The following is a 57,671-nucleotide window of genomic DNA, read 5'->3' on the forward strand; positions in this document are numbered from 1 at the left end:
TCGGCCGTATGGCGCGTCGCGCGCGGAAAGTTGCCGCGGTGACGCTCGAGATCGGCAAAAACGCGGTAGCGGCCCTCGGCATGAAGCCCGTCCAGCTCGTTTTTGAAAAATGCTTCGAAATCCATCATATGCTCCAGTATCACGCGGCCGTTCTTGCCGACCGGACGTCCGCGCGTCAATGCTTACCTTTTGCTTTACCATCAACTGCGGCAAAAGGCCCAGTTTTTTGAATGATTCCAGATAAAAATTCTGCGTAGCCGCGATCAATCAAATTCATGCCGCAACCACCCGTCGAAATTCGCGAACCGTCTGAAGGGCGACGACGGTCATTATCGCAAAAAAATCGGCGCACCAGTGGACAACCCATTCTTCCGACATAGTTTTCCGTCTAGCCTGACTAAAAATAAAAGGGACGGCCTTTGCCCCATGGGCAACAACCTCGGAGAGAAAGATGAAGAAAGCTGTCATACTCGCATTGATCGGCTTGTCGATTGCAAGCTGCACGCCGACCCAGCAGGGTGCCGGTATCGGAGCTGCATCGGGCGCCGTCATTGGTGGTGCGGTCACCGGCAATGTCCGTGGCGCGGCGGTCGGCGCCGCTATCGGCGGCGTGTCGGGCGCCCTGATCGGTAGCGTCGCCGAACAGCCCGGCCAGTGCTACTATCGCGACCGCTACGGCCGCCGCTACATCGACGCCTGCCCCCGCTGAGAGCGCTTATAAGAAGGCAAAAACAGGAAATCCCGGACACACATCCGGGATTTTTTGTGCTAAATTAGCGCGTTGGCAATTTAAAATGGTACACCCCGCGCGTTTTTGCCGCTAAGCTGTTCACGGCTGGGCAACGAAGCTTCATGTAGGCGTAACCAAAAGCAGCGGATGCGGATTAGAGGGACAGGCCCGAAAACAGGTACTGCGTATCGGCGAACAGGCACCATGATGGTGGTCGCGGCGGCAGCTGCGTTCTCACCGGTCCTGATCGGCGACGCTTATGCCTTCAAGCTTTTCGGCATTACTATCTTCGGCAAGGACGAGGACGAAGCTCAACAGGTGCCCGATCCGGTGCGCTATCAGGTCGAACTTAAGGCCGACACCGCCGATCCCGATCTCAAGGAAACGCTGGAGAACAGCTCCCGCCTCGTCAGCGACCAGAAACAGCCCGTCTCCGGCGATCTCGGCATCGTCGTCAAGGCGCGCGACGACCGCGAGCGGCTGATTGCCGCCTTGTATGAAAAGGCCCGCTACGGCGGTGTGGTGACGATCACCATCGACGGCCAGAACATCGACGACCTGCCACCCAATCCGACCTTCGACCGCTCCGGGCCGATCCCCGTCACCGTCGAGATAACCCCCGGCCCCGTCTTCAGGGTCAGGGAAGTGCAGTTCGGCGGCGACGCCGCAGACCGCAATCCTGCCGATTACGACCTCGCCCCCGGCGCCGAGGCCGGTTCGCTCGCCATCATCAAGGCCGGCGACAGAATAGTCGAGCAGTTGAAAAGCGAAGGCCGCCCCTTCGCCAAATTGACCGAACGCAAGGTCGTCGCCGATCACAGAAGCGATACGGTCGACATCGTGCTTTCCGCCGAAGGCGGGCCTGTCGCCCCGATCGGCGATGTCGGCGTTACCGGCGAAAAAACCGTCCGGCCCGGTTTCATCCAGCGCTTTTCCCGGCTGAACAAAGGCGAAGCCTACTCGCCGGAAGCGCTGAAGAAGGCAGGCGAGCGCCTTCGCGCCCTCGGCGTCTTTTCGAGCGTCACCATTCACGAAGGCGATGCGCTGGCGCCGGATGGCACCTTGCCGATGACGATCGAGGTTTCCGAAGGCAAGCGGCGCTATTTCGGCATCGGCGCGCAATATTCCACCACCGACGGCTTTGGCGTTCAGGGCTATTGGGGCCACCGCAACCTGTTCGGCGAAGCCGAGACGCTGAGGATCGAGGGCTCCGTCTCCCGGCTCGGCGAAACCACCGATGTCGGCAGCCTCGACTATTCCGCCGGCATCCTCTTCACCAAGCCGGGCGCCTTCTTTCCTGCCGCCACTCTAAAGGCCGGCATCGTCGCCAAGACCCAGAATCCGGACGCTTACAACGCGACGCTCGTCACCGCCTCGCTCGGCCTGTCCTACGAATTGACCGATAAGGATACTGTGTCGGCGAGCGGCGAAGTCAGCTGGGAGCGCGACGACGACGCCTTCGGCACGAACGACTATCTGACCTTCACCTTGCCGATCCAATATGATCGTGATGCACGCGACGATAAGTTCAACCCGACGGAGGGCTATCGTGCGACGGTTTCGGCAAAACCGGGCTACGAGATCTTCAATGCTACGCCCTATGCGGCTTTCGAAGGCTCTATCTCCGGCTATCTGCCGTTCGGCGCCGAAGACCGCCTGGTTCTGGCGGGCAAGCTTGCCGGCGGCGTACTGATCGGCGGCGGCGGGATCGAGGATATTCCCGCCACGCAACGCTTCTTTGCCGGCGGCGGCGGTTCGGTGCGCGGATACAGCTATCAGGAAATCTCGCCTTACAACGACAATGGCGACGCCACCGGCGGCCGCTCCTATGTCACAGCGTCGCTGGAGGCCCGCATCAAAATCACCGATACGATCGGCGTCGTTCCCTTTGTCGATGTCGGCACCGTATCGGACCGCACCTTCCCTGGTTTTTCCGATATCCGCGCCGGCGCCGGCGCCGGGATACGATATGCCACACCTTTCGGCCCGCTGCGGCTTGATTTTGCCGTGCCGCTGAACAAGTACGAAGATGGCACAGATTATGGAATTTACGCCGGCATCGGCCAGTCCTTCTAGGATTGCCGGTTCCGCTGTCATATCTGATCTGTGAGCCGTCATGAAAACGGGGTAATGTCCGCGCCGATGCAAACGCTGGCAAAAATCATCAACTGGATCATACGGCTCACCGGCTATGTCGTGGGCGCCAGCTTGATTCTCGCTGTCGCAGCGCTTGCGATCTTCGGCTTCACCTCCTTTGGCGCCCGTATCGTCACCGAAAAAATTGCCTCCACGCTTTCCAATCGCGACATGACAATCGAGGTGCGCGAACCGGAAGGTCTGTTGACCGGCGGGCTTCGCGCCGCGGAGATCTCCATCTCCGACACGAGGGGCGTCTTTGCTGAAATCCACGGCTTGGCCATTGACTGGAATCCGCTGGCGCTGCTGACCGGAACCTTCCACGCCAAACGCTTCGAGATCGAAGCAATCGACGTACTGCGCAAGCCGGTGCGCACCCTGCCCTCCCGGCCCGCTGCTGAAAATTCCGGCGGCTTGTCTCTGCCGATCAAGATCGACGTCGACCAGGTTGCGCTGCCCAATATCAAGCTTGCCGAACCCTTTGCCGGGCGCGCCTTTGCGCTCGCCGCCGAAGGCAGCCTCTCGGCAGACGGCGACGGCGGGGAAGCCACCGTCAACGTCAGCCGCCACGCGGTCCCGGATGCGCGACTTACCGCCGATATCGCTTATGCGCCGGCCGAAAACAGGCTGCGTCTGAAGGCCCAGCTTGCCGAGCCGAAGGGCGGGCTGCTGGCAGGCTTCCTCGGCCTGCCGGATAGTCCTGCCGTTAACATCGACCTCGACGGCCAAGGACCGATATCCGACTGGAGAGGCAAATTGCAGGCCGCGCTCGACGGACAGCAGCGGGCCGCAATCGAAGGCCGGCATGCGATCGCCGCCGACGGACTGCACCATCTCGACCTCAAGGGCGGCGGTGACCTGAGCTCGCTCCTGCCGGCAGCATTCCGGCCGCTGTTCGCCGGCCAAACCAATATCGACCTTGCCTCAACCTTCGACGACCGGGGCAAGATCGATATTCAGACCGGCAATATCGCCACCGGCAGCGTCGTCATCGCCGCATCAGGCACGCTTGATCCGGCCGGCAACAACAGCCTCAACGCCAACCTGCTCGGCACGTCCGGGCCTGTCGATTTCCGCTGGCCGCTCGCCGAAGGCGAAGCGCGCTTCCTGATATCCGGCCTCAACCTGACGCTGACCGGCGACGCGCAGGCGGCGCGACTGAGCGTCAGCGGCTCGCTCGACAGCGCAACCCTGCCGCAGGCCGATATCGGCAACGTCAAACTGACGGCAAAGAGCGACGCCTTCAATCTTGCCGCCCGCGCCGGCAGCGTCCAGCTGCGCCTCGTCGCCGGCGACGCGACCTTTGCCGAGCCGAACCTCAACCGTGCGGTCAAAGGCCCGGTCACGCTCGCCGCGCCGCTGCAGATCACGGCCGGCAGCATTGGTTTCAATGGCACCACCGTCGAAAGCGCCAATATCAACGGCAGCCTCAACGGCTCCTATCGGCTGACGGACCGCGCTCTGACCGGCAATATCAAGCTGGTCGTCGAACCGGCGGCTCTCCCGGCCGCGGCGACAAGCAGGTTCGACGGGCCAATCTCGCTCGAAAGCCAGGTGGCGGGCACGATCCCGTCGAAATTCGCGCTGTCCAACCTCGTCGTCAAATCCGGAACGCTCGAGGCCGCCGGCAACGTCGCGCTCGACGGCTCGAGCTTGAACGCCGATCTCTCGGGCCGGCTGCCCGATGTCGGTAAGCTGATGGCGGGCGCGAGCGGCGGAGCCGCTTACGCGTTGCGGGTCGGGGGCGAACTGCCGGCCCTCTCCGTGACAGCCAATATCAAGGCTGCCAGCCTGCAGATGGCCGATCGCATGCTCGCCAACCTCAATATCGACCTCACGGGCGTCGCCGATCCGAAGGCGCCGCAGGGTAAGATTGCCGCAACCGGCACGATCGACGGCCAGCCGATCGGCGTCAACGGCGATATCCTCTCCGAGGACGGCAGGATGAGCATTCCGGCGCTGACCGCCGACATCGGCGGCAACCGGCTGACCGGCAATCTGGAATTTTCGCCCTCCCTGACGCCTTCGGGCGCCTTGACCTTCGATTTTCCCAATATCGGCCTGCTCGCCGCCCTCGGCGGACAGAAAGCCGAAGGCGATCTCAAGGGATCGCTCGGCGTCACCAGCGACGGCGGCAGGATTGCGCTGAAACTGCAGGCGACCGGCGATTCGCTCCGCCGCGATACACTCGCCGTCCTCAAACCCGAGATCGACGTCACGGTGAGCGATCTCAGCGCCTTTGCGGCCAACGGCACGGTCCGGGCAGAGGAGGTGAATGCCGGCGCGAACAGGCTGGCCGGGCTTTCGCTCGCTTTCACCAAGCAGCAGAATCAGACCGCCTTCGATCTCACTGCTGCCTATGATGGCAATCCGGTGCTGGCGGCCGGCAATATCCAGACGACAGACGGCACAGTCGACGTAAACCTCGATCGTTTCTCGGCAAGCCCGCGCAATATCCCGATCGAGCTTGCCGCAGCGACGCAGGTCAAAATCGCCGGCGGCGCCGCCAGTCTGGACGGACTGACGCTGAAAACAGGCACCGGCTCGGTGAGCGTTACCGGTTCGGCCGGCGAGACGCTGAAGCTCGACGCCGTCATTAAGGAGCTGCCGGCAGCGCTCGCCAACGGTTTCGTGCCCAAGCTTTCGGCTGGCGGCACGATCTCCGGAACGATCGCCGTGACGGGAACGCCGGCCGCGCCCATCGCCGACTTCAAACTTGACTGGAAGGATGCGACGACGGGCCAGATCAAGGGGGCCGGGCTGGCGCCGCTTGCCATCACCGCCGGCGGCAAATTTGCCGACAAGAAGCTCGATTTCGACACGACGATCGGCAGCGCCGACGGCCTCTCGCTCAAGGCGGCCGGCGATGTCGGCCTCGCCGACCCGACGGCGCCGTTGCTCGATATCTACGCCGATATCCTCAACCTGCCCGCCCGTGTCGCCAATGGTTTTGTTCCCGATCTCGCCGCCGAAGGCGCGATCACGGGAAAGGTGAGCGCCGCTGGCTCCCTCAAGGCTCCGACCGCCAATTTCGATCTCGCCTGGAAGAGTGCCGCGACGAGCCACACCAGGCGCGCCGGCCTTACGGGGCTTGATGTGACCGCGTCCGGCAAATTCGCCAACAACACGCTCGATTTCGATGCCGCGGTCAGCGGCGCCGACAGCCTGTCACTCAAGGCAAACGGCAATGTCGGCATGACAGGGACGACGATCGGCGGCGTCAAGATCGACGCAACACTGGCCAATATCCCCGCCGCTGTTGCAAACGGTTTCGTCCCCGATCTCGCAGCGGCAGGCCTTGTCTCCGGGACGGTCTCGGCGAGCGGGTCCCCTGCCGCCCCGACCGCCAATTTCGATCTCCATTGGCAAAATGCCGTCACAAGCCACACGAAACGCGCCGGCCTTGCCGGTCTCGGCGTGACGGCATCCGGTAAATTCGCCGACAATAGGCTCGATTTCGACGCCGCGGTCGATGGCGTCGACGGGTTCTCTCTCAAGGCAAACGGCGATGTCGCCATCACCGGCAAGACGGTCGGTGCCGCCAAGGTCGATGCGACGCTGGCAAATATCCCGGCAAGCATTGCAAACGGCTTCGTTGCCGATCTTGCTGCCGAAGGCTCGGTCTCGGGAAAAATCTCGGCGGCAGGCTCACTTTCCGCGCCGACCGCCAATTTTGATCTCAACTGGAAAGACGCTGCAACGAACCACACCAGGCGTGCCGGGCTTACCGTTCTTGGCATTACCGCATCGGGAAAATTTGCCGAGAACAAGCTGGATTTCAACGCAGCAGCCCTCGGCGATCAAGGCCTCTCACTGAAGGCCGTTGGCAATGTCGCCCTCGCCGGCACGGCGATCGACAGCGCAAAGCTCGATGCCGAGATCGCCAAGGTCCCCGCCGCTCTCGCCAACGCCTTCGTTCCCGGCCTGGCGGCCGGCGGCACGATATCCGGCACCATCTCTGCGGCCGGCACACCCGCCGCACCGAAGGCCGATTTCAAGCTCGACTGGACGGATGCCGCAACCAGCCACACCAGAACCGCCCAACTTTCCGGCCTTACGCTTGCCGCTTCGGGCCACCTCGCTGACAATAAGCTTGATTTCAACGCCAATCTCAGCGGCAAGGACGGCCTCTCGCTGAAAGCTGCGGGCAATGTCGCGATATCGGGCGCCTCGGTCCGCAACCTTGACGTCAAGGCCGATCTCGCCAATCTGCCCGCGGGCCTTGCCAACGGCTTCGTTCCCGGCCTTGCGGCGGAGGGCACGGTGTCGGGAACGGCATCTGCCTCAGGCGCGCTTCCCAAGCCCGCTGTCGACTTCAAGCTCGACTGGAAAAACGCCGCCACCGCCCAGACCAGGAGCAGCGGTCTTTCCGATCTCAGCGCCGCGGCATCCGGCAAATTCGCCAATGACAGGGTCGATTTCGATGCCAATCTCGCCGGCAAGGACGGCGTGCTTGCCAAGGCGACCGGCGGCGTCACGATTGCCGGAACGGCCATCCGCGACCTTTCGGTCAATGCCGATATTCCCGCCTTGCCGGCAAATATCGCCAATGCCTTTGTTCCCGGTCTCGGGGCCGAAGGCACGCTTTCGGCCAGCGCCGTCACATCGGGAACGCCGGCCAATCCGGTCGTCGATTTCAAGCTTGGCTGGAAGGATGCGGCGACCAGCCACACCAAGGCGGCCGGCCTTTCCCGTCTTGCGCTGGCGGCAACAGGAAAATATGCCGAAGACAGGCTCGATTTTGATGCGGATCTCCGCGGCGGCGGCGGCATTGCGCTGAAAGCCGCCGGTCATCTTTCCATTGCAGGCACCTCGATCCGATCGATCGACGTCACGGCGAACGCCGCCAATGTTCCGGCTGCCCTCGCCAACGGCTTTGTTCCGGGTATCGGCGCCGACGGTACGATCTCGGCGACCGCCAAGGCGGCCGGCACGCTGTCCGCGCCCGCAGTCGATTTCAAGGTCGATTGGAAGAACGCTGCGACGAGCCAGACCAAAGGCGCCGGTCTTTCGCCGCTCAGCATCGGGGCATCGGGCAAGCTGGCCGACAACAGGCTGACCGTCGACACCAGTCTTGCCGGTGACGCCGGCATGTCGCTGAAGGGCGGCGGCAGTGTCGTGATATCAGGCAATCGGGCTCTCGACCTGCGCTTCAACGGCAACGTTCCGTTCGCGGTGCTCGGCACCCCGCTTGCGCAGCAGGGCCTGGTCGCCGACGGGGTCGCAACCGTCAATCTTACGATCGGCGGAACGGCCGCAGCACCTGTCATCAACGGCACGGTCTCGACCAATGGCGCCAAGCTCGTCGACGTCAGACGCAACCTTGCCGTCAACAATCTCGCAGCCACCGTGACCTTCAATGGCACCCAGGCCGTGATATCGCGTCTCAGCGGCAATCTTGGCGGCGGCGGCACGATTTCGGCGAGCGGCACCATCGGTATCCAGCCGGCCGGCGGCTTTCCCGCCGACATTTCGATCAAGCTCGACAAGGCAGTCTATGTCGACGGAACCCTCGTCGTCTCGACCGTCAACGGGACAGTGGGCCTGCGCGGGCCGATCATGACCGCGACGCTGAGCGGCAGGCTGCGGCTGGACAAGACCTCGATCACCGTCCCGCAAAAATTGCCGACCTCGCTCAGCGAAATCGACATACGGCATAAGAACGCGCCGCGGGCGGTGCGTGCGCAGCTCAGGGATGGCGGCGAGCGGAAAACCGGCGAGAAATCCTCCGTGATCACCCTCGATCTCGAAATCGACGCGCCCTCGCAAATCTTCGTGCGTGGCCGCGGCATCGATGCCGAGCTCGGAGGCCGCGTGACGATCCGCGGAACGGCGGCAGTGCCCGTGGTCACCGGTGGGTTCACCATGCGCCGCGGCCGATTGACCATTCTCAACCGCCGTCTGAATTTCTCCGACAAGAGCAGGATCACCTTTGCCGGCGATCTAACGCCGGCGCTCGATATGGAAGCCACCTCCACCTCCGGCACGACGACCCTGACGGTTGATGTGGCCGGCCTTGCCACCGATCCTTCGATCACCTTTTCCTCCTCGCCGCAGCTGCCGCAAGACGAGGTGCTGGCGCAGCTGATCTTCGGCCAGTCGATGTCGAAGCTATCGCCGGTGCAGATCGCCCAGCTCGCCGATGCCGTCAGCCAGCTGGCCGGCAACCGCTCCACCTCGCTTTTCGAAGGCCTGCGCAACCAGCTCGGCGTCGACGATTTCGACATCAGCACCGACGAGAAGGGCCAGACGAGCGTCAGCGTCGGCCGCTACCTCAATGACCGCACCTATTTCGAACTGCAGCAGGGCGGTGCGGCCGGTGCCAAGGCGATCATCAATCTCGATGTCGGCCGCGGCGTCAAACTGCGCGGCGCCGCCGGCGGCAACGGCGCGGGCGAAGCGGGCATCGTTTATGAGCGGGAATATTGAGGCGGCTTACCTTTGTTTTGCGCGATCCCGGACGGAAAACCGCTTCGCACTTTTCCTGGGATTGCTCTAAAAACCCGTCTTGCTCGTCTTCAATAGAATGTTGGTCTCCGTCGAGTTGATACCGTTGATCAGCCGGATGCGGCGCAGCGTCTCGTCGAAGGAGGCAAGGTCGCGATCCTCAAGTTCGGCGACGAAATCCCATTTGCCGTTGGTGCTGTGAAGGGCGCGGACCTGCGGCAGACCCCGTAGCTGATCGGCTACCCTGTCGGCCAGTTTGCCGAGGACCTCGATCATGACGATGGCGCGCACGCCGGCGGATCGCGTCTCGTGACCGGTACGGATGGTGAAGCCGACAATGGTGCCGCTGGCAACGAGCCGGTCGATGCGGGCGGCGACCGTTGCTCGCGATGCACCGGTCAGAGCCGCAAGCGAGGAAACGGAAATCCGGGCATTGTGGCGAAGGGCACTCAAGAGTTCGGTATCGAGATCGTCCACGCTGATCACTCTGTCAAAATAGCTTTATCAATCTGCGCAATCATAATCCATTTCTGACACTTTTCCATCTTTTTGCCGGCAGCCCTTTATCTCACTATCGGCCGAAACAGGCCTCAACACGGAGCCCTCGCATGAATGTCCAATCGCGATCTGTCACCCTCATCGGCGCACCGCTGGAGGAAGGCTCCGGCCGCAGAGGTGCTGCCATGGGCCCCGCGGCGCTGCGCATCGCCGGCGTCGACCAGACGCTGATCGATCTCGGCCACGATGTCGTCGATAATGGCGATCTCAGGATCGTGCCGGCGATGGACCTGCCGAATCACCCCAAGGCCCATAATCTGCGGATCGTCGGCGCCTTCACCCGCGCACTCGAAGGCAGCGTCTATGAGGTCGCCGCCTCCGGCCGCTTTCCGCTCATTCTCGGCGGCGACCACAGCCTTTCCATGGGCAGCGTCTCTGGCATGGCCCGCTATGCCGCCGGCAAGGGTCGCCCGCTCTTCGTGCTCTGGCTTGATGCCCATGCCGATTTCAATTCTCCGGCCACTTCCCCCTCCGGCAATATTCACGGCATGCCCGTCGCCTTCTTCTGCGGCGAGGCGGAGTTCGCCGAGATTCTGCCGAAGGGCCGTCCCTTCGTCGATCCGAAGCATGTCTTCCAGGTCGGGATCCGCTCGGTCGATGCGCGCGAGCGCGAGGAAATCCACGAACACGGTGTCAACGTCTTCGATATGCGCGCCATCGACGAACAGGGCATCGGCGCCATCATGCGCCATATCCTCGATGTCGTCGCCAACGCCGACGGCCTGCTGCATGTCAGTCTCGATCTCGATTTCCTCGATCCCGATATTGCCCCCGGCGTCGGCACGACTGTGCCGGGTGGCGCCACCTTCCGCGAGGCCCATCTTGTCATGGAAATGCTGTCTGACAGCGGTCTCGTCTCGTCGCTCGATCTCGTCGAACTGAATCCGTTTCTCGACGATCGTGGCAAGAGCGCTCGCATATTGGTGGAACTGACGGCCAGTCTCTTCGGCCGCCGCATCTTCGATCGTCCAACCCGTGCCGCATAGAGGCACGTGCCGCATAAACCAGGCTTTGAGGGAGAAGCGCCATGACCACTTCGGAAAAATTGATCGCCACGGAACAGCGGCTCGGCGCCAATAATTACAAGCCGCTCGACGTGGTGTTGACTCGCGGCGAAGGCGTTTATGTCTGGGATACCGACGGCAACCGTTATCTTGATTGTCTCTCTGCCTATTCCGCCGTCAACCAGGGCCATTGCCATCCCAAGATCCGCGCCGCCATGGTCGAGCAGGCGGGCCGTCTGACGCTTACCTCCCGCGCCTTCCGCAACGACCAGCTCGCCTATCTCTACGAAGAGCTCGCCGCTCTGACCGGCTCGCACAAGATCCTGCCGATGAACTCCGGTGCCGAAGCCGTGGAGACCGCCATCAAAGCGGTGCGCAAATGGGGATACGAGGTCAAGGGCGTGCCGGAAGGACAGGCGGAGATCATCGTCTGCGCCGACAATTTCCATGGCCGGACGCTGAGCATCATCAGTTTCTCCACAGACCCCGACGCCCGCAACGGCTTCGGCCCGTACACGCCGGGCTTTCGCATCATTCCCTTCGGCGATGCCGGGGCTTTCGCCGCCGCCATCAACGACAATACGGTGGCGGCGCTGATCGAGCCGATCCAGGGGGAAGCCGGCGTCATCATTCCGCCGGCCGGTTATTTCACCCGCATCCGCGAACTCTGCACGGCCAACAACATCACCCTCATCCTTGACGAGATCCAGACCGGCCTCGGCCGCACCGGCAAGCTGCTGGCCGAAGAGCACGAGGGCATCGAGGCCGATGTGACGCTGATCGGCAAGGCGCTGTCCGGCGGCTTCTATCCGGTATCCGCGGTGCTTTCGAATTCCGAGGTGCTGGGGGTGCTGAAGCCCGGCCAGCACGGCTCGACTTTCGGCGGCAACCCGCTCGCCTGCGCGGTGGCGCGCACTGCGCTGAAGGTGTTGACGGAAGAAGGCATGATCGAAAACGCCGCAGCGATGGGCGACTATTTCCTCGAAGGCCTGAGGTCGATGCGCTCGAACATCGTCCGCGATGTGCGCGGCCGCGGCCTGATGATGGCCGTCGAGCTGGAGCCCGAAGCCGGCGGGGCACGCCAATATTGCCATGCGCTGAAGGAGCGCGGCCTTCTCGCCAAGGACACGCACGACCATACGATCCGCCTCGCCCCGCCGTTGATCATTTCAAGGGAACAGGTCGACTGGGCGGTCTCGCAGATCGAAAAGACGATCGGCTGACGTAAATCGAGACTGAAACCTGGGTAATCCGGTTTCCGATTTAGATTTGGGCAACACTCTTTCGCTAATGTCGTCGTAACCGTAACGATGCTTCGCCGAAACGCAAAGCCATCGCGTGGTGTGATGGGGCGCACTCGCTTCTGCTTTGGCTCACGACAGTTGGGAAGAATTCTAATGGCCACGATCAATTCCACTAGCTTCAGCGGCGATACGCTCGAGATCATTGCCTTCCGCCTGCATGATCAGGAATTCTGCGTCAAGACCACGACCATCCGCGAAATCCGCGGCTGGGCGCCCTCGACGCCGATCCCGCATGCGCCGGCCGATGTCATCGGCGTCATGAACCTGCGCGGCTCGGTCATTCCGATTATCGATCTCGCCTACAAGCTCGGCATGAAGAGCACCGTCGCCAACGAGCGCAGCGCCATCGTCGTTGCCGAAGTTCACAGCATGGTGATCGGCATGCTCGTCGACCGCGTCTCGGATATCCTCACCATCTCCTCCAGCCAGGTTCAGCCGGTGCCCGAGGTGACCGCCTCCTTCGATCGCGCCTATTGCGAAGGCATCATCGCGTCGGAAAACGGCATGATCTGCTTCCTGAACCTCTCCAAGATGTTCAAGGAAAACGAAACGGACGACTTGGCAGCCTGATCCGGCAGTAGAATTCGCCCATCGAGAACCGCCCCTCCGGGCGGTTTTTTATTGGCTCACGGCAACCAATCTTCGGATGCGGCAATACATTCTTGGCGCCATCTCCAACGGGCTCACCAGCGCGGCATCTCGTTTCACGCGTCGTCAGGGCGCAAGGCACTGCCGCGGCAGGCGCCGAGAGCTGGGAAGAGTTCTGATCTTCGACCCTTTCCTATAAATCGATTCCGGGAAATGCACGGAGGACCAAGGTGAAGCGCACCGACGCATACCGCCTCGGCGCGCTTCGATCGGTTAGCCGAACAGCGCGAAGGTGGCCCGCAGCGTCACCCATACACCCCAGAGCAGCGGAATGCCGACGACCGCCCAGGCAAGCGCCGCCTTGGCGTCGAGCCCGCCGGTACCGATGCCGAAGGAGCCTGTCGGCCCGGCATTGACGGCCGCCGACTTCGCCTGCAATGCCGCGACCTCGTCATCCGTCATGAACCACTTGTCCGGAAGCGGCCTGACCAACGCATTGGCGATGAGGCCGAGCGCTAGCATGCCGGCGAGGATATACATGGTGCCGGTATAGAGGGTCGGGCCGGGTGCGACGCCGGCGGCGATCTGCGCTTCGCGGATATAGTTCACGACGACAGGACCGACGACGCCGGCCGTTGCCCAGGCCGTCAGCAGCCGGCCGTGGATGGCGCCGACGAACTGCGTGCCGAAGATATCGGCGAGATAGGCCGGGATGGTCGCAAAGCCGCCGCCATACATCGACAGGATGATGCCGAAGGCGAGAACGAACAGGGCCTTGTTGCCCATGCCGGCAAAAGTGGGCGCCAGCGCATAGAGCACGATGCCGATGACGAAGAAGCTGTAATAGGTGTTCTTGCGGCCGATCTTGTCGGACAACGACGCCCAGAAGAACCGTCCGCCGATGTTGAAGAGCGACAGCAGGCCGGCGAAACCGGCGGCGATCGTGGCGATCGATGCCTTCTGCCCGGCATCGAGCTGCGCAAAGGCGACATCCGGCAAGCCAATCAGCGAACCGGCGAAGATTTCCTGCAGCATCGGCGAGGCCACGCCGAGAACGCCGATACCGGCCGAAACGTTGAGGCAGAGCACGGCCCAGATCAGCCAGAACTGCTTGGTCTTGTGGGCGTCACGCAGGTGCACGTGTTTGGTGGTGATCATCGTGCTCTTGGCCGCCGGCGGCGTCCAGCCTTCCGGGCGCCAGCCGGCCGGCGGGATGCGGTAGCCGAAGGCGCCGCCCATCATGAAGACGAAATAGATCGCCGCCATGACGATGAAGGTCTGCCAGACGCCGACCGACGTATCGGTCTTGAAGGCATTCATCAGCAGATTGGCAAGTGGAGCGCCGATCATCGCGCCGCCGCCGAAGCCCATGATCGCCATGCCGGTCGCCATGCCGCGCCGGTCGGGAAACCATTTGATCAGCGTCGAAACCGGAGAGATGTAACCGAGGCCGAGACCGATGCCGCCGATAACGCCGGCGCCGAGCCACATCAACCACAGCTGATGGGTGATGACGCCGACGGCGGCAAGCACAATGCCACCGCACCAGCAGCAGGCGGAAACGACACCCGCCTTGCGCGGGCCGGCCCGCTCGAGCCAGCCGCCCCAGATGGCGGCCGACGAGCCGAGCAGGACGAAAAACAGCGTATAGATCCAGCCGAGATCGGCAACCCGCCAGTCGCAGGTCGTGGTGAACAATGCCGAGCCGAGGGTCAGATCTGGGCAGGCGGTCGATGCGGTAATCCCCAGCGACTTCGACAGCGGCAGCCAGAATACGCTGAAACCATAGGCCATGCCGATGCAGAGATGGATGGCCAATGCGGCCGGCGGCACCAGCCACCTGTTGAAACCGGGCGTGGCCACGATCCTTTCGCGATCGAGCAGGCCTGAGCCAGCCACCGCTCCGTCTGTACGTGTTTCCGCTGCAGTCATGAACAACTCCTCTTTGTTTCAGACCTTGCTGTGATTGGAGCGCCACCCATCTTTTCAGGAGCGCAAAGGACGCAATACCACTTTGAATTTTCGCCTGGATTATGTCTAAATCGATTTAAATTTTGAGGGTAGTGAATGCGAAAGGCAGCATGCTGCTGCCTCTGCCGGCATGAGCCAGATGGGATCATCGGATCTGGTGTGTTTCCGCCTCCGGTTTGCGGATCATGGGAGCGGCCTGCAGCACGAGCGCATCCAGGCCGTTTTCCTCCTTTTCCAGAATTTCGAACAATTGCCGCCGCATACGCGGCTCCCAGAATTTGTTGATATGATTGGCGACGCCCGCAGCGGCCTCGCTTGCCGGCTGGCTCTTGAAGAAGGTGGCGATCTGGTTTGCCATGTAGACGAGTTTGGTCTTGGTATCATGCGACATCGGCGATGCTTCCGGGCGAGATGCGGTGCGGGTGGGTGAAAATCTCGAAGTCCTCGCCGCGCACCAGGGCGACGAGCGTCATGCCGGCTTTTTCGGCCGTGCGAATGGCGAGAGCCGTCGGCGCTGAAATGGCGATAAGCACCGGGCTGCGGAGGATTGCCGCCTTCTGCACCATCTCGACCGAAAGCCGGCTGGTGACGACGACGGCGCCATCATCGCCGCTTTCGCCGCAGCCGATGACGGCGCCGCAAAGCTTGTCCAGCGCATTGTGCCGGCCGACATCTTCGCGCACGGCAATCAGACCTCTGCCGGGACGATAGAAGGCGGCGCCATGCACCGCCCGCGTCTCGCGATGCAGCGGCTGCGCCTCGTTCAGAAGCGAAACGGCGCGAATGATATCGGCATGCGAGAGCAACAGCGGTGATGTCGAGACATCCGGGACCGGCCGCACCGCCTGTTCGATCGATTCGATGCCGCAGAGCCCGCAGCCGACCGGCCCCGCCATGCTGCGGCGCCGCGCCCGCAGCCGATCGGCGACGTCGTCGACAAGGCTGACCTGCACGTCGATTCCCTGCTCACCCGCAACGACCTCGATGCCCGATATCTCCGCCCGCCCGGCGATGATCCCTTCGGTCAGGCTGAAGCCGACGGCAAAGTCTTCGAGATCAGCGGGTGTCGCCATCATGACCGCATGCGAGCTGCCGCCATAGGAAAAGGCGATCGGCACTTCCTCCGGCACGATACGAGAGGCGCTGTGCATCAGGCCGTTGCGGCGGGCGGTTTCGGGGGCATGGGCAGTGGTGGGGAAAGTCATGGCTTACGCGCTCTCATCCGCCCTTTTGGACACCGCCCGGGGTCGAGCCGCCGGTCTCGCCCCGTCCTTCGGACTCCAACGGGGAGAAGCGTCGCTGACAACGCCGAACCGTCCCCCCATTGTCACTCCGCAGCCTCGAGCTTGCCGGCAATGCGGCGCGATTGCCGTGCCTGCTCGTCATATTCCATCTGCCAGTCGCTCGGCCCGTTGGAAGGCGAGACCTGCACCGCCGTCACCTTATATTCCGGGCAGTTCGTCGCCCAATCGGAAAAGTCGGTGGTGATGACGTTCGCCTGCGTATTGGGATGATGGAAGGTCGTATAGACGACGCCGGGCGCCACGCGATCGGTGATCAGCGCCCGGAGCGTCGTATCGCCGGAGCGGCTCATGAGCTTCACCCAGTCGCCGTCGCGGACGCCGCGCTGTTCGGCATCGTGCGGATGGATTTCCAGCCGGTCTTCCGCATGCCAGACGACATTCTCGGTCCGCCGCGTCTGCGCCCCGACATTGTACTGGCTGAGGATGCGGCCGGTGGTAAGCAGCAGCGGGAAGCGCGGACCGGTGCGTTCGTCGGTCGCCACATATTCGGTGCGGATGAACTTGCCCTTGCCGCGCACGAAGCCGTTAACATGCATGATCGGCGAGCCGAGCGGGTTCTTCTCGTTGCAGGGCCACTGCACCGAGCCCAGCTTGTCGAGATAGTCGTAGGACACCAACGCGAAACTCGGCGTGGTCGCCGCGATCTCGTCCATGATCTCCGACGGATGGCTGTAGTTCCAGTCGAGTCCCATCGTCTGGGCAAGCTTCTGCGTCACCTCCCAGTCGCCATAACCGTTGCGCGGCGTCATCACCTTGCGCACGCGATTGATGCGGCGCTCGGCATTGGTGAAGGTGCCGTCCTTCTCGAGGAAGGTCGAGCCTGGCAGAAAGACATGGGCGTAATTGGCGGTCTCGTTGAGGAACAGGTCCTGAACGACGACGCATTCCATCGCCGCAAGGCCGGCCGCGACATGTTTGGTGTCGGGATCGGACTGGAGGATGTCCTCGCCCTGGACATAGAGGCCCTTGAACGAGCCGTCGACCGCCGCATCCAGCATGTTGGGGATGCGCAGGCCCGGCTCGTTGTCGAGCTTCACACCCCAGAGCTTTTCGAAGATGTCGCGTGTCGCATCGTCGGAAATATGCCGGTAGCCCGGCAGCTCGTGCGGGAAGGAGCCCATGTCGCAGGAGCCTTGCACGTTGTTCTGGCCGCGCAGCGGATTCACGCCGACGCCGGGACGGCCGATATTGCCGGTCGCCATCGCCAGATTGGCGATCGCGATGACCGTGGTCGAACCCTGGCTGTGTTCGGTGACGCCGAGACCGTAATAGATCGCGCCGTTGCCGCCCTTGGCATAGAGCCTTGCCGCGCCGCGCAGGTCCGCCGCCGGAACGCCGGTGAAGACCTCGGTCTCTTCGGGGCTATGCGCCGGTTCGGCGACGAAGGCCGCCCAGTCCTCGAATTCCGACCAGTCGCAACGCTCGCGGATGAAGGTCTCGTCGTAGAGGCCTTCGGTGACGATCACATGTGCCAGCGCCGTCATGACGGCCACATTGGTGCCGGGCTTCAGCGGCAGGTGGTAGGAGGCCTCGATATGCGGCGACCGGACGATATCGGTGCGGCGCGGATCGATGACAATCAACTTGGCGCCCTGGCGCAGCCGCTTCTTCAGCCGCGAAGCGAATACCGGATGACCGTCGGTCGGGTTGGCGCCGATGATGACAACGACATCGGACTGCTCGACGCTGTCGAAATCCTGCGTGCCGGCCGAGGTGCCGAATGTCTGGCCGAGGCCGTAGCCGGTCGGCGAATGGCAGACGCGGGCGCAGGTATCGACATTGTTGTTGCCGAACCCGGCACGGACCAGCTTCTGCACCAGATAGGTTTCCTCATTGGTGCAGCGCGACGAGGTAATCCCGCCGATCGCCTCGCGGCCATACTGATACTGGATGCGGCGGAACTCCGACGCCACATGCGCAAAGGCCTCGTCCCAGCTCACCTCCCGCCAGGGATCGCTGACCTTTTCCCGAATCATCGGGTTGAGGATGCGATCCTTATGGGTTGAATAGCCGTAAGCGAAGCGACCCTTGACGCAGGAATGGCCGCGGTTGGCCTGGCCGTCTTTCCAGGGAACCATGCGCACCAGCTCCTCGCCGCGCATTTCCGCCTTGAAGGAACAGCCGACGCCGCAATAGGCGCAGGTAGTGATAGCCGAATGCTCGGGCTGGCCGATCGCAATCACCGACTTCTCGGTCAGTGTCGCCGTTGGGCAGGCCTGAACGCAGGCGCCGCAGGAGACGCATTCGGAGTCGATGAAGGCTTCATGCGCACCCGCCGAAACCTTGGATTCGAAACCGCGCCCCTCGATCGTCAGCGCGAAGGTGCCTTGCACCTCCTCGCAGGCGCGCACGCAACGCGAACAGACGATGCACTTGGAGGGGTCAAAGGTGAAATAGGGATTGGACTCGTCCTTCGGCGTCCATTTCAGATTGATCTCGCCATTGTTGCGCGCCCTGACGTGGTTGTCGCCGTCATAGCCGTAGCGCACGTCGCGCAGGCCGACGGCACCTGCCATGTCCTGCAATTCGCAATCGCCGTTGGCTGCACAGGTCAGACAGTCGAGCGGGTGGTCGGATATGTAGAGTTCCATCACGCCGCGGCGGACGTCCTTCAGCCGATCCGTCTGCGTGCGTACCACCATGTTGGCCGCCACCGGCGTCGTGCAGGAGGCCGGCAGGCCGGCCCGGCCCTCGATCTCGACGAGACAGAGCCGGCAGGAGCCGAAGGCATCCATCATGTCGGTGGCGCAGAGCTTCGGCACCTCGATGCCGGCTTCCATCGAGGCGCGCATGATCGACGTGCCCTCCGGCACGCTGATCTGCTGCCCGTCGATGGTCAGCGTCACCATGGTTTCCGATTTCGAAGCGGGAGTGCCGTAGTCGATTTCATGGATGAGAGACATAGTCGGCCTCCTGTATGGACGTGGAAATGAGCAATTGGCAGGAAGTTGACGGGTGGAAAGTCATCACTCAGCCGCCTCCGCGATCGGCGCCGGCGAAAAATCCTCCGGGAAATGCGTCATCGCGCTCATGACGGGATAGGGCGTGAAACCGCCGAGCGCGCAGAGCGAGCCGAGTTTCATCGTATTGCAGAGATCGGCCAGCAGAGCCCGGTTCTTCTCCGGCTCGATGCCGTGGGCGATCTTGTCGGCCGTCTCGACGCCGCGCGTCGAGCCGATGCGGCAGGGCGTGCACTTGCCGCAGCTTTCGACGGCGCAGAATTCCATGGCGAAACGCGCCTGCTTCAGCATATCGGCGGTGTCGTCGAAGACGACGATGCCGGCATGGCCGATCAGCCCGTCCCTGGCGGCGAAGGATTCGTAATCGAACGGCGTGTCGAACAGCGCCCGCGGGAAATAAGCCCCGAGCGGCCCCCCGACCTGCACGGCCTTGACCGGCCGTCCCGTCGCCGTACCGCCGCCGATCCTGTCGACGATATCGCCGAGCGAAAGACCGAAGGCGGTTTCGTAAAGACCGCCATATCTGATATTGCCGGCGATCTGCAGCGGGATGGTGCCGCGCGAGCGGCCCATGCCGAAATCGCGATAGAAGGCGGCGCCCTTCTCCATGATCACGGGCACGGAAGCGAGGGAGATCACGTTGTTGATGACCGTCGGACAGTCGAACAGCCCCTTATGCGCCGGCAGCGGCGGCTTGGCGCGCACGACGCCGCGCTTGCCTTCGAGGCTGTTCAACAGGGCCGTCTCCTCGCCGCAGACATAGGCGCCGGCGCCGGTGCGCACCTCGATATCGAAGGCGCGGCCCGAGCCGAGAACCGACGGGCCGAGGATCCCGGCCTGCCGAGCGATGCCGACGGCCTCGCTCATCGCAGCGATCGCATGCGGATATTCCGACCGCGTGTAGACGAAGCCCTTCGTGGCGCCGGTCGCAAGTCCTGATATCGCCATGCCTTCGATCAGCACGAAAGGATCGCCCTCCATGATCATCCGGTCGGCAAAGGTGCCGCTGTCGCCCTCATCGGCATTGCAGACGATATATTTGCGGTCGCCGGCTGCATCGAGAACGGTCTTCCACTTGATGCCTGTGGGGAAACCCGCGCCGCCGCGTCCACGCAGGCCGGAATCGGTGACCTCCTTGACGATTTCGGCGGGCGCCATCGAAACGGCGCGGCGGAGGCCGGCAAGGCCGCCATGCGCCTCGTAATCCGATAGCGAGAGGGGATCGATGACGCCGCAGCGGGCGAAGGTAAGGCGGGTCTGTTGCTTCAGGAACGGGAGGTCTTCAACCTCCCCGAGGCAGAGCGGGTGATCGCCACCATTGACGATGCCGGCGTCGAAAAGACCGGACACATCCTTGGCCTTCACCGGTCCGTAGCCGATGCGCTTGCCGGCAAGGTCCACCTCGACCAGCGGCTCCAGCCAGAACATTCCGCGCGAGCCGTTGCGCACAATCTCGGCATCGAGGCCGCGGGCGACGATCTCCTGGGCAATCGCCTTTGCCACCTTTTCGGCCCCGAGCGCCAGCGCAGCGGCATCGCGCGGAACATATATCTTGACTGTCATCGACGCGCCTCCGCGACGAGTTCCGTCGCCACCTGATCGTCGACCCGGCCGTACACCTCGCCGTCGAGCATCGCCGATGGGCCGCAGGCGCAGAGCCCGAGGCAGTAGACCGCTTCCAGCGTCACGCTGCCGTCGAGCGTCGTCTGGTGAAAATCGATGCCGAGCAGCGCCTTGATGCGCTCAGCCAGCGCGTCGCCGCCCATCGACTGACAGGCCTCGGCGCGACAGAGCTTCAGCACATGCCGCCCGGCAGGGTGGTCGCGATAATCGTGATAAAAGCTCATCACGCCATGCACCTCGGCGCGCGAAAGGTTCAGTTCCTCCGCGATCACGGGCAAGGCTTGCTGCGGCACATAACCGAATTCCTGCTGAACTTGATGCAGAATGGGCAGCAGCGGCCCTTCAAGGAAGCGAAGGTCGGCGACAATGGAACGCGTGCGCGCTGCGATATCGCCTTCGGCGATATGAATGGTCATAAGGCAGCCCTCCCAGCCGCTGGCTCGTTGCGGAATGGCGCCCTCCCCAGCTGAGGCCATCCCTCACACAGCATCTCAAGGAAGCCGGCGACGATCAATAAAGCTGTCTTGTGGATTGATAGGTTTTTCCTATCAGAGTTCTTCATCCCGCACGAGCACGCGCGCCTCATGCAGCAAGGCCGACACGAGCGGCGTGAAGGGCTCGCGATAGGGCGCGACCAGGCCGACCAGATGGTGGGCCTCCGGTTCAACGATCGGAATCATTCGGATCTCTATTGGGAATCCAAATGATTTTGCGACGTTGCGCGGCATGATGCTTGCCCACCGCCCGGTTCTGACATGCGAGAACAGCACGATCATCGAGTTGGATTCGAGGGTTGGATGCACTGTCGCGCCCGCTTCCGTCAGGTGCCGGTTGATGATGCGCCGGTTCTGCATGTCGGCAGTCAATAGGCAAAGCCGAAGATCGCCGACCTCCTTCCAGGTCACGCTGTCGCGATCAGACAGCGGGCTACCCGCAGCCGTGATCAGATGATAGCGCTCGGCATAGAGGGGAACACTGGTGACGCGGCCGAGCGGCTCATTTTCAAGATAGGTGATACCGGCGTCGATCTCGAGATTTTCGAGCATGCTCAGCACCTGCAGCGAATTGCGCGAGACGATCGAGAAGGTCACGCCCGGATGTCGTTCCTGAAAGGGCGTGGTGATGCGCGACAGCATGGCGAGCGCGGTCGGAATGGCGGCGAGTCGAATGTGGCCGGAAAGACCGCGCCGCGCCGCACGCATTTCCTCGCGCATGGTGCGGGCATCGCCGACGATGCGCCGCGCCCATTCGAGCACGCGCTGCCCCTCCGGCGTCAGCCCCTGAAACCGCGACCCGCGCTGCACCAGCATGACGCCGAGCTGATCCTCCAGCTGGCGGATGGCGGCCGAGAGCGTCGGCTGTGAAATCCCGCATTCCTCCGCAGCGCGGCCGAAATGCTTTTCATTGGCAAGGGCGATGAAGAATTCCAGCTTGTCGATCATCCGGTCTCCCGACCCGGCATGATATCATCCGGATCCAGCCCATCTTCTGCGCGGCAGCCGCCGCGCGACCCGACATGCTTTAACCGCTTTCGGCAGCCGGAAAAAGATCGAACAGCGATTCGAGGAATGCAAGCACGCTGAGATTGCCGATGCTGTAATAGACCAGCCTGCCCTGACGGCGCGTATTGACCAGCCCTTCGAGCCTCAGACGCGCCAGTTGCTGCGAGACCATTGCCTGTTGTATGCCGAGAATATTCTCGATTTCACCCACCGTCCGCTCCTCATTCGCGAGGATACAGAGGATCAGAAGTCGGCTCTGATGCGCCAGCGCCTTCAGCAGATCGCTCGCTTCATGGGCTTTGGCAGCGAGTTTGTGCAATTCCTGGCCGGTCATCCCCGGCTCCGGTTTAGGCAACGGCATTCGGCATCTCGGAAGGGAAGCAAAAGGTAGATCAGCACAATAGCATATTCGCACAAGCGAATTCGTCAAATGTGATGAAATGCCAAAAAAGGTCCAAGTAAATCAGCAGATAAGCTGACCACCGTTGATCTCGAGGACTTGGCCCGTAATGTATCCGGAGAGCGAAGAAGCCGCCAGGAACAGATAGGCGGGAGCGCAATCCTCGGCCGTGCCGAGTCGTTGCAGGGGAATGGATTTCCGCGTCTGCTCCAGCTTTTCGCGGGAGGAATAGCGCTCATGGAAATCCGTTTCGATCGTTCCCGGCGAGACGCAATTGACCCGGATGCCATCCGGCGCCAGCTCACGGGCAAGCGCCTTGGAATAGGTGGAAACGAAGGCTTTCGAGGCTGAATAGACCGAAGAACCGGGACTGCCGCCGGTCAGCGCTGAAATCGAAACCGTGTTGACGATGGCGGCGCCCTCGGCTGCCTTCAACGCCGGCAACAGCGCCCGGGTCAGCGCCACCACCGACGTCTGGTTCAGCCGCACGATCGCTTCATAATCTGCGTCGGTGAGCGTCGCAGCCGGAAAACGGCCAAGCATGGTGCCGGCATTATTGACGAGCACATGCACCTTGTCGAAGAAGGCGAGAGCGTCCTCTGCAAATTGCGCAGCGCCGCCGACGGCGGTGAAATCGGCGTTCAGCAACAGCGCCCGTCTTTCCGATGCAGCCGTCAGCAGGAAATCCGGCAGATCCCGTCCCGGTTTGCGCCCAGTATGGACGATCACCTTCGCGCCGCAGTCCAGGAACTGCCGGGCCACCTCGAGGCCGATGCCCCGCCCGGCGCCGGTGACGACGACATTGCGATTTTCAAATAATCTCGGATGGAACACGAAGCCGTCCTCCTCGCGGACGATGCCGCCGGTTGCGTCATTCGCCCTTAACATATGAGCCCGCCGGCCGAAAGAAAGGCACGCATCGATCTTTCCGCCGCAGGGCAGAGTTCCGGAGGCTCAGCTTTCGTTCCCGCTCTCCAGAAGCCGCGCACCCGGTCCTTCCTCGCCAAGCCGATCGCAGGGATTGCGCAAGGGACAGCTTTCGATCGACAGACAGCCGCAGCCGATGCAGCCGGTCAGACGGTCTCGCAGCAGGCTGAGCCGTCTGATTCGCTCGTCGAGTTCATTCTTCCAGCGCGCTGACAGCGTCTGCCAGTCGGCGACCGTCGGCGTGCGCCCCTGCGGCAGGGAGACAAACGCCGTCTGGATTTCCGAGAGCGGAATGCCGACACGTTGGGCCACCTTGATGATGCCGAGCCGGCGAAGCACGTCACGTCCGTAGCGCCGCTGATTGCCGCGCGTGCGGATGCTGGAGATCAGCCCCTTGGCCTCATAGAAATGCAACGCCGAGACGGCAAGACCGCTGCGTTCCGCCACTTCGCCGACCGTCAAAAGCCTGCCGAGCGGCGTAACGGTGATCGTATCCATCGCCTCTTGACCTCAATATTGGTTGAGGTTTTATAACGCCTGCTCCCCCGGGCGTAAAGGCCAGGCGCAGGAAGGAGCGACAGTGAGATCACCCCGGTCGATAACAGACTGAAATCATGGCGCCGGCATTTGCCACCTTCGCCACGACCGCGTCCTGCCGGATAGCCGCCTGAGACGAGCTCGGGTTCCGTTCCCGGCAGGTACGGAACCTCGGAAAACACCCGGGCAGAACTCCGCCCGGGTGTTTTTCACGTCTGTGGTTCCGTTCCGACCGGACGGACGGGCGTGTGATTTTGCGGTTGCGGGAAGAAGACCCCGATGATAGTTTTCGCTGGAATAACAGGGGAGCTCCGTATCGCCGGGGCTGAGATGAGAAGCGCAAGCCTCCGGACCCTTCAAAGCTGATCTGGGTAATGCCAGCGGAGCGAGGTTCAGATGTTTTCCGGCGCACAAGTGTCCCCCCTTCCGATATCCGGCAGCCTCGCCGGCACCATTCCCGATGTCTTCGACAGGTTTGCGCATCTGTGGCGCCGCGTGACTTTTCAAGCGCGCAAAGGGCGCCACGGCACTTTGATTTGCTGCGCGATTTTATCCGCGGATCGATTCCGACCTGAAGAAGCATGCAGGCGGACGAAAGCCTGAAATCAACGCTGATGACATCGCCACAACCATCGGATTCGCGTCTTGCCGCGCTCGGTGCCGCCTTCTACCGGGCGATCCCCGCCCTGCTCGCCGGTTTTGCCTTTCTGGCCGCATGGGAACTTTATGTCGATCTCTCCGGCATCAAACCGTCCATCCTGCCGGCGCCTTCGCGCATCTTGACCCAGGGCTGGCTGAACCGCGAAGCGTTGATATCAAACACTTGGCCGACGCTCGGCGCCACACTCGGCGGCTTCGCCCTGTCGCTCGCCTTTGCTTTCGTCTCGTCGATCCTAATGGATTTCATGCCCTCCATGCGCCGGGCATTGCTACCGATCTTCATTGGCAGCCAGACCCTGCCGTTGGTGGCGATCGCACCGCTCGTCGTTCTCTGGTTCGGATTCGGCCTGTTGCCGAAGATATTGCTGGTAGCGCTCGTCACCTTCTTCCCGTTGCTCGTCGCCCTGCTGCAGGGTTATGAGGCGACCGACCGCGACATCGCTGAACTCCTGAACTCGATGAAGGCAAGCCGCTGGCGCATTTTCCGCCTGGCCCGGCTTCCCTCCTCGCTGCCCTATTTTTTCGCCGGCCTCAGGATCTCGATCACCTATGCCGTCGTCGGCGCGATCTTTGCCGAATATGCGGGAGCCGCGCGCGGCCTCGGCATCTATATCCTCAACGCCAAGAACAATTTCCGGCCGGATCTCGTCCTCGCCGCCGTCGTCGTCAGCGCCGTGCTGACACTCTGCCTTTTCGCAGTGACGCTGATGATCGAGCGTCTCGTCATGCCCTGGCAGCCGTCCGGGGAGCGCCGCCGATGACCGATGAACTGGTCGAACTGCGTAAGATATCGAAATCCTTCGACGGCATGCAGGTGCTCGGCGATATTTCGCTCACTGTCGCAAACGGCGAGTTCGTCTCGATCGTCGGCCCCTCCGGCTCCGGAAAATCGACGGTGCTTCGATTGCTGACCCAGGCGCTGCGACCCGATTCCGGCGCCTTGCTGTTCAAGGGCGCCCCGCTGGAACAGGCGCCGCATTCCTTCGCCTTCATGCCGCAACGCGATGCGCTGATGCCCTGGCGCCGGATCATCGACAATGCCGCACTCGGCCTAGAGGTGGGCGGCATGAGCCGTCGCGCCGCCCGCGCCACCGTGGGGCCGCTGTTCGAGCATTTCGGCCTTGCCGGCTTCGAACACCATTATCCCGCCGAACTTTCCGGTGGCATGCGCCAGCGCGCCGCGCTGTTGCGCACCGTCGTCCAGAGCCAGGACATGCTGCTGCTCGACGAGCCTTTCGGCGCGCTGGACGCGCTGACACGCACGCAAATACAGGAATGGCTGCAGGGCATGTGGACGCAACATCGCTGGACGGCTTTGTTGATCACCCACGATGTTCGCGAGGCGGTGTTCCTCTCCGACCGGATCTACGTGCTATCAGCCCGCCCGGCGCGTATCATCCGCCAATTCCGCGTTCCCCTGCCCCGCCCGAGAAGCATCGCCGATCTCGGCTCGCCGGCGGCCCAGGCGATCGAGACCGAAATCCTGCAAACCCTGCTTCATCCGCTGGAACAGGATGATTTTAGGTCGGTCGGCCTAAAATCTGAATCCTGATCTGATTTAAAGAGTTAGAGCATGACGTCTTCCGAAAAACCACTCACACTTTTCGGCATGCATCATGCTCTAGAGACCTGAGGAGGTCACCATGCTGCTTCTCACCCGTCGACAGACGATCCTCGCCGCCCTCGCGACAAGCCTCGCCGGCCACACCGCCGTCGCCCAGTCGGCACAGGCAAAGGTTCGCATTGCGCTCGACTGGACGCCCAACACCAACCATATCGGCATCTATGTCGCCAAGGCGAAGGGCTTCTATGCGGCCGGCGGCCTCGATGTCGAAATTCTACCCTTCACCGACGCCAGCGCCGGCACGCTGGTGTCGAACGGGGTTGCCGATTTCGGCATCAGCAGCGAGATCGAGGCCATGACGCAGCGCGCCGGCGGCGGTGACGTAAAGATGGTTTACGGCGTCGTCCAGACCGAAACCGCGCGCCTGATCTACAAGGGCGATCGCGACGACATCAAGCGCCCTAAGGATCTCGACGGCAAGACCTATGGCGGCTTCGGCGGCACCTGGGAGAGCGCGCTGGTCTCCGCGATGATCCGCAATGACGGCGGTACGGGCGACGTCAAGACCGTCACTCTTGGCACCTCCGCCTACGAGGCGCTGGACAATGGCTCGATCGATTTCACGCTGGAGATCTATACCTGGGAAGGCATCGCCGCCGAACTGGAAAACCGCAAGATCGGCCGCTTCCACTATTCCGATTACGGCATTCCCGACGAGCAGACGACGGTCATCGTCTCCAGCGACGCCTATCTCTCGGCCAGCCGGGAACACGCCCGCGCCTTCATCCAGGCGACGCGCCAGGGTTATGCCTACTCCGTCGACCATCCCGACGAAGCCTGCGACCTGCTGATTTCCAACAGCAATGGCGCACTGATGAATACGGAACTGGTAAAGGCGTCCCAGAAGGCATTGATCGACGGGCACTTCCTCAAATCCGAGGCCGGCGTGATCGGCACAATCGACCCGGCGAAGGCCGATGCCATCGGCACCTTCCTGCTCGAGAACGGCATCCTGGTCGATGCGAATGGCGCACCACTCAAGGAGAAGCCGGACTTTTCCACCTATTATACCAACGAACTCCTCGGCTGAACCCGCCCCGGCCTTGCCCGAGGCGGCGTTCCGCGGCAAATTTCGGATCGGGACGGTTTGAGCCGGATCGGGCAGGGTGGGGAATGACATGCGACCACAGGAGAGACTGGCCGGAGCGGACTTTCTGCGCGCGACGGCCTGCCTGCTGGTGCTTGCTCATCATCTCGCGCTCCGGCTGGATCTGCGTCGAATTCCCGATGAATTGGCGTCGACGGCGCACATCCTCCGCTTCGGCAATTTCGGCGTCGCCATTTTCTTCGTGCTCAGCGGCTTTCTTCTTGCCCGTTCCTTCTGGCGCGCGCTCGATGCCGGCAGCGACATGCCGAGCCTCGGGACCTACGCCATCCGCAGGGCGGCGCGCATTGTCCCCGGCTTCTGGGTCGCCGCCACCGTCAGTTTCGTTGTCAGCCTGACGCTGGTGGCCGTGCCGCTGACACCGGAGCTTGCGTTGCGCTACCTTTCCGGACTGCTGTTCATGAGCCAATGGCATTGGCGCACGTTTTTCCCTGTCGAAGCCGACGGACCGCTCTGGTCCATCCCCTTCGAGGTCACCAGCTATGTGCTCCTGCCGGCCTGCTTTCTCCTGCTGTTTCGCCTGCCGCGGCTGCGGCAGAGCCGGTTACTGGCCCGTTGCGCCTGGCTCTGCGTCATTGCCGTCGTCCTCGTTGCCCATCTGGCAATCTTGAGGCTCTTTGCGCTCGACGACATCGGGCGCGGCTGGGCCTATGGCCTGCAGGGCGGAGCGAAGGAATGGATGCCCAACTACAATCCGATCGGCTTTTTCGCGGTCTTCGCGCTCGGCGCGCTTGCCGCCGGCATCGACGTCATGCTGCCTGCAAGGCGTTCCTTCTGGTTCGATGCCGCAGCGCTTCTCGCTTTTGCCATTGCCGGCTACCGCCTCGTCATATCGCCCGGCGGTTCGGCCGAGGCGTACGGCTGGCTCGACATACCCTACGGATTTCCAGTCTTTCCGCTGGCGATCGCAACCGCGCTCGTATCGCTCTGCCATTCGCATCGCCTGGGCAGGCTGCTCGACAAGGCGCCCGTCCGCTATGTCGCCAAGATCTCGTTCGGCATTTATATCTGGCAGGAGATCATCCTGACATTGATCCAGAGACTGGACCCCGGTTCGTTCGGCGCCTCCTCGGACAATGTCGTCACCGGCTGGTTGCAATCCTGCGGGCTGACGGTGGCACTCGTCCTTCTGGTGGCAAGTCTCAGCTATCACCTGCTGGAACGACCGGCGATCGACTTGGGAAACCGTCTGACATCGCACTCACCCAATCGGACTACTCCTTTTAAAGTATAATTTTGTTTCCACTTCAACTACAGGCATTAATGTTAACAGGGAATACTCCCATTTTTGGTGTCTTTAGGGTTAGCAATTTCCTATTTATCCCGATGACAAACCTTACGTGAGCATGTATTTGTCTCCCTACAGTTCAGTATTGCATCTAAACTTGCGGGCCTTGCGTAATGAATGCTTTTACTTCGAAGACAAATTCACGCTTCGATCCGTCTCAGCGTCAGATCAAAATCAGGACCCTGGTCATAGCGAACTCCAACATTCGCCAGCCGGAGAGCTTTTCCAATGGCGAAGGAAAGGCGGCGCTGCGACTGGCCGTGAAACGGCTGATCGACATCGTCATCTCGGCTAACGCCCTCCTCGTGCTGGCGCCGCTTTTTCTGGCGATCGCTCTTTTCATCAAGCTCGACGATGGCGGCCCGGTGTTCTTCCGCCAGATCCGCTGGGGGCTGAACGGCCGGAAGATCAACGTCTTCAAATTCCGCTCGATGCGGGCCGAAGCTTGCGATCCCAGCGGCGTCCAGCAGACCGTCAAGGGCGACGCCAGGATGACCGGCATCGGCGCGATGCTCCGCAGGACCAACATCGACGAACTGCCGCAACTGCTGAACGTCCTCAAGGGCGAGATGTCGCTGGTCGGCCCACGCTGCCATGCCATCAACATGCGCGCGGCCGGCAGGCTCTACGAGGAAGTGGTGCCGAACTACCACCATCGACACATCATGCGCCCCGGCATCACCGGCCTTGCGCAAACACGCGGCTGGCGCGGCCCGACGACACGGCCGCTGGAAGCCCGGGCCCGCATCGCCTGTGATATCTATTATGTCAGGAATTTCAGCCTGCTGCTCGACCTGAAGATCCTGTTCAAGACACTGATCATCGAGCTGCGCGGCGGCACCGGCTTCTGAGACGCTGCAGCTAAGCTGCGGCTACATAATCCGTCAGCGGCACAGGCCGCTCCGAAAGATTGTAGCGCGCTTTTGGAGTTTTCCCTGAGCTGATTGAAGCCGTCTGTTTTCTCAACCGAAACAGCGGGCCGCGTTCGTTTGAAGCCGCACGACAACGCTGTTTTCTGTATCCCGGGAAGAAGACAGACACAAAAAAGCGGCCATTGAGGCCGCCTTTTCAATGAAGCTGTCGTTACCCGGTCAGTCCTGCTGGACGATGCCGCGCAGATGCGTCAGTTCCATGATGAAATGCTCGAGCTTCGACTTATGCTCGTGCAGCTCGGCATGTTCGAGCTCCTTGCGGGCAGCCTCGATACGACGGGTCAGCTCGTCCTTATGGAGTTCTTCGACCGGAACGGCGGATTCGGCAAGCAAAGTGCAGCCTGTCGGCAGGATATCGGCAAACCCGCCGAACACCACGTAGTCCTGCTTCTTGCCGGACGCCGAACGCACGCTCACCACACCCGGCTTGATGGTCGTCATCGTCGGCGCGTGGTGCGCCATGACGGTCATTTCGCCCTCGGTCGCGGGAATGACGACCTCGGTCACCATCTCCGACAGCAGCAGACGCTCCGGCGAAACGAGCTCAAAGTTGAAATTGTCAGCCATCAGTGACTTACCTTCTCGGCTATGGCTTTTGCATCTTGCAATTTTGTCCCGCAGAACGGGCAGTGCAGTACCGCCTGGTCGAGATAGCCGAGGCCTTCCTCGGTCTGAACCATCCCGACGACCATCATCAGCACACCGTTATCGGCACGATAGACAGTCGGCGCGGCCGGTTCCGGAAGTTCCGCCACGACCCCCTTGAGGGAGTCGCAGCAGAATATCTCGTCCTGAGCATCGCTCATCAGGCAGCAGCGAGCTTCTTGGCCTTCTCGACAGCTTCCTCCATCGAACCGACCATGTAGAAAGCGGCTTCCGGCAGGTGATCATATTCGCCGTTGACGAGACCCTTGAAGCCCTTGATCGTGTCTTCGAGGGCGACGAGCTTGCCCGGCGAACCGGTGAAGACTTCGGCAACGAAGAACGGTTGCGACAGGAAGCGCTCGATCTTGCGGGCGCGGGCAACGGCAATCTTGTCCTCTTCCGACAGTTCGTCCATGCCGAGGATGGCGATGATGTCCTGCAGGGCCTTGTAGCGCTGCAGCGTCGACTGAACCTTGCGGGCAACTTCGTAGTGCTCTTCGCCGACGACCATCGGGTCGAGCATGCGCGAGGTGGAGTCGAGCGGGTCGACGGCCGGGTAAATACCCTTTTCGGCGATCGAGCGCGACAGAACCGTCGTTGCGTCCAGGTGGGCGAACGAGGTTGCCGGCGCCGGGTCGGTCAAGTCGTCGGCGGGAACGTAAATGGCCTGAACCGAGGTGATCGAGCCGGTCGTCGTCGTGGTGATGCGCTCCTGCATCTGGCCCATGTCGGTTGCCAGCGTTGGCTGATAACCCACGGCCGAAGGGATGCGGCCAAGCAGCGCCGACACTTCGGAACCTGCCTGGGTGAAGCGGAAGATGTTGTCGACGAAGAACAGAACGTCCTGGCCCTGGTCGCGGAAATGTTCTGCGACGGTCAGACCCGTCAGAGCGACACGAGCGCGGGCGCCCGGCGGTTCGTTCATCTGACCGTAAACGAGGGCAGCCTTGGAGCCTTCGCCGCCGCCATGCTTGTTGACGCCGGATTCGATCATTTCGTGGTAAAGGTCGTTGCCTTCGCGGGTACGCTCACCCACGCCTGCGAAGACCGAGTAACCACCGTGCGCCTTGGCGACGTTGTTGATCAGTTCCATGATGAGAACGGTCTTGCCGACGCCGGCGCCGCCGAACAGGCCGATCTTGCCGCCCTTTGCGTAAGGAGCGAGAAGGTCGACGACCTTGATGCCGGTGACGAGGATCTGCGCTTCCGTGGACTGCTCGACGTAAGCCGGAGCGTCCTGGTGGATGGCGCGCTTGTGTGCGGTGTTCAGCGGGCCTGCTTCGTCGACCGGCTCGCCGATGACGTTCATGATGCGGCCGAGCGTTTCATCGCCGACCGGAACCGAGATCGGAGCGCCGGTATCGACGACCTGCTGGCCGCGAACGAGACCTTCGCTCGAGTCCATCGCGATGGTGCGGACTTCGTTTTCGCCCAGATGCTGAGCGACTTCGAGTACCAGGCGGACGCCGTTATTCTCGGTTTCGAGCGCGTTCAAAATCGCCGGCAGTTCGCCTTCGAAAGCAACGTCGACGACGGCGCCGATAACCTGGGTGACTTTGCCGACAGAGCGGGTAGCTGCCTCAGCCATTTTCTTACCCTCTTTCCCTAATTCAGAGCGCTTCCGCGCCCGAAATGATTTCAATCAGTTCCTTGGTGATCTGAGCCTGACGCTGACGGTTGTAGTTCAGCGTCAGCTTGTTGATCATCTCACCGGCATTGCGCGTCGCATTGTCCATGGCGCTCATCTTCGCGCCCATCTCGCCCGCGACATTCTCCAAGAGCGCGCGGAAGATCTGGACGGAGATGTTGCGCGGGATCAGGTCGCCGAGGATCGACGCCGGATCGGGCTCGTATTCGTAGACGGCGCCTGCATGTTCTGCATCCTCAGCAACGGCTTCCGGAGCCTTGGCCGGGATGAGCTGCTGGGCGGTCGGGACCTGGCTGATCACCGACTTGAATTCGGAGTAGAACAGCGTGCAGACATCGAACTCGCCGGCGGCGAACATCTCGATGATGCGCTTGCCGATCTGGTCGGCATTCTCGAAGCCGATCTTCTTGACTTCGCGCAGTTCCTTGCGCTCGATGATCAGCGACGCGTATTCGCGGCGAAGGATGTCGTAACCCTTCTTGCCGACGGTGAAGATCTTCACCGTCTTGCCCTCGGCCACCAGCCTGCGGACATGGTCGCGCGCAAAGCGCGCAATCTGCGAGTTGAAGCCACCGCAAAGGCCGCGTTCGGCCGTGCAGACCACCAGCAGATGAACCTGGTTCTTGCCGGTGCCGCTCATCAGCGCCGGTGCGCCATCCGCATCGGTGACGGCCTTGGCGATGTTCGCCAGAACCGCACCCATGCGCTGCGAGTAAGGCCGGGCGGCCTCGGCCGCCTCCTGCGCACGCCGAAGCTTCGCCGCAGCGACCATTTTCATCGCCTTGGTGATCTTCTGCGTCGCCTTGACGGAGGCGATCCGGTTTTTCAGATCCTTGAGTGAAGGCATCCGTGATCCGTCCTAACTTAGGGCCCGATTACTGGAAAGACTTGGCGAAGCTGTCGAGAGCAGCAACGAGCTTGCCCTTCGTGTCATCGCTGATAGCCTTTTCCGTGCGGATCGCATCGAGGATGGCGGAGCCTTCCGAACGCAGGTAGGACAACAGACCCTGCTCGAACTTGCCGACCTGGGCGACCGGCAGCTTGTCGAGGTAGCCGTTGACGCCGGCGAAGATCACGGCGACCTGTTCTTCCGTCTTCAGCGGCGAGAACTGCGGCTGCTTCAGGAGTTCGGTCAGGCGTGCACCGCGGTTCAAGAGGCGCTGCGTGGCAGCGTCGAGGTCCGAACCGAACTGGGCGAAGGCGGCCATTTCACGATACTGGGCAAGTTCGCCCTTGATCGAGCCGGCGACCTGCTTCATCGCCTTGATCTGCGCCGACGAGCCGACGCGGGAAACCGAGAGACCGACGTTAACGGCCGGGCGGATACCCTGGTAGAACAGGTCGGTTTCAAGGAAGATCTGGCCGTCGGTAATCGAGATCACGTTGGTCGGAATGAAGGCCGACACGTCGTTGCCCTGCGTTTCGATGACCGGCAGAGCGGTCAGCGAACCGGCGCCCTTGTCGTCGTTCATCTTTGCAGCGCGCTCAAGCAGGCGCGAGTGCAGGTAGAAAACGTCGCCCGGATAGGCTTCGCGGCCCGGCGGGCGGCGCAGCAGCAGCGACATCTGACGGTAGGATACGGCCTGCTTCGACAGGTCGTCGTAACCGATCAGCGCGTGCATGCCGTTGTCGCGGAAATATTCGCCCATGGCGCAGCCCGCGAACGGAGCGAGGAACTGCATCGGAGCCGGGTCGGAAGCCGTCGCGGCGACGATGATCGAATACTTCAGCGCGCCGCGCTCTTCGAGCACCTTGACGAACTGGGCGACGGTCGAACGCTTCTGGCCGACGGCAACGTAGACGCAGTAAAGCTTCTCGCCTTCCGGACCATTGTCGTGAATGGCCTTCTGGTTGAGGAAGGCGTCGAGCAAGATAGCGGTCTTGCCGGTCTGGCGGTCACCGATGACGAGCTCGCGCTGGCCGCGGCCGACCGGGATCAGCGCGTCGATGGCCTTGAGGCCGGTCGACATCGGCTCATGAACCGACTTGCGCGGAATGATGCCCGGAGCCTTGACGTCGACGCGCGAACGGCGGGTCGCGTTGATCGGGCCCTTGCCGTCGATAGGATTGCCGAGCGCGTCGACAACGCGGCCGAGCAGTTCCGGACCAACCGGAACGTCGACGATGGCGCCGGTCCGCTTGACGGTGTCGCCTTCCTTGATGTCGCGGTCGGAGCCGAAAATAACGACACCGACGTTGTCGGATTCGAGGTTCAGAGCCATGCCGCGGATGCCGCCGGGGAACTCGACCATTTCACCGGCCTGGACATTGTCCAGACCGTAAACGCGAGCAATACCGTCACCGACGGAGAGAACCTGGCCGACTTCCGAGACTTCTGCCTCTTTGCCGAAATTTTTGATCTGGTCTTTGAGAATTGCGGAAATTTCCGCGGCGCGGATATCCATCAGCCAACCTCTTTCAATGCGAGCTTAAGGGTAGAGAGTTTGGTACGAAGAGACGTATCAATCTGACGGGACCCGACCTTTACGATCAGACCACCAAGAATTGACGGATCAACCGTGACTGATATCGTCACGTCTTTGCCGGTGACGCTCTTGAGTGCCGCCTTCAATTCGGTTTCCTGCGCTTGCGAAAGCGCATGTGCCGAGGTGACCTCGGCGGAGATTTCACCGCGATGATTCGCGGCGATGAGGCGGAAGGCCCTGATCATGCCCGGCAGGGCAAACAGGCGGCGGTTGCGCGCCACGACCTTCAGAAAATTGGCGAAGAAGCCGCTGATGCCGGCCCTCTCGCTGATGGCGACAATCGCCTTCAGCTGGTCCTCAGCGGAAAAAACCGGGCTTGCGACGAAGCGCTTCAGTTCGGCGCTCTCATCCAGCATCGCTTGGAAACGGTCGAGATCGGCGGTGACGCTGTCGACGGCGCCCTGTTCGAGCGCCAGCTCGAAAAGCGACGAGGCATAGCGCTCGGCAACACCAGAAGTAAGCTGGGACGTGTCTGCCACTGGCACAAATTTCCCTGATTTCAATCCAAAATCCGGCTCTCGGCGGGCGCCGAACCTATGATCTTGAATTCGTTTTGATTTCCCCCAGAAATCACAAGAGAAGCCTCTTGCTTCTTCCGAAATTCGGGGTCCGTCTAACATAGGATGTTCGGACTCGCAACACGCGTAATGCCCGAATACGCCTTTCGCATGAATTTCTGTTCGCAAAATTGCGCAATGGCCTGAACGCGGGCCGCGCAAGCCGCCGCCGGCGGCGAAAATTATGTCTGGAAGAAGCCGAAAACATATAGCAGCGGCAGTGCCGCGATAATCGCCTGCACAACCAGAAGTAAATAGTTGAGGTAAGTACTCCCCTTATCTGACAGGATGGAGACGATGCGGGCAAACGCGGCCATGGCGAATGCCGCCCCGAAGGCGGTATAAATCAGCGGCTGAGCCAGCACGATAGCACCCAGGCCAAGACCGAGATAGAAGCCACCCACCGATCGGATCTCGCTGAAACCTTCACGCCGCTCGCCGCGCGGCGCCAGGCCGAAGAGCGTCATCGCAAGACCCGGCGCAAACATGATGACAAAGCCGGCAAAGGCCGTAAAGGCGGCTGCGCCGAAGGCAAGCTGCTCACCAAATTCCGTCGGAAATTCAAATTCCATGCCTCGACCCCAATCATCAGCTGATTCTGCGTTTATGCCATGATCGGTCGAATCCGGAAACGCGGCGCGCGGAACGATCTACAGAAAGCTCTGAGGATCGATATCGAGCTGCACCTGCACCGATCCGCGCTCCTTCGGGGATTGCGACAGCATTGCCCGCAGGAAGCCCTGCATGTCGGAGGTGCGCCTACCGTGCACCAGAAGCCGGAAGCGATGGCGGCCGCGCACCAGCGCAAGCGGCGCCTCCGCCGGGCCGAGCACCGAGATTCCGGACACCTGCGGCGCTGCGTTGCGCATGCCGCGCGCATGGTTTTCGGCGTCGTGGCGGGTTTCGGCCGAGACGATAATCGAGGCCAAGCGGCCGAAGGGCGGCAGTGCCGCGCGTTCGCGCTCGGTGATCTCACGCTCGTAAAAGGCATCGGAATCGCCCGACACAATCGCTTGCATTACGGGGTGCTGCGGCTGGTAGGTCTGCAGCAGCCCATGGCTCTTGAGCCCGGTGCGTCCGGCCCGGCCGGTCACCTGCGACAGAAGCTGGAAGGTGCGCTCGGCGGCGCGCGGATCGCCATTGGCGAGGCCGAGATCGGCATCGATGATGCCGACCAGCGTCATCAGCGGAAAATTATGGCCCTTGGCGACAAGCTGGGTGCCGATGACGATATCGGCCTCGCCCTTGGCGATGGCATCGAGCTCCAACCGCAGCCGCTTCACCCCGCCCATGATATCCGAAGAAAGAACGATCGTCCGCGCCTCGGGGAAATGCCGCTCCACCTCTTCGGCGATGCGCTCGACGCCAGGCCCGCAGGCAACCAGATGGTCGAGCGTGCCGCATTCCGGGCATGCTTCCGGCGTGCGCTCGGCGTGACCGCATTGATGGCACTGCAACTGCTTGCGGAAACGATGCTCTACCAGCCAGCTCGAACATTGCGGGCATTGAAAGCGGTGGCCGCAAACCCGGCAGAGGGTCAGCGGCGCATAACCACGCCGGTTGAGAAAGAGCAGCGCCTGTTCGCGCCGCTCCACCGTCTTGCCGATCGCCCGGATCAGCACCGGCGACAGGAAGCCGCCCCGCTCCGGCGCATGCCTGCGCATATCGATGAGATGCAGGTTCGGCAGCGCCGCATCGCCGAAGCGCGTCGGCAGATGGACGGTGTTGTAGCGCCCGTTCTGGCCGTTGACCTGGCTTTCGACCGATGGCGTCGCCGACACCAGGACAACCGGAAAATCGCCGATACGGCCGCGCACGACGGCCATGTCGCGGGCATTGTAGAAGACGCGATCCTCCTGTTTGTAGGCGGGATCGTGCTCCTCGTCGACGATGATGAGGCCGAGATCTTCGAAAGGCAGGAAGAGCGCCGAGCGGGCGCCGGCCACGACGCGCACTTCGCCGGTCACCGCCTGGCGCCAGACTTTTTCGCGCATGCGCGGGGCGAGGTCGGAATGCCATTCGGCGGGCTTTGCCCCGAAGCGATCCTGAAAACGCTCCATGAAACTGGCCGTCAGCGCGATCTCCGGCAGCAGGATCAGCACCTGCCTGCCACGTTTCAGAGTCTCGGCGATCGCCTCGAAATAGACCTCGGTCTTGCCGGAGCCGGTGACGCCGTCGATTAGCGATACGGAAAATTCGCCCTTGCGAACGTCGGAGACGATCTCTGCGGCCGCCTCTTTCTGCGGCCCTTCGAGGCGCGCGGCGGCAAAATCGGGATCCGGCATCGCCACCACCGGCGGCGGCGGCAGGAATATCGTCTCGAAGATGCCGAGCGTGATCAGCCCGTCGACGACGCTGGTCGAAACACCCGCCGCATGCGCCAGGCCGCTGCGCGTCCATGACAAGCCGTCGGAAGCGGCCTCGAGCACCCGGGCGCGCGCCGGCGTCAGCCGCTCCGGCTCGCCGCCGACGAACTTCAGCCCCTCGACCATCGGCTCCGGCTCGAAGGCGTTCGGCGCCCTCAGTGCCATGCGCGCGACGAGGCCGGGCGGCGAGAGTGTATAGGCCGCCACCCAGTCGATGAAATCCCGCATCTGCCTGGAAAGCGGCGGGCAGTCGAAGACATGGGTGATCGGGCGGAGCTTCTTCGGATCGACACCATCCTCGCCGCCGTCCCAGACGACGCCGATCACCTGTCGCGGCCCAAGCGGCACCTGCACGACCGAGCCGGGCTCGACCGCCATGCCCTCCGGCACCGAGTAGGAATAGGGTTTCGGCGCCGGCATCGGCACCAGCACCGGAACCGTTCGGTTCAGGGGCGGTGCTTCGAACAACGCGCCAAAGAGATCGGACGAATCTGTGCTCATCGGGCGAGACCATGCCCGCAAATCGACGGAATTGGAACCGCAAAGACGAGGCGGCGCATCTTGCGCGGAATACGGATTGCCGGGGCTCGCTAGGATCGCCCGTATCCTTAAGAAAAGGTTGCCGGACGAACGATTGGCCGCATAGATTGCCGGAGTGATTCATTTGGAAATGCCGAAGCGCTGTTCTTCGGCCGCTGAATTGGAGCGCGAATGGCCAGACTGACCGAAGACGCCAAGGGGATCTATGTAATCGCCGTAACCCCGTTTTTCGATGAGGGCGCGCTCGATCTCGACAGCATCGATAGCATGGTCGATTTCTACGAGAGCGCCGGCGTCACCGGACTGACGGTGCTTGGCCAGCTCGGCGAAGCCCCGAAGCTGACCGCCGAAGAATCGCGGACCGTCGTCGAACGTGTGCTGAAGCGCCTCGACGGGCGCCTTCCCGTCGTCGTCGGCGTCTCGGCGCCCGGACTTGCGCCGATGCGCGAACTTGCCGAAGCCGTCATGGGCGAGGGTGCTGCCGGCGTCATGGTTGCGCCGCCCTGGACCATCAAGACCGACGACCAGGCTTTCGCCTTCTATCAGTCGGTCGGCGAAGCCCTGGGCGACACGCCCTTCGTGCTGCAGGATTATCCGCTCACCACCAATGTGACGATCGCGTCTGCCGTCATCGAGCGCATCGTCAACGCGGTGCCGAATTGCGTCATGCTCAAGCATGAGGATTGGCCTGGTCTTGCAAAGATATCAGCGCTTCGCGCCGCCAGCGACAAGGGTGCCATGCGGCGCATCTCCATTCTTTGCGGCAATGGCGGGCTCTTCCTGCCCGAAGAGATGGGCCGCGGCGCCGATGGCGCCATGACCGGCTTTTGTTATCCCGAGATGATGGTCGGCGTCGTCGAAGCCTATGCCGCCGGCAATCTCGATCGCGCCCATGAGATCTTCGACGCCTATCTGCCGCTCGCCCGCTACGAACAGCAGCAGGGCATCGGTCTCGCCTGCCGCAAATACGTGCTTGCCAAGCGCGGCGTCATCAAGTCCGCGACCCTGCGCAAGCCGGGCGCCAGGCTGTCGGCGCTCGACATTGCCGATGTCGAGCAGCTACTGGCCCGCCAAGCCATCCGTCTCAAGGAGATCGGCGCCTGAGGGCGGGACGTCAAAGCGGCAGGTATGATCGCGACGGTTATGGATGTCGAAACAACGTCGTTTCGCCGTCAGGCCAGCCTGACCCATCGAGCTCGAGAACATGGCTATAACGGTTCCGCGCGCGCGGCTGAAACCCGAGCGAACCCCAGAATTTTGCTGCAGCATCATTTCCCACGTGAACAGTGACGATACTGCAGCAGGAGTGTGCATGATCGAGCAGAGCCAGGGCGAGCATCCGGGCGATGCCGCGACTGCGCATTGCGGGACGAACTTAGAATCGCCGCATCCGCAACGCTCCTGTCATGGTGGGCTCGATAGTCATGCCCCCGATGCCCGCAAGCCCCTCCGCAACATAGGCGCCCAGCAGCCTTTCGCCGTCACGCTCGAACCTGACGGCACCGGCCGACCAATCGCCGATGAGGCGGGTGATATGGAGATGGCCCTCCTGCTGGGCATCGCTTTCGAGGTTTGCGATCTCCTGCGGCAATCGATCGCGGAGAATGCGGATATCGATCGTCATGCGATGCCAATGCATCTAGACGGCAGGTATCGGAATCTTATGCGGCATCGCCGTGGCCGGCATGCCGACCGGCACGAAGATGGCATCGCCATTGCTGGCCAAATCATACACCGTATGCTTCTCCAGCGCCTTCGTCACCTCGTTGAGATCCCCATCGAGATGTTCGGCGGGAATGAGATTGCCGATCACGAAATCGAAACGGTCGCCGCGCTTGTTCAACAGTTCATGAAAGACTGTCATGTCGCGAAGCTCCGTCGACCATTTCGCCAGCCAGTAGAACAGGCCGGAATTGCGCGCCGTCATGTGGACCGGAAGGATCGGCAGATTGTATTTGCGCGCCAGCGCGACCGCCGACGTCTTCCATGGGCGTTCGTTCAGCCGGCCGTTCGCCCAATAGGCGATACGGCCCGATGGAAAGAGCACCGTCGCCTTGCCTTCCCTCACCGCGTGGTTCGTCAATTGCAGCGTCTCACGCGCCTTGAGCTTGCTCTTGTGCTCCTCCCGCCACTCGACCGGGATGACCATCTCTGCGAAACGCGGATTGACGCGGATCGCATCGCGATTGGCAAAGAACATCATGTCGGGCCGGCGCGTTTTCAGGAGGTCGAATACGGCGACACCATCGGCAATGCCTGTCGGATGGTTGCTGACGAGGATGAAGCCGCCTGTATCGGGGATGCGTTCGCCATTGGCGATGCCGATGTCGAGCTTCAGCACGGCGCTCAGATATTCGAACGACTGGAAGCCCGTCATCTTGGCAACCGCATTGGCGAATTCGATCGCCTTATTGTAGCGCAGAAGCGTGTAGAGGAACGGCCGCATGACGGGCCAGAGCGGATTTTTGACGATCCTCTGGCCGCGTTCGGCAATCAGCGTGTCGACGATATGACCGGGCTTTCCCTGTGAAACAAGAGCGATCGCTTCCGCGAGTTGTCCGAAAGCCGTCATGGAATCGCGCCGTGCCATGAAAGATCCTGTCTATGGGGTATAAAGCTATCGCAGTAGAATATGATCTAGAGATGACAAGGTTTGGCCGGCATTAGCAATTCCATAACCGTTCCTGCTTCAAATTGGCGAACTTGAAGGCAAATTCAAGGCCAGCGACGTGAATGAACTGCTTGTTATCGCCGACACGCGCCTGATGGCGGAACGCGCCGCGTGGCTGGAAAACCTCGCTCGTGAACGCCGTCTTTCCGCGCATACGCTCGACGCTTATGAGCGCGACACCCGCCAGTTTCTGACCTTCCTGACCGGCCATCTCGCCGGCCCGGTGACGCTTGGCGACATCAGGGAATTGCGTCCTGCCGACTTCCGCGCCTTCCTTGCCGCGCGGCGCAAGCAGGGCTCCGGCGCCCGTTCGCTCGGGCGCAACCTGGCCGGCCTTCGCTCACTGTTGCGCCATCTCGAAAAGAAAGGCCTGGTCAATGCCGCCGGTGCTGCCGCGATCCGCTCGCCGAAACAGCCGAAGTCGCTTCCCAAGCCGCTATCGGACACGCAGGCGATCACCGTCGTCAGCAGCGAAGCCCAGCTCCATGACGAGCCCTGGATCGCCGCGCGCGATGCGGCGGTCATGACGCTGCTCTACGGCTGCGGCCTGCGCATCTCCGAGGCGCTGGATCTCGTTCCTGCCGACCTGACGACGGGGGCGGCGACGCTCCGCATCACCGGCAAAGGCAACAAGACGCGGCTGGTTCCGCTGCTGCCCGTGGTATTCGACGCGGTCGAGAAATATCGCGCGCTCTGCCCCTACCATCTCGAAAGCGGCGCGCCGCTGTTTCGGGGCGCCCGCGGCGGCAAGCTGCAGGCGGCGATCATCCAGCGCGCCATGCAGAAGCTGCGCAGCGCCTTCGGGCTGCCGGAGACGGCAACACCCCATGCGCTCCGCCACTCCTTCGCCACCCACCTGCTTGCCGGCGGCGGCGATCTGCGCACCATCCAGGAACTGCTCGGCCATGCCAGCCTCTCGACGACGCAGGTCTATACCGGCGTCGATGCATCGCGGCTGCTGGAGGTGTATGATCGGGCCCATCCGCGCGCTTGATGCATGGTTGTGACCGCAGCACGCCGCCTATCGGCAAGCTCAGCGCCCATGAATCCGACGTAATGCGATGCGCTAAGTTTTCGTTAACGCATTCTCTTAAAGGATTATGCGCAAGCCGAGCGTAGAGCATGAAGCATAAGGCATGTGACCGGAACATCATCATGACGACATCAATCGGCCGCCGGACCTCTTTCCTCGCAGCATCCGGCAACCTGCTGCTCTGGTTGATTGCAGCCTTCCACATGCTGCTTCTTGCGGCGCTGTTTGTCGCCTTCCTGGCGGCACGGCCGGCGTCGGCCGAAGACGGTGCCTGTACCGGCCGCAATCTGATGATCGATCTGGAGCAGAGCGACCCCACCCGCTACGCCGAGGCGGTCAAGGAAGCCGAGGCCGTGCCGAACGGCAAGGGCATCTTCTGGAAGATCGAAAAGTCAGGGCTTGCGCCGTCATGGCTGCTTGGCAGCATGCATGTCACCGATCCGCGCGTGCTGGCGCTGCCGCCACGCGCCCAGGCAGCCCACGACGCCGCCGATACGATCATCATCGAATCCGACGAAATCCTCGATGAACGCAAGGCGACCGCCGCCCTGCTTGCGCGGCCGGAGCTGACGATGTTCACCGACGGCACGACGATCGACAAGCTGCTGTCTGCCGAGGATTACAAGCGGCTGGAAGCCGGCCTCAAAAAGCGCGGCATCCCGCTCAGCGCCGTCTCCCGCATGCGGCCATGGATGATCTCGAGCGCCGTCGCGCTTCCGGCCTGCGAACTCGCCCGCAAGGCCCGGGGCGTGCAGTTCCTCGACCAGAAGATCGCCACCGACGCCGTTGCTCAGGGCAAGCAGGTCAAGGGGCTGGAGACGCTTGCCGAACAGATCCAGGCCATGGCCGACCTGCCGGTCGAATTCCATATGAAGTCGCTGATCGAGACGCTGGAACTCGGCGACAAAATGAGCGACGTTGTCGAAACGATGACCGATCTCTACCTTTCCGGCGATATCGGCATGACAATGCCGATCCTGAAGACCGTGACGCAGGCGAATAAAGACGAGGCCGGCGATTACGCCGCCTTCGAACAGCGCGTCATTCTCGATCGCAACAAGCTGATGGCCGAGCGCGCCGCTCCCATTCTCGACGGCGGCAACGTCTTCATGGCCGTCGGCGCCCTGCACCTGCCCGGCCAGGGCGGCGTCATCGAATTACTGCGCAAGCAGGGTTTTACGGTGACTGCCGTAAACTGAGCCGACTAGGCGCCCAACCAAGCGTCACCCGCCGCAGCATATTGACCGTCGTCAAATATTCATCTCTGCGATTCACACAACTGGCCCAAGTGTAATCCGTGGCTAAGTTGTTCCCAAACGGTTTGTTTTGCGCCACTCTTCGTATTCTCCGCGGGCATCGTCATGCAGCGGATAGTAGCGCTGCAACGACCCGCCTGCCATCAGCTTCACTCGCGAGAACTCCTCCCAATCGTGATGCTTTTGCGCTTCTTCGATCACCTTCGAGGCTATTGCGACTGGAAGCACCACCACCCCATCATCGTCGGCCACGATGATGTCTCCCGGGATTACCGTGACACCGCCGCAGGCAATCGGAACGTTGACCGCGTTGGGATAGATGCCAGTCTGCACATGATAATTGGGCGTCCAGCCGCGCAGCCATAAGGGGAGATCCAGTTTTTCGACATTGGGCCGGTCGCGCATGCACCCATCGACCACGATGCCAGCGCCGCCTCGGCCCTTGAAATAGGTCGACATCATATCACCGAAGACGCCCGAACTCATGTCGGCGCGCGCGTCGACCACGACCACGTCGCCCTCCTGCACGTGATAAAGCACATGCCGGTGCAACTGCGTCTCCGGATCCGCATATTCTCCCTCGGTGAAGAGGTCCGGCCGCTGCGGCAAGAATTGAAGCGTGAGGGCCGGCCCGACGATCGACTTCCCATGATTCTGCGGCACGGGACCGACCATGTGCGGATTGCGGAAGCCCATGTGGCCAAGCGTGCCGGAAACCGTCGCGGCGCCGATTTCCTTCAGTGCGTCGATCAGCTCTTTGGATGGTCGCGTAATATCGGGCGTAGGGGTCATTTTAGGCTCCGGTGGATGAGACTACCAGTTTGTGACAGAACCGTCGCGGCGCTTCAGGTGAGGCGCTTCCCAGAAACGAAAGCTCTCTGCCTCAATCGCCTCTTCGTTAACTTCGACGCCGAGGCCCGGCAGATCACTGACCGGGTAGTCCGGGCCGTCGAGCCGTGGTTGCACGGGGAAGAAGTCGGAATTGTCGAAACCCAGCTTGGCCTCGGGCGCTCTGGTCTCGAGCCAGGCGAAATTCGGTACCGCGGCGGCGAGATGAATGGTCGCGGCCGTGCAGACTGGCCCGAGGGGATTGTGCGGCATCAAATCCACATAGTGCGCCTCACTCCAGCCAGCGACCTTCATCGCTTCGGTGAGCCCGCCCACATTGCAAACATCGAGCCGGTTGAACTGATGGATGCCACGCTCGATGTAGGGCAGGAATTGCCACTTGCTGGCAAATTCCTCGCCGATCGCGAACGGAATGTCGGTCATGGTGCGCAGGGATTCGTAGGCCTCGGGTGTCTCGTCTCGTATTGGCTCCTCGAGGAAATCAAGCACGCCACGGCCGAGCTTGTTGCAGAAACTCGCCGCCTCTGCCACCGACAGCCGATGATGATAATCGATGCCGAGGACGGCGTCGTCGCCCATTGCCTCGCGCGCCTTGTTCAGCATCGCTGCGGTAGCGCCGATCGACTCCCGCGGCTCAAAAATGTCCTTGCTGTTTTGCCCGATGGGGAAGAACCGGATCGCCTGCCACCCTTGTGCGCGTAGTTCGCGGGCGCGTTCGATGGCAACCTCGCCCTCGGCCTCGTCGCCGGTCGAGGCGAAGGTAGGAACGCGGTCGCGCTGCTTGCCGCCCAGCAGTTCATAGGCCGGCACCCCCAGCGCCTTGCCCTTGATGTCGTGAAGGGCAATGTCGATAGCCGAAATCGCCGCCTGCAGAACGCGCCCGCCTTCGAAGTATTGGCTGCGATAAATTTCCTGCCAAATCCGGCCAATCTGCATCGCGTCGCGGCCGATGAGAAATTCGCGAAAATGCTCGATCGCCCCGGCCACGGCCTTCTCGCGACCGCTCAAACCGCTCTCGCCCCAACCGAAGATGCCCTGGTCGGTCTCGACCTTGACCAGCATCTGGTTGCGCGTTCCGACCCATACCGGATAGGGCTTGATCGCCGTGATTTTAAGCTTCGTCATCCACGCCTCATTTCACACGCATGCGCTCGGTCTCAGTTGGCCTTCAGCGCCATTTCTGTTTCGCCGTCGAACAGATGCATCCGCTCCTGATCGAACTCGAGCCAAATCTGTTCGTCGGGCGCGACGGCAATAGTCGGCGGCACGCTGACATTGACGAGGGCGCCGGACAGGAACGCCTGTACGAAGGTGACGTCTCCGGTCGGCTCCACCGTGTAGGCCTTGGCAGGGATGCTTCCAGGCATCGCGCTCTTGTGCAGCTTGATCGTCGAGTGACGTGCGCCGAGCACCACTTTCCTGGTTGTTGCCCTCTCGACCTTCCGGGCGTTGGTCGGCGAAAGATCGAGGCGCCAGCCCTCCGCACTGGTCAACACGGTGTTGCCGCTTGCCGTTGATGCCTCCAGCGGAACAAGGCTCATCGCCGGGCTGCCGACGAAGCTGGCGACGAACATGTTCACCGGATGGGCAAAGACCTGTGCCGGTGAATCGTATTGCTGCAAATAGCCGCCGTTCATCACCGCCATCCTGTCGGCCATGGTAACCGCTTCGAGCTGGTCGTGCGTCACGTAGATGATCGTCGCCTTGAGGTCCTGGTGAAAACGCTTGATCTCCGACCGCATCTGCACGCGCAGCTTTGCGTCGAGGTTGGACAGCGGTTCATCCATCAGGAATACCGCCGGATCGCGAACGAGCGCACGGCCGAGCGCCACCCGCTGCTGTTGCCCGCCCGAAAGTTCGCGCGGCTTGCGCTCGAGAAGCTGCGTCATGTCGAGCACGCGCGCCGCTTCCCTGACCTTCTTGTCGATCTCGTCGCGTGGCAATTTGCGCATCTGCAGCGGAAACGCCAGATTTTTGTAGACAGATTTCTGCGGGTAGAGCGCGTAGTTCTGGAACACCATTGCGATGTCTCGGTCCTTGGGATCGAGGTCATTGACCACCCGGTCGCCGATGACGATGTCGCCAGAAGTAATAGGAATAAGCCCCGCTACAAGATTGAGCGTGGTTGTCTTGCCGCAGCCTGAAGGGCCGACGAGCGCAACGAATTCGCCGTCATTGACCGTCAGCGAAACATCGTTGACAGCTTTGAAGGCGCCATAGGTCTTGACCAGATCTTTGAGGACCACGTGGGCCACCGGCAACTCCCTAATGCTTGACTGCGCCTTCGGTGAGGGCGCGTACGAAGTATCGTTGTAGGACGAGGAACAGGACGACGACGGGCACGCTCATCATGAAGCTTGCCGCCATCAGACCCGGAAAGTCCGTCGTGTTTTCCGAGAAGAAGCGCTGGATGCCGACCGGCAGAGTCAGCTGCTCGTTCTTCGAGAGGAAGGTATAGGCGTAGATGTACTCGTTCCACGCGCCGATGAAGGAATAGATGGCCGTGGCAATGATTCCTGGCGCCGAGAGCGGCATCACGATCAGGAGAAAGGCCTGGAACCGTGTTGCCCCGTCGATGCGTGCGGCCTGCTCGAGCTGCACCGGGATGTTGTCGTAGAAGCCCTTGAGGAGCCAGATTGCCAGCGGCAGGCCGAATGTGAGGTAGGTGAGGACGAGCGACCCATGCGTGTTCACGAGCCCGATCGCGCGCATCAGTATGAAGAGCGGCACGAGAAAGATCACTGCCGGGAACATGTTGCGAAGCAGGACAGCGAAGAACAGAAAGTTCCGGCCCGGAAAGGTGAAGCGCGAGAACGCGTAGGCCGCAGGAACTGCCACGATCACCGATAGGATAGTCGTGCTAGTAGAGACGAAAAGGCTATTCCAAAAGAAGCGCAGGAAGTCCTGGCCGACACTGTTTTGCGGATCGAGCAGCTTTTGGTAGCTGGCGAGGGTGGGCTGGTCCGGCCACCATTGCGGTGGGAATTGCATGGCCGCGAAGCCGGACTTGATCGAGGTGATCAGCATCCAGATCATCGGCAATGCGGTGTAAAGCAGCATGAACACCAGGAATATACGTCCGCCCCACCGCCACCCATCGATGCGGATACGGCGATGGGTCAGGCGCCGATGAGTAGTCTCGGCAATTGCGCTCATTTGCTCCCATCCTTCTGCTCGTTGCCGGTCAGCGCACGGACGTAGAAGTAGCCGAGCGCCATCAGGATCAGGAACAGCAGCACCGAATAAGCCGATGCCACCCCCCAGCGCTGGCGGCCGAAGGCGAGTTCATAAATGTGGGTGATCCAGATATGCGATGCGTTCGACGGTCCGCCGCCGGTCATGATCCAGGGGATGATGAAAGAATTGAAGTTGGCCACTGCCAGCAGAAGGATCGTCACCGTCGAGACGTTTCTCAGGTGCGGAAAGGTGACGTGCCAGAACCGCTGCCAAGCATTGGCTCCGTCGACCTTTGCGGCGCGCAGCAACTGGTCGGGAACCGTCTGCAGCCCAGCCATCATCATGATCATGGCGAACGGAAATTCGCGCCAGATATTGACGACGATCAGGGAGGGCAGCACTGTGCTGACGCTGTCGATGAAATTCGGCGGCCGTTCGACCCATCCGAGGCCCACCAGCACCGCGCCGATTATTCCAAAGTCCGAATGGTAGATCCACTTCCAGATATAGGACGCGGCGACCGCGCTGATGACCCAGGGAATGATCAGAACGGCGCGCAGGATGCCACGGCCGACAAACTCACGATGCAGCGCCAGGGCGCAGGCAAATCCCAGGACAAACGCGATCAATGTGGATGCCAGTGTCCAGATGAGAGTGTTCGAGGTGACCGTCCAGAACACCGGACTTGTGAGGATTGCGATGTAGTTGTCGAAACCGACGAAGATCTTGTCCCGGAGCTGCAAGGCGGGCGGTGTATTAAAGAACGACAGCTCGATCGTGTAATAGATCGGGTAGGCAATGACGATGAGCATCACGGCGAGCGCAGGCAGCACATACGCGTAATCAGTGCGATGCTCCCAAATCTTTCGCAGCGCGCCGGACCGATCGGGTTGCAGTCTTCGCCGAGCCTCGGCCTTGCCAGTCAAGATCGTCACTGTGCGGTGCCCTTATTCTTCGGAACAAACCGGCTGCAATCGAGGTGCAGCCGGTCAGATCGTCAGGCTTGGACTAGAGTCCGCCGTCCATCAGGTCTTTAACCTTCTTGGCTGCATCGTCCGCCGCCTGGTCGACGGTCATGGCTCCGGTCAGGGCATTCTGCAGCATATCAGGGACGATGATGTTCATGATCTCGGGAGACTGTGGCAGCGCCGGAAACGGGATGCCGTAGGGCAGCATCGACGTCGTGACATCAAGGAACTTGATACTGTCCAGACGTTCCTTCATCCACTTGGTCTTGAAGCCGTTCAGGTTTCCCGGGTTCGAGCCGGCATAGGCCATCTTCAGCGACCATTCGGGGCTCGTCCACATGCAGATGATAGCCTTTGCAGCCGGCTCGTCTACCTTGCCGCCCTCGACATATTCGGGCTTCAGGATGTGGATGTTGGAGCCGCCGAACACGACGGCACGCTTTCCATCGGGGCCAGTCGGAATGAGGCCGTAGCGCATGTTGTCGATGACAGTCTGCGCTTTTTCCTTGTCGCTGCCCGTCGTCTTCTTCTGCAGATCGAGCATGACGTTGTAGTCGGACGGGTGCGAGATCATCATGCCGAGCTGGCCAGCGAGGAAGAGGGGCTGGTTGTCGGCCTGCTGGTTGGTGAGCGCCGAAACCGGAACCGACTTGTCGCGAACATACATATCGTAGGAGGCTTGCAATGCCGCCTTGCTCTGCGGGCTATTGAGCTGGACCTCCTTATAGGTCGGGTCGGCGGTCGCTTCGTCGAAGACGCCGCCGCCATAGGCCCATAGCTGCGGCATGAAGCGATACGGCGTATTACCGGCATTCTTGCGAGCCACGAGGCCGTAACCGGCAATACCGAGCTTGTCGTGGATCTGCTTGGAATACTTGACGACGTCGTCCCAGGTTGCCGGAGCCTTGTCGGGATCGAGACCTGCACGCTTGAAGATGTCGGCGTTCCAGATGAACGCCATCGTCTCGTTGTTGGTTGGAATGCCGTAGGTCTCCCCCTCCCACGTCACAGCCTTCATGGCGCCCGGCCAGAAATCCTCGGCCGAATAGCCTACATCTTCGGGTTTGAGCGGCTCGAGATAGCCCTTTGCGGCGAACTCGGTGCCGCCGAGGATTTGCAGTCGGACCGCCATGGGCGCTGCATTGCCTAAAAGTGCGGTCCGGAACTTGTCCAGCAGGTCGTTATAGGTGAGGGCTTGTTCCTCAAGCTGGATGTTCGGATAGGTTTTGCGGAAGGTCTCGAAGAAGTCCTTGTAATACTGGCGCAGGAGGTCGGGGTCGCCCTCGAACACGCCCTGATACCAGAAGGTCAACCGCCCCTTATAGTCGAGGGGGGTGACCTTGCCGCAATCGGCCGCCGTGTCGAACTCCTGCGTGCCGGCAATGGAGCGCACATATTGCGGTGACCACTGGCTCAAGTCGACCGGCGCACCGAGCGCCGACACGGACATCAACGACACCATCAAAGCAGTGGATACGGTGCCGCGTACAACGACACCGCCGAGCGAAAGACTCGTCATAGGTATTCTCCCAGGTTTCTCCCAAGCCGCTCTGCATCCAGGCGCACGGTCTTGCTCCCAGGCCGTGGGATTCTCCCACCTAATGTATCCCTTCGACCTAATCATACGTTTTCATGTCAAAGATTGTCTGTCAACTGGAGAAATCGTACATTGTTTTGGAAGATTTCGCGTGATATCCAAGAAATATGTGTATGGATCGGGGGCAGTCTTGGCCGAAACGAGCGAATTTAAGGCACAGCCACCCGAGGGGATCGACGCCACCGGCGCCTCGAGCGAGGGCGCGTCTGTTTACCAACTGATCAGAGACGACATCATCGAAGGGCGGCTGGCGGCCAACGAGCGGCTCGTCATTACCGATCTCGCCCGGCGCCACGGCACCTCGACCAACCCCGTGCGGGAGGCATTGCAACTGTTGCGCGGGGAGGGCTTTGTCACCTTCGTTCCCAACCGCGGAGCGCGCGTCCGGCCCATCGATCAGGATTTTGTTCGGGATATTTACGAGATCGGCGTTTTGATCGAGCCGTCACTGACGCGCTGGTTCGTGAATATGGCTACGGTGGAAGACATTGCTGAACTCGAACGCATCCAAAGCCTCATCGAAGAGAACAACTTCACCGACACGGTAAGGCATAGCGAACTCGACACCGCCTTTCATACCGTCATGTACCGGAAACACTACAACCGCCATGCCGCCGAGCTTTGGTGGAAGCATCGCGAAGTGCTTCGAGCCGTGAGCCGCCGCTTCGATTTTACGCTTGCCCGGCGTGCAGCGATCCTGAGCGAGCATCGCGAGCTTATCGCGCATGTCAAAGCCGGAAGGGCGAACGAGGCAGCCGAACTTATCGCACGCCATGTCGAAGGCTCAGGGCGGCACATCCTCGAACACATGCGTGCGCGCAACGCCGCTCGCGCAGGATGAATATCGTTACCCGGAACATTTCAGGTAAAGGCAGTTGAGATGAAAATCACCAGCGTTCGGCCGTGGCTCATCAGATCGGATGCTTCTTATTGGGGAGAGTTTCTGTTCGTCGAAGTGACGACCGACGAGGGGCTGAGCGGCTGGGGAGAGATCACCACCACGACAAGGCTCGCCAATCGCGCCCTCTGCACGATCCTGCGGCAGATCGGCGCCGCTTTGATGGGTGAGGATCCGGCGCGCATCGAGTATCTGTGGCACAAGATATTCCGCAGCTTCACCTACATGGGCAGTCGCGGCGCCGCAGTCGAATGCGTCAGCGCCATCGACATAGCCCTCTGGGACATCCGGGGCAAAGTCCTCGGTAAGCCGATTTACGAGCTGTTGGGCGGACCGGTGCGCGATGAAATCGCCCTCTACACCCACCCCAACCAGGCCAAGTTAACCAGCAAGGAGGCGGTGGTCAGGGAAATTCGAGACATCGTCGAGTCCGGTCACACGGCGCTCAAGTTCGATCCTTTCCGCTACCAGGGCAGCACCGCCGATGGACAGTCTCGCGAACAGCGGGACGGCTACCTTGATGGCAGCATGACCCGCAAGGACGAACGCGAAGCCGCCGAACTCACGGCCCTGATCCGCGAAACGGCGGGCCCTGATGTCGATATCCTCATCGATGCGCATGGCCGCTTCGACGTTCCGACCGCCATTCGCCTTTGTCGAAGCCTCGAGGAAGCCGGTCAGATCGACTGGTTCGAGGAGCCCTGTCCGCCCGAGAGCCTCAACGCCCTCAGGCAGGTTCGTGAGAAGGTCAGCGCCCCTATCTCGTGGGGCGAGCGCGGCCACACGAAGTGGGATTTCGTGCCGGTGCTCGAAAACCGGCTCGCCGACTACATCATGCCTGATGTCACCTGGACCGGCGGCATTACCGAACTCAAGAAGATTTCTGCCCTGTGTGAAGCCTATTACATCCCGGTCTCGCCGCATGACGCCGCAGGGCCGATCAACGTAGTTGCCGGAGCGCAGGTGATGATGACCGTTCCCAATTTCTACAAACTCGAAACGTCGGAATGGAACCTCGGCAAATACGATCACCTCATTGACAGGCCGCTCGATGTTTCGAACGGCAGCCTAAAGCTTACACCGAGGCCCGGTCTCGGCGTTGAAATGAACCGCGATTACCTCCAAAGCCACGAGATACAGCTGGACTAGCAACGCTCTCTGCTGCCCCGTGCGCGGTGACGCGCCCACCGAAATGAGGACAAATCATGCCAGAGGCATATGGAGCCGACGAGGCGCTCAATCGGGTCAACACGCATTCCAAGCCTTCCGACCTTCGCATAACCGACATGCGGGTAGCCGAAATTGTCGACGCGCCGTTCACCTCGGTGCTGCTTAAGATTCACACCAACCAGGGCATTGTCGGGCTTGGCGAGGTGCGTGACGGTGCCAGCGCCACCTACGCGCTGATGCTGAAGAGCCGGTTGCTGGGTGAGAACCCTTGCAACATCGATCGACTGTTTCGCCGGATCAAGCAGTTCGGTGGGCACGGCCGACAAGGCGGCGGCGTATCGGCGATCGAAATCGCGTTGTGGGATCTCGCCGGCAAGGCCTATGGCGTCCCTGTCTACCAGATGCTCGGCGGCCGCTTTCGGGAGAAAGTGCGCGTTTACTGCGATACCGACGCCACCGTGCCGAGCGGCACCGAAACCGGCAGGCGCCTCAAGCAGCGGATGGAGCTCGGCTTCACCTTCCTCAAGATGGATTTGGGGCTGATGCAGATCGCCGATGTGCCCGGTGCGGTCGTGTTTCCCGCCGGCTCATTGGAAGGATACCGTAACCGCCCCAGTCGCGGGCCGTTGAAAACCATCGAAGAGCGGCTTGTCCGCAACGCAGCCTATGATTTGCATAACGTCCCGCACCCGTTTACCGGACTCCATTTTTCCGACAAGGGCCTCGACCTGCTTGAGCAGTACATAGCCGAAGTGCGTGAGGTCATCGGCATGCAGGTTCCGCTCGCGATCGACCATATCGGCCATATCTCGATGCAGAATGGCATCCGCCTTGCCAGGCGAATCGAGAAATATGTGCCGGCCTGGCTCGAGGATGTGATCCCCTGGCAGTACACCGAGCAATACCGACAGCTCCAGGACTCCACCACGGTGCCGATCTGCACCGGCGAGGACATATACCTGAAGGAGGGCTTCGAGCCTCTGCTCAAGAGCGGCGGCGTCTCCGTTATCCACCCTGACCTGCTCTCCAGTGGGGGCATCCTCGAGACCAAGAAGATTGGCGATATGGCGCAGGACCATGGTGTCGCCATGGCCATTCACATGGCAGAAAGTCCGATCGCCGCAATGGCCGCCGCACATGTTGCGACCGCGACCGAAAATTTCATGGCACTCGAATACCACTCCGCCGATGTCGACTGGTGGGACGATATTGTCACCGGTCTTCCGAAGCCGCTGGTGAAGGACGGCTTCATCACTGTTCCGGACAAGCCGGGGCTGGGGATTGACGATGTCGTCGACGAGGTGATCTCGCAGCATCTGCAGCCGGGTGTCACCGGTATTTGGCAGCCGACGGATCACTGGGACAACGAATACTCCTGGGATCGCACCTGGAGCTGAGGCGAAAAGAGCCGAAGATGAAGATCACCGACCTGCGCTGCGCCGTTATCGGCAAACACCCGATCGTCCGCGTCGTCACGGACGAGGGCCTCTATGGCTTGGGTGAAGTTGAATTCACCAAGGCCTATCTCAAGCCCTGGGTGTTGCATTTCCGCGAGGCGCTGGTCGGCGAGGACCCGACCGACGTCGAAAGAGTGATGCTGAAGATCCGCCAACGCGGCTCTTTCAAGCCGTATGGCGCGGCGGTGAGCGCAATCGAGCATGCGCTATGGGATATTGCCGGCAAGGCCGCGGGCGTGCCGGCCTATAAACTGCTCGGCGGCAAGGTGCGGGACAAGGTGCGCGTCTACAACGGCTCGATCCGCCAGATACGCACGGGCGAGCGGCCGGAGGATTACGCCGCTGACGTCAAATGGATGATGGAGCAGCCGCAGAACTTCTTCATGATCAAGCAAGGAATCTCGTTCCACTCGAACATGAAGGACGCCGTCGAGGGCTTTCACTATGGCGTGACGCAGAAGAAGGCCGGCTATCACGGTGCCATGGATCAGGGCGTGATCAGCGAGCGCGGTTTCAATCATATGCTCGACTGCGTGGCCGCGATGAAGGAAGTGCTGGGCGACAAGGTCAGCCTGGCGCTCGACTGCGGCCCGGGCTGGATGCTGCCGGATGCAATCAGGTTCGCCCGCGCGGTCGAAAAGTACAATCTGATGTGGCTCGAGGACATGCTGACGGGCGATTACGTTCCCTGGGTCAATCCGCAGGCCTACCGGGAGCTGACAACCTCCACCTCGACGCCAATCCACACGGGTGAGCAGATCTACCTCAGGCACAATTTTAAGGAACTGATCGAGACGCAGGCCGTCCGCGTCATCGGCCCCGATCCAGCCGATGTTGGCGGCATCGCGGAGCTCAAATGGATCGCCGAGCACGCCCACATGCACTCGATCCTGATGGCGCCGCACGGCGTCGCTAACGGCGTGCTGGGCCTCGGCGCATTGATCAATGTCTGCGCCACCTTGCCGGCAAATTACATCGCCTTCGAATATCCGACCGCCACCGACCCCTGGTGGGAGGACCTGATCATCGGATTGCCGGCGCAGATCGTGAAGGACAGCATGGTGGACCTGCTGGAGGCGCCGGGGCTCGGCCTCGACATCGACGCCGAAGGGACAAGGAAGTATCTCAAGGAAGAGGATGCGGGCTTTTTCGACTGAACCTCCCTCCACCTGTCGTGGCCAGCTTGTCGCGGGCCAGTTAATAGAACCAAAACAGCCGCCTGCCTCGCGGCAAGCGGCTGTTTGCTTTGTGACGATCAAGATTACATATGGATCGGCTTGAAGAAGGTCGCGAGCGCAGCTTCCTTGACCGCTTCCGACATCGTCGGATGCGCGTGGCAGCTGCGGCCGAGATCTTCTGACGAACCGCCGAACTCCATCAGCACGGCGATCTCGTGAATCATCTCGCCGGCGCCGAAGCCGACGATATGGCCGCCCAGCACGCGGTCGGTGTCCTTGTCGGCGAGGATCTTGACGAAGCCGTCAGTCGCCAGCATCGCGCGGGCGCGGCCGTTCGCCGTGAACGGGAACTTGCCGACCTTGTAGGCGATACCCGCCGCCTTCAGCTCTTCCTCGGTCTTGCCGACCGAAGCGATCTCAGGCTGCGTGTAGACGACGCTCGGAATGACATCGTAGTTCACATGGCCATGCTGCCCGGCGAGGATTTCGGCAAGCGCCACACCCTCGTCTTCCGCCTTGTGCGCCAGCATCGGCCCCTTGACCACATCGCCGATCGCATAGATGCCGGCGACATTGGTCTTGAAATGACCATCGATCTCGACACGGCCGCGATTGTCGAGCGCAACGCCTGCCTCTTCGAGGCCGAGTCCTGCCGTATAAGGCTTGCGGCCCGTCGCAATCAGCACGACCTCGGCGTCGAGCGTCACCTTATCGCCGCCCTTGACCGGCTCGAAGGTGACCTTGGCGCCCGTATCGCCCTTTTCGACGCCGGTAACCTTAGCGCCGAGATGGAAATCGATACCCTGCTTGGCAAGCATGCGCTGGAACTGTTTGGAGACCTCGCCGTCCATGCCGCCGAGGATGGTGTCGAGATATTCGACGACTGTGACCTTGGCGCCAAGGCGCGACCAGACCGAGCCCAACTCAAGGCCGATGACGCCGCCGCCGACGACGATCAGCGTTTCCGGGACCTTTTCCAGCGCGATGCCGCCGGTGGAGGAAATGATGGTCTTCTCGTCGATCTCGACCTGCACGCCGGGAATGCCGGCGACATCCGAGCCGGTGGCGATGACGATGTTCTTGCCTTCGATCTCCTGCATCTGGCCGTCGTCGGCGGTGACGGCAACCTTGCCGGCGGAGAGGATCTTGCCGGTGCCACTGAAGGCATCGATCTTGTTCTTCTTGAAGAGGAAGGCGACGCCGTCGACATTCGACTTCACCGTCGCATCCTTGTGCGCCATCATATTGGCGAGGTTGAGCGTCGGCGCCGGAATGTCGATGCCGAGCGCGCTCATGCCGTGACCGGCCTGATGGAACATTTCGGAGGCATGCAGCAAAGCCTTCGACGGGATGCAGCCGACGTTCAGGCAGGTGCCGCCATAGGTCGCGCGCCTTTCGACGACGGCGACCTTGAGGCCGAGTTGGGCGGCCTTGACGGCACAGACATAGCCGCCCGGGCCGGTTCCGATAACGATCACATCGTAAGACATTGCTTCTTTCCCTTTGGATTTTTCAATTAGTCGGCTGCGCGCGACAGCGCGAGGCGGAAGCCGAAGCCGACGGGTGCCGCTCCGGTGATGCGGTTGAACCATTTGCCGCTGGCGGTGAAGCGGTCACGGATCGTCTTGACCGTGAAGAAACAGGAAACGCCGGCAAACCAGGCGACCAACGCCGTCGCCATGCCGAGCCCGGTCATGATGGCGGCGCGGCGCCCATGCACGATGCTCTGGCGCAGGATGATAGCGAAATCGCCGCCCGGCACGACGATGAAGATCGAGAAGACGGCCATCAGGCCAAGGAATTCGACGATGCAGCTCATGTTGATTTCGCCCTGTCCTTCTAACGGCCGCCGCTCACATTGAGGATCGATCCGGTGACATAGGACGCCGAGGGTGAAAGCAGATAGAGGATTGCATCGGCCACCTCCCCCGGCATGCCGGCGCGCTGCATCGGGACCGACGGCGCCATTTCACGCGCCCGGTCCGGCAGCCCGCCGGAAGCATGGAGATCGGTTTCGATGATGCCGGGCCTGACGGCATTGACGCGAATCCCTTCCGCCGCGACCTCGCGCGCAAGCCCGATGGTGAAGGTGTCGATCGCCGCTTTCGAGGCCGCATAATCGACGTACTGCGTCGCCGAACCGAGGACCGCCGCCATCGAGGAGACGTTGACGATGGCCCCGCCCTGCCCACTATATCGGCGCGACATACGGCGCACGGCCTCGGCGGCGCAGAGCATCGAGCCGGTCACATTGACGCGCAGCATGCGCTCGATACGCTCGACCGACATCTCGTCGACCCGCTGCGGATAGTCGACGATGCCGGCATTGTTGACCAGTCCGTCGAGCCGTCCGAACTGACGATCAACCGCCGAAAACATCGCGGTGATATCGGCAGCATTGCCGACATCACCCGGGATCGCCACCGCTTCGCCACCGCTTTCGGTGATCGCGGCAACGACAGCATCCGCCGCTTCGCGGTTGGCGGCGTAATTCACCCCAACACGCCAGCCCTGACGCGCGGCAAGGCGGCAGACGGCCGCGCCGATGCCCCGGCTTCCGCCGGTCACGAGAACAACAGGTGTATCGCTCATGTCGCACACTCCTTGAATGTCAGCACGTCCCAAGGCGCCACCGAAGCCTTGCCCTCGCCCCAGGCGCTGGATTCGCGAATGGCGGGACCAAGACCGGGGAGCATCAGCTTTTCGGCGGCCGCAGCGCCCTCCGGCTGCAGATTGTCCATCTCGCCCTTGGCATCCATGCCATAGACGGCGCCTTGCCAGACAGTGCAGGCATCGAGATCGGCGCCCGTCACATCGCCCTCAGGACAGTTGAACATCAGGATGCCGATGGCGCGCGCCGGATCCTCCGACGGCATGACATAGCCTTCCATCACCACCGTTGTCTTGAGCGCACTGACCTTGAACTGGTTGCTGGCGGCCGCCGACGCCGAATTCAGCGGCGTGAAGCGCAATTCATAGGCACCGTCGCGATCGATATAGACGGCTTGTTCTTGCTTGCAATCGGCGCCGAAGGCGGTCACGGGAATGCCGAAAACCGCAGCGGCCGCCAATGCCGCCACACCTTTCCGGCCCGCGATGGTCCCGACCCAACCGCTCATTGCAGCTTCGGCTCCCTTCGCCCGTCGGCATTCTCGATCACAGCGAAATCCGTCAGCAGCACCAGCGCGCGACCGTCCCTGTCGAGTCCCCAGAAGACCGGATAGACGCCGTCACCCCAGCCGCTCCAGAACACCGCGACATTGCCTTTCTTGCCGGCGACCGGCCGGTGCAGCGCGTAGACGCCCTTGTTGGCGTCGAGATCCGCAGCCAGCACGTCGTCGTAATAATTGATATCGGAGCCGGGCTTTTGCACCTGCACTTGCGCTTGTCGTTCGTCGATCAGATCAAGCGTCTGCGCATCCATGTAGCAGCCGACGCCGGCGTCGACGGGGTAGCCGAAGAACTCGTCGTTCTTCAGCGTCGCCGGATCTTGTCCGGGCAGGACAGCAAGCTCCCAATGATCCGGCTTACCCTCGGCAAACCGCATGCTGGCGGCGGCGATCCGCCCGAACGCC

49 protein-coding genes, 2 pseudogenes and 1 riboswitch (1 of these 52 running past the window's edge) are annotated in these 57,671 nt (G+C 61.9%); of the genes and pseudogenes, 18 read left to right on the forward strand and 33 right to left on the reverse strand.

Going from position 1 to position 57,671, the window contains the following annotated elements; genetic code table 11:
• Nucleotides 1–125 (reverse strand): annotated as a pseudogene (locus A7X77_RS33085) (5-aminolevulinate synthase); the annotation flags it as partial.
• A 326-nt stretch (nucleotides 126–451) separates the two neighbouring features.
• Between A7X77_RS33085 and A7X77_RS15400 the strand changes: the two are divergent.
• From A7X77_RS15400 to A7X77_RS15410, 3 genes are all read left to right on the forward strand, one after another.
• Complete coding sequence (locus A7X77_RS15400) at nucleotides 452–709, forward strand: YMGG-like glycine zipper-containing protein (RefSeq protein WP_004679653.1); 258 nt, start codon at nucleotides 452–454, stop codon at nucleotides 707–709.
• 168 nt (nucleotides 710–877) lie between these two features.
• Nucleotides 878–2,806, forward strand: a complete 1,929-nt coding sequence (locus A7X77_RS15405) for an autotransporter assembly complex protein TamA (RefSeq protein ID WP_197486843.1) — start codon at nucleotides 878–880, stop codon at nucleotides 2,804–2,806.
• 66 nt (nucleotides 2,807–2,872) lie between these two features.
• A complete protein-coding gene (locus A7X77_RS15410) occupies nucleotides 2,873–9,295 on the forward strand; it encodes a translocation/assembly module TamB domain-containing protein (protein ID WP_064683978.1) in 6,423 nt (2,140 codons plus the stop codon).
• Nucleotides 9,296–9,361: 66 nt separating this feature from the next.
• Here the strand turns inward: A7X77_RS15410 and A7X77_RS15415 are convergent, their stop codons facing one another.
• Nucleotides 9,362–9,799: an Lrp/AsnC family transcriptional regulator gene (locus tag A7X77_RS15415; RefSeq protein WP_197486844.1), complete on the reverse strand. Its 438-nt coding sequence runs from the start codon at nucleotides 9,797–9,799 to the stop codon at nucleotides 9,362–9,364.
• 122 nt (nucleotides 9,800–9,921) lie between these two features.
• Between A7X77_RS15415 and rocF the strand changes: the two genes are divergently transcribed.
• The 3 genes from rocF (at nucleotide 9,922) to A7X77_RS15430 (ending at nucleotide 12,749) form a co-directional block, all read left to right on the forward strand.
• Nucleotides 9,922–10,857 carry an arginase gene (gene rocF / locus A7X77_RS15420; protein ID WP_064683755.1) on the forward strand — a complete coding sequence of 312 codons (936 nt, stop codon included), beginning with the start codon at nucleotides 9,922–9,924 and terminating at the stop codon, nucleotides 10,855–10,857.
• Between the two features lie 41 nt (nucleotides 10,858–10,898).
• Entirely contained in the window at nucleotides 10,899–12,098 is a 1,200-nt protein-coding gene (gene rocD / locus A7X77_RS15425) for an ornithine--oxo-acid transaminase (protein ID WP_064683756.1), read from the forward strand.
• A gap of 174 nt (nucleotides 12,099–12,272) precedes the next feature.
• Entirely contained in the window at nucleotides 12,273–12,749 is a 477-nt protein-coding gene (locus A7X77_RS15430; RefSeq protein ID WP_011427049.1) for a chemotaxis protein CheW, read from the forward strand.
• Nucleotides 12,750–13,040: 291 nt separating this feature from the next.
• Here A7X77_RS15430 and A7X77_RS15435 read toward each other — a convergent pair whose 3' ends face one another.
• The 10 genes from A7X77_RS15435 to soxR form a co-directional block, all read right to left on the reverse strand.
• Nucleotides 13,041–14,699, reverse strand: coding sequence for an OFA family MFS transporter (locus tag A7X77_RS15435; RefSeq protein ID WP_064683757.1), 1,659 nt, complete (start codon nucleotides 14,697–14,699; stop codon nucleotides 13,041–13,043).
• 184 nt (nucleotides 14,700–14,883) lie between these two features.
• Nucleotides 14,884–15,129, reverse strand: coding sequence for a formate dehydrogenase subunit delta (locus A7X77_RS15440; RefSeq protein ID WP_064683758.1), 246 nt, complete (start codon nucleotides 15,127–15,129; stop codon nucleotides 14,884–14,886).
• A complete protein-coding gene (gene fdhD / locus A7X77_RS15445; RefSeq protein ID WP_064683759.1) occupies nucleotides 15,119–15,943 on the reverse strand; it encodes a formate dehydrogenase accessory sulfurtransferase FdhD in 825 nt (274 codons plus the stop codon). Before fdhD ends, A7X77_RS15440 begins: the two co-directional genes overlap by 11 nt.
• A 122-nt stretch (nucleotides 15,944–16,065) precedes the next feature.
• Nucleotides 16,066–18,945 (reverse strand): formate dehydrogenase subunit alpha, encoded by a 2,880-nt coding sequence (gene fdhF / locus A7X77_RS15450; protein ID WP_064683760.1) that lies wholly within the window; start codon nucleotides 18,943–18,945, stop codon nucleotides 16,066–16,068.
• A 63-nt stretch (nucleotides 18,946–19,008) separates the two neighbouring features.
• On the reverse strand, nucleotides 19,009–20,565 hold the full coding sequence (locus A7X77_RS15455) for a formate dehydrogenase beta subunit (RefSeq protein ID WP_064683761.1): 1,557 nt from the start codon (nucleotides 20,563–20,565) through the stop codon (nucleotides 19,009–19,011).
• Nucleotides 20,562–21,041, reverse strand: coding sequence for a formate dehydrogenase subunit gamma (locus A7X77_RS15460; protein ID WP_064683762.1), 480 nt, complete (start codon nucleotides 21,039–21,041; stop codon nucleotides 20,562–20,564). The genes A7X77_RS15455 and A7X77_RS15460 overlap by 4 nt, the downstream gene beginning before the upstream one ends.
• A 132-nt stretch (nucleotides 21,042–21,173) precedes the next feature.
• The gene (locus tag A7X77_RS15465) at nucleotides 21,174–22,067 is read right to left on the reverse strand and encodes a LysR family transcriptional regulator (RefSeq protein WP_012485454.1); all 894 of its coding nucleotides are present in this window, start codon (nucleotides 22,065–22,067) and stop codon (nucleotides 21,174–21,176) included.
• A gap of 79 nt (nucleotides 22,068–22,146) precedes the next feature.
• The gene (locus tag A7X77_RS15470; protein WP_064683763.1) at nucleotides 22,147–22,488 is read right to left on the reverse strand and encodes an ArsR/SmtB family transcription factor; all 342 of its coding nucleotides are present in this window, start codon (nucleotides 22,486–22,488) and stop codon (nucleotides 22,147–22,149) included.
• Between the two features lie 102 nt (nucleotides 22,489–22,590).
• A complete protein-coding gene (locus tag A7X77_RS15475) occupies nucleotides 22,591–23,361 on the reverse strand; it encodes an SDR family NAD(P)-dependent oxidoreductase (RefSeq protein ID WP_064683980.1) in 771 nt (256 codons plus the stop codon).
• Nucleotides 23,362–23,481: 120 nt separating this feature from the next.
• Nucleotides 23,482–23,952: a redox-sensitive transcriptional activator SoxR gene (gene soxR, locus A7X77_RS15480; RefSeq protein WP_064683764.1), complete on the reverse strand. Its 471-nt coding sequence runs from the start codon at nucleotides 23,950–23,952 to the stop codon at nucleotides 23,482–23,484.
• Nucleotides 23,953–24,283: 331 nt separating this feature from the next.
• Nucleotides 24,284–24,397: riboswitch (TPP riboswitch) on the forward strand.
• Nucleotides 24,398–24,605: 208 nt separating this feature from the next.
• Here soxR and A7X77_RS15485 point away from each other — a divergent pair.
• From A7X77_RS15485 to A7X77_RS15505, 5 genes are all read left to right on the forward strand, one after another.
• A complete protein-coding gene (locus A7X77_RS15485; protein WP_064683981.1) occupies nucleotides 24,606–25,412 on the forward strand; it encodes an ABC transporter permease in 807 nt (268 codons plus the stop codon).
• Complete coding sequence (locus A7X77_RS15490) at nucleotides 25,409–26,203, forward strand: ABC transporter ATP-binding protein (RefSeq protein ID WP_064683765.1); 795 nt, start codon at nucleotides 25,409–25,411, stop codon at nucleotides 26,201–26,203. The genes A7X77_RS15485 and A7X77_RS15490 overlap by 4 nt, the downstream gene beginning before the upstream one ends.
• Before the next feature lie 91 nt (nucleotides 26,204–26,294).
• Nucleotides 26,295–27,305: an ABC transporter substrate-binding protein gene (locus tag A7X77_RS15495; RefSeq protein WP_064683766.1), complete on the forward strand. Its 1,011-nt coding sequence runs from the start codon at nucleotides 26,295–26,297 to the stop codon at nucleotides 27,303–27,305.
• 88 nt (nucleotides 27,306–27,393) lie between these two features.
• Nucleotides 27,394–28,614 carry an acyltransferase family protein gene (locus A7X77_RS15500; protein ID WP_064683767.1) on the forward strand — a complete coding sequence of 407 codons (1,221 nt, stop codon included), beginning with the start codon at nucleotides 27,394–27,396 and terminating at the stop codon, nucleotides 28,612–28,614.
• Nucleotides 28,615–28,781: 167 nt separating this feature from the next.
• Nucleotides 28,782–29,519 carry a sugar transferase gene (locus A7X77_RS15505; protein WP_064683768.1) on the forward strand — a complete coding sequence of 246 codons (738 nt, stop codon included), beginning with the start codon at nucleotides 28,782–28,784 and terminating at the stop codon, nucleotides 29,517–29,519.
• 240 nt (nucleotides 29,520–29,759) lie between these two features.
• On the opposite strand, the gene A7X77_RS15510 is transcribed toward A7X77_RS15505, so the two are convergent.
• The 8 genes from A7X77_RS15510 to A7X77_RS15545 form a co-directional block, all read right to left on the reverse strand.
• Entirely contained in the window at nucleotides 29,760–30,167 is a 408-nt protein-coding gene (locus tag A7X77_RS15510; RefSeq protein WP_010053653.1) for a F0F1 ATP synthase subunit epsilon, read from the reverse strand.
• Complete coding sequence (locus tag A7X77_RS15515; protein WP_064683769.1) at nucleotides 30,167–30,406, reverse strand: hypothetical protein; 240 nt, start codon at nucleotides 30,404–30,406, stop codon at nucleotides 30,167–30,169. Before A7X77_RS15515 ends, A7X77_RS15510 begins: the two co-directional genes overlap by 1 nt.
• Nucleotides 30,406–31,833, reverse strand: a complete 1,428-nt coding sequence (gene atpD, locus A7X77_RS15520; RefSeq protein ID WP_064683770.1) for a F0F1 ATP synthase subunit beta — start codon at nucleotides 31,831–31,833, stop codon at nucleotides 30,406–30,408. Before atpD ends, A7X77_RS15515 begins: the two co-directional genes overlap by 1 nt.
• A 22-nt stretch (nucleotides 31,834–31,855) precedes the next feature.
• Entirely contained in the window at nucleotides 31,856–32,740 is an 885-nt protein-coding gene (locus tag A7X77_RS15525; RefSeq protein ID WP_064683771.1) for a F0F1 ATP synthase subunit gamma, read from the reverse strand.
• A 28-nt stretch (nucleotides 32,741–32,768) separates the two neighbouring features.
• The gene (gene atpA / locus A7X77_RS15530; protein ID WP_064683772.1) at nucleotides 32,769–34,298 is read right to left on the reverse strand and encodes a F0F1 ATP synthase subunit alpha; all 1,530 of its coding nucleotides are present in this window, start codon (nucleotides 34,296–34,298) and stop codon (nucleotides 32,769–32,771) included.
• Nucleotides 34,298–34,864: a F0F1 ATP synthase subunit delta gene (locus A7X77_RS15535; protein WP_170964966.1), complete on the reverse strand. Its 567-nt coding sequence runs from the start codon at nucleotides 34,862–34,864 to the stop codon at nucleotides 34,298–34,300. Before A7X77_RS15535 ends, atpA begins: the two co-directional genes overlap by 1 nt.
• 254 nt (nucleotides 34,865–35,118) lie before the next feature.
• The gene (locus tag A7X77_RS15540) at nucleotides 35,119–35,508 is read right to left on the reverse strand and encodes a hypothetical protein (RefSeq protein ID WP_064683774.1); all 390 of its coding nucleotides are present in this window, start codon (nucleotides 35,506–35,508) and stop codon (nucleotides 35,119–35,121) included.
• A 78-nt stretch (nucleotides 35,509–35,586) separates the two neighbouring features.
• A complete protein-coding gene (locus A7X77_RS15545; RefSeq protein ID WP_064683775.1) occupies nucleotides 35,587–37,803 on the reverse strand; it encodes a primosomal protein N' in 2,217 nt (738 codons plus the stop codon).
• A gap of 210 nt (nucleotides 37,804–38,013) precedes the next feature.
• Between A7X77_RS15545 and A7X77_RS15550 the strand changes: the two genes are divergently transcribed.
• On the forward strand, nucleotides 38,014–38,946 hold the full coding sequence (locus A7X77_RS15550) for a dihydrodipicolinate synthase family protein (RefSeq protein ID WP_064683776.1): 933 nt from the start codon (nucleotides 38,014–38,016) through the stop codon (nucleotides 38,944–38,946).
• A gap of 37 nt (nucleotides 38,947–38,983) precedes the next feature.
• Here the strand turns inward: A7X77_RS15550 and A7X77_RS15555 are convergent.
• Nucleotides 38,984–39,466: pseudogene (locus A7X77_RS15555) on the reverse strand (GNAT family N-acetyltransferase).
• A 15-nt stretch (nucleotides 39,467–39,481) separates the two neighbouring features.
• On the reverse strand, nucleotides 39,482–40,432 hold the full coding sequence (locus tag A7X77_RS15560) for a GNAT family N-acetyltransferase (protein ID WP_064683777.1): 951 nt from the start codon (nucleotides 40,430–40,432) through the stop codon (nucleotides 39,482–39,484).
• Nucleotides 40,433–40,571: 139 nt separating this feature from the next.
• Here A7X77_RS15560 and A7X77_RS15565 point away from each other — a divergent pair, with 139 nt between their 5' ends.
• The gene (locus A7X77_RS15565; RefSeq protein WP_064683778.1) at nucleotides 40,572–41,507 is read left to right on the forward strand and encodes a tyrosine recombinase XerC; all 936 of its coding nucleotides are present in this window, start codon (nucleotides 40,572–40,574) and stop codon (nucleotides 41,505–41,507) included.
• A 161-nt stretch (nucleotides 41,508–41,668) separates the two neighbouring features.
• Nucleotides 41,669–42,745: a TraB/GumN family protein gene (locus tag A7X77_RS15570; RefSeq protein WP_064683779.1), complete on the forward strand. Its 1,077-nt coding sequence runs from the start codon at nucleotides 41,669–41,671 to the stop codon at nucleotides 42,743–42,745.
• Nucleotides 42,746–42,847: 102 nt separating this feature from the next.
• Here the strand turns inward: A7X77_RS15570 and A7X77_RS15575 are convergent, their stop codons facing one another.
• The 6 genes from A7X77_RS15575 to A7X77_RS15600 all read right to left on the reverse strand — a co-directional run bounded on the left by A7X77_RS15575 (nucleotide 42,848) and on the right by A7X77_RS15600 (nucleotide 49,315).
• Nucleotides 42,848–43,594 carry a ribonuclease activity regulator RraA gene (locus A7X77_RS15575; protein ID WP_064683780.1) on the reverse strand — a complete coding sequence of 249 codons (747 nt, stop codon included), beginning with the start codon at nucleotides 43,592–43,594 and terminating at the stop codon, nucleotides 42,848–42,850.
• Between the two features lie 21 nt (nucleotides 43,595–43,615).
• Entirely contained in the window at nucleotides 43,616–44,776 is a 1,161-nt protein-coding gene (locus A7X77_RS15580) for a mandelate racemase/muconate lactonizing enzyme family protein (RefSeq protein WP_064683781.1), read from the reverse strand.
• A 32-nt stretch (nucleotides 44,777–44,808) separates the two neighbouring features.
• The gene (locus tag A7X77_RS15585; protein WP_064683782.1) at nucleotides 44,809–45,906 is read right to left on the reverse strand and encodes an ABC transporter ATP-binding protein; all 1,098 of its coding nucleotides are present in this window, start codon (nucleotides 45,904–45,906) and stop codon (nucleotides 44,809–44,811) included.
• Between the two features lie 10 nt (nucleotides 45,907–45,916).
• Complete coding sequence (locus A7X77_RS15590; RefSeq protein ID WP_064683783.1) at nucleotides 45,917–46,807, reverse strand: carbohydrate ABC transporter permease; 891 nt, start codon at nucleotides 46,805–46,807, stop codon at nucleotides 45,917–45,919.
• On the reverse strand, nucleotides 46,804–47,763 hold the full coding sequence (locus A7X77_RS15595) for a carbohydrate ABC transporter permease (protein ID WP_082928817.1): 960 nt from the start codon (nucleotides 47,761–47,763) through the stop codon (nucleotides 46,804–46,806). Before A7X77_RS15595 ends, A7X77_RS15590 begins: the two co-directional genes overlap by 4 nt.
• Nucleotides 47,764–47,836: 73 nt before the next feature.
• Nucleotides 47,837–49,315: an ABC transporter substrate-binding protein gene (locus A7X77_RS15600; protein ID WP_064683785.1), complete on the reverse strand. Its 1,479-nt coding sequence runs from the start codon at nucleotides 49,313–49,315 to the stop codon at nucleotides 47,837–47,839.
• Between the two features lie 208 nt (nucleotides 49,316–49,523).
• Here A7X77_RS15600 and A7X77_RS15605 point away from each other — a divergent pair, with 208 nt between their 5' ends.
• Genes A7X77_RS15605 through A7X77_RS15620 form a run of 4 tightly spaced genes read left to right on the forward strand, consistent with a single transcriptional unit; the run spans nucleotide 49,524 to nucleotide 54,075 of the window.
• Nucleotides 49,524–50,234 (forward strand): GntR family transcriptional regulator, encoded by a 711-nt coding sequence (locus A7X77_RS15605; protein ID WP_064683982.1) that lies wholly within the window; start codon nucleotides 49,524–49,526, stop codon nucleotides 50,232–50,234.
• Between the two features lie 39 nt (nucleotides 50,235–50,273).
• On the forward strand, nucleotides 50,274–51,440 hold the full coding sequence (locus tag A7X77_RS15610; protein WP_064683786.1) for a mandelate racemase/muconate lactonizing enzyme family protein: 1,167 nt from the start codon (nucleotides 50,274–50,276) through the stop codon (nucleotides 51,438–51,440).
• A 56-nt stretch (nucleotides 51,441–51,496) separates the two neighbouring features.
• A complete protein-coding gene (locus tag A7X77_RS15615; RefSeq protein ID WP_064683787.1) occupies nucleotides 51,497–52,858 on the forward strand; it encodes a mandelate racemase/muconate lactonizing enzyme family protein in 1,362 nt (453 codons plus the stop codon).
• Nucleotides 52,859–52,875: 17 nt separating this feature from the next.
• Nucleotides 52,876–54,075 carry a mandelate racemase/muconate lactonizing enzyme family protein gene (locus tag A7X77_RS15620; RefSeq protein WP_064683788.1) on the forward strand — a complete coding sequence of 400 codons (1,200 nt, stop codon included), beginning with the start codon at nucleotides 52,876–52,878 and terminating at the stop codon, nucleotides 54,073–54,075.
• A 104-nt stretch (nucleotides 54,076–54,179) separates the two neighbouring features.
• On the opposite strand, the gene lpdA is transcribed toward A7X77_RS15620, so the two are convergent.
• The 5 genes in view from lpdA to A7X77_RS15645 are tightly spaced (at most 26 nt apart) and all read right to left on the reverse strand, a layout consistent with a single transcriptional unit that may run on beyond the window.
• On the reverse strand, nucleotides 54,180–55,586 hold the full coding sequence (lpdA, locus tag A7X77_RS15625; RefSeq protein WP_064683789.1) for a dihydrolipoyl dehydrogenase: 1,407 nt from the start codon (nucleotides 55,584–55,586) through the stop codon (nucleotides 54,180–54,182).
• Nucleotides 55,587–55,612: 26 nt separating this feature from the next.
• The gene (locus A7X77_RS15630; protein WP_064683790.1) at nucleotides 55,613–55,915 is read right to left on the reverse strand and encodes a hypothetical protein; all 303 of its coding nucleotides are present in this window, start codon (nucleotides 55,913–55,915) and stop codon (nucleotides 55,613–55,615) included.
• 20 nt (nucleotides 55,916–55,935) lie between these two features.
• Entirely contained in the window at nucleotides 55,936–56,688 is a 753-nt protein-coding gene (locus A7X77_RS15635) for an SDR family oxidoreductase (protein WP_064683791.1), read from the reverse strand.
• Nucleotides 56,685–57,215 carry a hypothetical protein gene (locus A7X77_RS15640; RefSeq protein ID WP_064683792.1) on the reverse strand — a complete coding sequence of 177 codons (531 nt, stop codon included), beginning with the start codon at nucleotides 57,213–57,215 and terminating at the stop codon, nucleotides 56,685–56,687. The genes A7X77_RS15635 and A7X77_RS15640 overlap by 4 nt, the downstream gene beginning before the upstream one ends.
• A protein-coding gene (locus tag A7X77_RS15645; protein WP_064683793.1) for a DUF4241 domain-containing protein crosses the window boundary here: on the reverse strand, nucleotides 57,212–57,671 show its 3' portion. It continues 290 nt past the right edge of the window; only the last 460 of its 750 coding nucleotides appear in the window; its start codon lies beyond the right edge, outside the window — the gene reads right to left on this strand; it ends in the stop codon at nucleotides 57,212–57,214. Before A7X77_RS15645 ends, A7X77_RS15640 begins: the two co-directional genes overlap by 4 nt.

The sequence above is a fragment of the Rhizobium bangladeshense genome (genome assembly GCF_001662075.1).
Taxonomy (GTDB): domain Bacteria; phylum Pseudomonadota; class Alphaproteobacteria; order Rhizobiales; family Rhizobiaceae; genus Rhizobium; species Rhizobium bangladeshense_B.

Excerpts from the sequence above, each read along its gene's own strand:
- lpdA (WP_064683789.1), bottom strand. The coding sequence starts at position 55,586 with ATGTCTTACGATGTGATCGTTATCGGAACCGGCCCGGGCGGCTATGTC.
- A7X77_RS15410 (WP_064683978.1), top strand. The coding sequence starts at position 2,873 with ATGCAAACGCTGGCAAAAATCATCAACTGGATCATACGGCTCACCGGC.
- A7X77_RS15455 (WP_064683761.1), bottom strand. The coding sequence starts at position 20,565 with ATGACAGTCAAGATATATGTTCCGCGCGATGCCGCTGCGCTGGCGCTC.
- A7X77_RS15550 (WP_064683776.1), top strand. The coding sequence starts at position 38,014 with ATGGCCAGACTGACCGAAGACGCCAAGGGGATCTATGTAATCGCCGTA.
- A7X77_RS15500 (WP_064683767.1), top strand. The coding sequence starts at position 27,394 with ATGCGACCACAGGAGAGACTGGCCGGAGCGGACTTTCTGCGCGCGACG.
- A7X77_RS15505 (WP_064683768.1), top strand. The coding sequence starts at position 28,782 with ATGAATGCTTTTACTTCGAAGACAAATTCACGCTTCGATCCGTCTCAG.
- A7X77_RS15620 (WP_064683788.1), top strand. The coding sequence starts at position 52,876 with ATGAAGATCACCGACCTGCGCTGCGCCGTTATCGGCAAACACCCGATC.
- A7X77_RS15510 (WP_010053653.1), bottom strand. The coding sequence starts at position 30,167 with ATGGCTGACAATTTCAACTTTGAGCTCGTTTCGCCGGAGCGTCTGCTG.
- A7X77_RS15590 (WP_064683783.1), bottom strand. The coding sequence starts at position 46,807 with ATGAGCGCAATTGCCGAGACTACTCATCGGCGCCTGACCCATCGCCGT.
- fdhF (WP_064683760.1), bottom strand. The coding sequence starts at position 18,945 with ATGTCTCTCATCCATGAAATCGACTACGGCACTCCCGCTTCGAAATCG.
- A7X77_RS15435 (WP_064683757.1), bottom strand. The coding sequence starts at position 14,699 with ATGACTGCAGCGGAAACACGTACAGACGGAGCGGTGGCTGGCTCAGGC.
- A7X77_RS15430 (WP_011427049.1), top strand. The coding sequence starts at position 12,273 with ATGGCCACGATCAATTCCACTAGCTTCAGCGGCGATACGCTCGAGATC.
- atpD (WP_064683770.1), bottom strand. The coding sequence starts at position 31,833 with ATGGCTGAGGCAGCTACCCGCTCTGTCGGCAAAGTCACCCAGGTTATC.
- A7X77_RS15615 (WP_064683787.1), top strand. The coding sequence starts at position 51,497 with ATGCCAGAGGCATATGGAGCCGACGAGGCGCTCAATCGGGTCAACACG.
- A7X77_RS15570 (WP_064683779.1), top strand. The coding sequence starts at position 41,669 with ATGACGACATCAATCGGCCGCCGGACCTCTTTCCTCGCAGCATCCGGC.
- A7X77_RS15485 (WP_064683981.1), top strand. The coding sequence starts at position 24,606 with ATGACATCGCCACAACCATCGGATTCGCGTCTTGCCGCGCTCGGTGCC.
- atpA (WP_064683772.1), bottom strand. The coding sequence starts at position 34,298 with ATGGATATCCGCGCCGCGGAAATTTCCGCAATTCTCAAAGACCAGATC.
- soxR (WP_064683764.1), bottom strand. The coding sequence starts at position 23,952 with ATGGATACGATCACCGTTACGCCGCTCGGCAGGCTTTTGACGGTCGGC.
- A7X77_RS15470 (WP_064683763.1), bottom strand. The coding sequence starts at position 22,488 with ATGCCGTTGCCTAAACCGGAGCCGGGGATGACCGGCCAGGAATTGCAC.
- A7X77_RS15525 (WP_064683771.1), bottom strand. The coding sequence starts at position 32,740 with ATGCCTTCACTCAAGGATCTGAAAAACCGGATCGCCTCCGTCAAGGCG.
- A7X77_RS15490 (WP_064683765.1), top strand. The coding sequence starts at position 25,409 with ATGACCGATGAACTGGTCGAACTGCGTAAGATATCGAAATCCTTCGAC.
- A7X77_RS15400 (WP_004679653.1), top strand. The coding sequence starts at position 452 with ATGAAGAAAGCTGTCATACTCGCATTGATCGGCTTGTCGATTGCAAGC.
- A7X77_RS15440 (WP_064683758.1), bottom strand. The coding sequence starts at position 15,129 with ATGTCGCATGATACCAAGACCAAACTCGTCTACATGGCAAACCAGATC.
- A7X77_RS15610 (WP_064683786.1), top strand. The coding sequence starts at position 50,274 with ATGAAAATCACCAGCGTTCGGCCGTGGCTCATCAGATCGGATGCTTCT.
- A7X77_RS15600 (WP_064683785.1), bottom strand. The coding sequence starts at position 49,315 with ATGACGAGTCTTTCGCTCGGCGGTGTCGTTGTACGCGGCACCGTATCC.
- A7X77_RS15515 (WP_064683769.1), bottom strand. The coding sequence starts at position 30,406 with ATGAGCGATGCTCAGGACGAGATATTCTGCTGCGACTCCCTCAAGGGG.
- A7X77_RS15465 (WP_012485454.1), bottom strand. The coding sequence starts at position 22,067 with ATGATCGACAAGCTGGAATTCTTCATCGCCCTTGCCAATGAAAAGCAT.
- A7X77_RS15540 (WP_064683774.1), bottom strand. The coding sequence starts at position 35,508 with ATGGAATTTGAATTTCCGACGGAATTTGGTGAGCAGCTTGCCTTCGGC.
- fdhD (WP_064683759.1), bottom strand. The coding sequence starts at position 15,943 with ATGACTTTCCCCACCACTGCCCATGCCCCCGAAACCGCCCGCCGCAAC.
- A7X77_RS15560 (WP_064683777.1), bottom strand. The coding sequence starts at position 40,432 with ATGGCACGGCGCGATTCCATGACGGCTTTCGGACAACTCGCGGAAGCG.
- rocF (WP_064683755.1), top strand. The coding sequence starts at position 9,922 with ATGAATGTCCAATCGCGATCTGTCACCCTCATCGGCGCACCGCTGGAG.
- A7X77_RS15640 (WP_064683792.1), bottom strand. The coding sequence starts at position 57,215 with ATGAGCGGTTGGGTCGGGACCATCGCGGGCCGGAAAGGTGTGGCGGCA.
- A7X77_RS15580 (WP_064683781.1), bottom strand. The coding sequence starts at position 44,776 with ATGACGAAGCTTAAAATCACGGCGATCAAGCCCTATCCGGTATGGGTC.
- A7X77_RS15405 (WP_197486843.1), top strand. The coding sequence starts at position 878 with ATGCGGATTAGAGGGACAGGCCCGAAAACAGGTACTGCGTATCGGCGA.
- A7X77_RS15460 (WP_064683762.1), bottom strand. The coding sequence starts at position 21,041 with ATGACCATTCATATCGCCGAAGGCGATATCGCAGCGCGCACGCGTTCC.
- A7X77_RS15495 (WP_064683766.1), top strand. The coding sequence starts at position 26,295 with ATGCTGCTTCTCACCCGTCGACAGACGATCCTCGCCGCCCTCGCGACA.
- A7X77_RS15575 (WP_064683780.1), bottom strand. The coding sequence starts at position 43,594 with ATGACCCCTACGCCCGATATTACGCGACCATCCAAAGAGCTGATCGAC.
- A7X77_RS15635 (WP_064683791.1), bottom strand. The coding sequence starts at position 56,688 with ATGAGCGATACACCTGTTGTTCTCGTGACCGGCGGAAGCCGGGGCATC.
- rocD (WP_064683756.1), top strand. The coding sequence starts at position 10,899 with ATGACCACTTCGGAAAAATTGATCGCCACGGAACAGCGGCTCGGCGCC.
- A7X77_RS15545 (WP_064683775.1), bottom strand. The coding sequence starts at position 37,803 with ATGAGCACAGATTCGTCCGATCTCTTTGGCGCGTTGTTCGAAGCACCG.
- A7X77_RS15630 (WP_064683790.1), bottom strand. The coding sequence starts at position 55,915 with ATGAGCTGCATCGTCGAATTCCTTGGCCTGATGGCCGTCTTCTCGATC.